Here is a 57671-nt window from a genome sequence, read left to right on the forward strand (position 1 = left end):
GTCACCTTAGCACCAGCAACAACCTGATCAGCATCTCCGGCAAACTCAGCCTGAGTAGAAATCTCCGGATTCCTATCAGACTTCTCAGGCTTCTCATCCTTCTTAGACGTTACCGTCTGATCCGCATCATCGATGTCCTTGTGCTCAGCAACCTTATTCGGCTTCTCAGCATCCGGAGTCTCCTCACCCTTGGCATCAACCTCAGTAGAAGTCAACTCCTCAAAAGCAACCGCAGCCTCAACCGGCTCCGTCACATCACTATCAACAGTGATCTCAACATCAACCTTGCCAGCCGACTCCTGCGGAGTAAAGGTCTTCTCACCCTTACCAACCACAGACTTGTCTGCCTTATTAACCAATTCCGCATTCAGGGTGTACTTCTTCCCTGGGACCAAGTCCTTGTACTCAACGGTATCGGTCACCTTAGCACCAGCAACAACCTGATCAGCATCTCCGGCAAACTCAGCCTGAGTAGAAATCTCCGGATTCCTATCCTCGCCGCCGTCGTCGTCAGGGAGTCCGGGCTGATCCGGAGGCAAAACACGCTGGCCGCCGCCCGAGGTATGCTTATAAATTCCGTTTGGCCCGACAATAGTCAGGAATGCATCAGCGGGCTGCTTATCAATTTTAACGCTTGGATCAACATCGAACTGATCGTCGAGGTTTTGAGCGGTAGTCTTTACGATACGAAGCCCCGTCAGCTCTGTAAATTCTTGCGGGCTGCCCTCAAATCCTTGGAAACGCGACACGTTGTTGGCGTCTCCATAGCCTAGGTTTCCGTTTATGAAGTTGATGGCCGCTTCACGACCCGACGGATCAGAAATAATTGCACTCAAATACACAATATATTTCTTCGCCAACTGCTTTTGACCATTTTCCTGTGCATCTCGCAACTTCAGTGCGAGTCCGATAACAGCATCTTGATACTTTGGGTCATCGAAACTTAGAGCACCTGCAGTAGACTTCTTATAGCTACCACCTTTGTGCATTGGGTCCGCCTGCGTGTAGTCAATGCACCAGCCCCACCCAACATCGTTCGCTGCATTTCCAGTGGAGTTTCCCTCAGGTGGCGTACCGGCCCACACCAACGGGCCCCAGCTATCATCCCCAGAATTACGTACACTCTCGAGCCCCATGTCATAATTCGGTTCGAAGTCCGTCGGCTCAGCAGCCTCAGCCCTTGCCCCCGTGACAGTAACCATAGCCAAAGTTACTGCAATTACAGCAAGAACTGCAGTTAAAGCCACTCTCCCCTCTCGAGGTATTCTTCTCAATTTACTCATTCTTCCCTCTTCAGGCAATCGAATTTTACGGCTGTATTCTTACGCAGTGAGCTACTTTCCTGAGTAAAATCTGAGTTTGAGGCTGGACACACCAAGGATAAACCCAGGGTACAACCCGAATCTTGATTCCTACTCGCTGCTCACCTGGGAGGATACCACGCACAAATGTAAGCCAACAACCAGCCGACTTTATATAATTACACATTGCAAAGCTTTATTAAGCAATATATCTAGAAACCTGAAGTACCCTGAGCTTTTCTTGTTTTTTACCTTGATGTCCAGGTTTATCCAATAAAAACTATTGTTTTTATAATCCTTCTTTAACATTGGCCGACATTCGATAACTCAAGCTTCGGCGGAGCCCACCCTCGTGAGCGTGTCAAGTTGTTTGTGTGCGAAGTCGGGATTATCGATACTTGTCGAAGCGGTTAAAAAGGCTATAACCATGTGGTTGACTGCTCGTTTCCAACCTGATGCTCGTACTCCTTTAACGAGCCTGCTAGCTGTAACCAAGGCCCGTTTGCCTTGTCTCGCCCGCTAGATAGCTCGTTTGCCTTCAATAGTGTAGATCACCAAACACAACTACCTACACCCCCTGCACGCAATGATTAAGAAAACCTCGAAGCGTTTCGCACATCATAGTAAAGCGTGCGTAATTCGCGGGAAATTGCACCATCCATAAAAGTCGTGCAGTAACCGGAAGGCCCACTAAAGGATGCAGGGAACCACAATTCGAGCCTACTTTTCTAAAACTCAACAGAAATTGGATAGCGCTTCAATAGTTTGCACCCCATTAAACCCCGTCCATTACCAGCGTCATGTTCTAGCGGTTTCCGGACTTCATTAAAATGTGTTGCATTACACCCAAAATTATATTGTGAGGATTATCATCCTACAATACAGGCAATGTAGGTCTGACATCTCTTATTTAACCAAAAGCATCGCCTTTCGCCAATGACTCCTAAATATATTATTAATGGGGCAGTCAACAAGATAAATTTCACATAGTCACCCACCTTCTACGGTGCTAGTATCTCTAACGGTTTCGAACACTAACCCAGAAAGGATCGGAAATGTCTATTCCTTCTTTTATTGCTAGCGCCATCGCTGCTGTATTGCCTCTAACCGGCAGCACCGGCCCAGTTGACGCCCAAGACCAGCTTGCTGAGCCAGAGGTAACCCAGACCGCTGACGCTGAGCAGTCCACCGACCAGTCCGATGAGCCCGGCGCTCACGCCGAAAAGGGCCGCATCACCGGTGACAAGGAAGATGTAATCAACGGAGACCAGGACTACTCTGCACCCATCCTGCAGAGCGGTAAGTTGGCTGTGCAGCGCGAACTCGCGCTCGCTACCGACGAGCTGGGCCACGAGTTCATGAACATCGACTTCAAGGACAGCCACAGCGCACACCTGACCTTCCCGGACACCTATAACCCGGATACTGACCAGGCAGCCGTGGACCGCGTGCTGGAAGCACTCAAGATCAACGGCTACGACAACCTGACCGCCGCTTACTAAAGCTGATCGGGCATAGCCTCGGGGAGCCCCAAGGATCCTAAAGAAGGGGCGAGGTACCTCACCAAGGTACCTCGCCCCTTCTTTTTCTTTTATGAGCTCGTAGCTAGTCCGAGCTCATCCACGCAGCTACGTCCGTTACTGGTCTTCCATGACATCGTGGCGCACGATGGTCTGGTCGCGGCCAGGGCCGACACCGATATAAGAGATGCGGCAGCCGGACAGTTCCTCCAAGCGCAACACGTAATCCTGCGCCTTCTGCGGCAGATCCTCGAAGGTGGTGCACTCGGAGATGTCTTCGTCCCACGCCGGCATGGTTTCAAAAATCGGCTCGGCGTGGTGGAACTCGGACTGGGTAACCGGCATCTCGTCGTAACGCTTGCCATCAACGTCATAAGCCACGCAGATAGGAATCTCCCCAATGCCGGTAAGCACATCGAGCTTGGTCAAGAAGTAATCCGTAAAGCCATTCACGCGCGTGGCGTAGCGAGCAATCACGGAATCGTACCAGCCACAGCGGCGCGTGCGCCCAGTGTTCACGCCAACCTCGCCACCGGTGGTCTGCAGGTACTCGCCCCACTTATCAAAGAGCTCGGTGGGGAACGGGCCGGCGCCAACGCGGGTGGTATAGGCCTTGATAATGCCCAACGAGGTCTTAATCCGCGTCGGCCCAATGCCAGAGCCAACCGATGCCCCACCCGCAGTCGGGTTCGAGGAAGTCACGAACGGGTAGGTGCCGTGGTCAACGTCCAACATGGTTGCCTGGCCGCCCTCCATGAGTACGTTCTGGCCATTAGCAAGCGCTTCGTTCAGTTCGAGCTCGGCGTCGATGACCATGGGGCGCAGGCGGTCGCGGTAGCTTAAGAAGTACTCCACAATCTGCTCGGCCTCGATGGCCTTGCGGTTGTACATCTTCACCAGCATCTGGTTCTTAATCTCCAGCGCGGACTCGACCTTCTGGCGCAGGATGGACTCGTCGAAAATATCCTGCACGCGGATGCCAATGCGCGCGACCTTATCAGCGTAGGTCGGCCCAATGCCGCGGCCGGTGGTACCAATCGCGCGCTTGCCCAGGAAGCGCTCCTGCACGCGGTCGATGGTCTGGTGATACGGCGCCACGAGGTGCGCATTCGCGGAAATCTTCAGGCGGGAGGCATTCGCCCCGCGCGCTTCCAGGCCATCAATCTCATCAAAGAGCGCCTCGAGGTTAATCACCACGCCATTGCCCAGCACAGGGGTGGCGTTTTCAGAAAGAATACCGGCGGGCAGGAGCTTCAGCTCGTATTTTTCACCGCCGACCACGACGGTGTGCCCGGCGTTATTGCCGCCGTTCGGCTTGACTACGTAGTCAACTTTCCCGCCAAGGATATCGGTAGCCTTGCCCTTGCCTTCGTCGCCCCATTGGGCGCCGACAATGACGATCGCTGCCATCTTTTAAGTCACTTCCTCATTATTGAAGCCAAAATACGCATTTACCTTACACTTTTCTGGCCGCAATAGCCCACGTAGCATGATGTGCATGCGTTTTTTGTTCCTCCGCTGCGGCGCCCCCGGCGTTGATTTGCCCGCAGAGGCCTATGACCTTTCGGCCGTTCCTTCCCGCAAGGAGCTCTCGCTTATCGATGCCGCCGCCACCAACCTCCTCCCCCACGACCCCACGCCTTCGCTTGACGAGATCGCCGCGCAGCCCGATGTCCGCCACCTCAGCGCCCCTGCCGCCGCACCGCAGGAGCCTTACCTAGAGGACCGCCTGCGCATCGTGGTTGCGGGCTCGGATTCGGCGCTGAACGCCGTCATCACCCGGCTCATGCGCGCCGATAACCTGTGGGCCGAGGTAGCGTTCATTCCCACGGGCGAGTCGGCCGCCGCCGCTAATTGGGGCCTGCCTGCCGCGCCGCAGGAGTCCCTCGAGGTCGCCCGCACCGCCCCTGTCCGCCCGGTGCCACTCATCCGCAACGATTCCGGCCAAGCCGTCGCCGGCTCTGCAACCATTTCGGATTGGTCCAATGGCCCGCTTACCGGTGAGATCATCATCGATGATGACACCCTCGCCGCCTCCGGCCGCGGCACTTTTGGCGCGCGGCTCGTCCCCATGACCGATGCCCCTGGCATCCTGGCGGCCCGCGCAACCTCTCCAGTCGAGCCCGAAGGCCGCCTGCGCTCTCTGCTGCGCAAGCCCGGCCGCCTCGACCCGGATTCCGTCCACACCGGCCGCGCGGTCCAGGCAGGCGGTCCCCAACTGCGCGTGCTTGTCGATGCCATCCCCCACAAACGCCCCCTCACCCGCGTCACCTTCTACCGCCACCTGCGCGACCTCCAAGTAGTGCGCCCCTAGTCCACCCGTCACAGCTAACGCCGGTTCAGCCAGCTCACCCCGTCTCCGCCGACTCGGCTCTCGGTTGACTCAGCTCGCACAACTCTGCAAGCGCCCCGCTCAGCGGATATGCGGGCGAGGTCCTGCTAATTCTGCCCCTTCTGCTTATCTTTGCGCTCCCACACCTCCGGCGGGAACGCCGGGTGCGTAGAGGTAGGAACCAAGTGCGCGACGGCGGACTCGCGCGAAAGCCCGCAGACCATGAGCATGTCCACGACGATGGACCTCGTCTGCGCGAGGATCGTATATGCAGAAAGCGTCGCGTCTTCTTCGATAAGATCCATGCCCGCTTGACCGCCCACGTAGCGCAGCCGCTGCACGAGTTCGGGTATCTCTATCGCCTCATCGTGGTCCCGCTTTTGCCGGCCGTAAAGCTCTCCCACCGCGAGGATAATTTCTGATAGCTCTTCTAGGAGCTCTAGCTGCTTTGCGGATACGGTATCGCCGTCTTCAGTAAGCACTAGCGCGCGGCGCGATAGCACCCGCACCCCGCGCACCGCATTATCTACCGGCAATAGGATGCGCTCTAGGGACCGAATGCTCCTGCGCGAGGTCCACAAAAGCGGCGATACTTCCGATGCCTCCCTGCCCGATTGCGCCGCGCTCAGCAGCGTATTCACGTCATTTTGCGTGCCGCGCACCGCATCGCGGGCATCGCGAATAATCTCGGGATTGGTATCGCGGATGCCATGCGTGACGTCGTTGAGAATGCTGGATGCAATCCTCAACACCTTCGACACCTCGCGCCGAGCTTCCTTCAGCGGGGAATTCGGGATAAGCGCAATCGTGATAAGCCCAATGCCGGAACCAATCATCGCGTCGATCGCCCGGTGCAGGCCACCCGGTCCCTCGGTGGGCGGAAAAATCGTGGCAATAAGGATGGAACCAAAGACAATCTGGTTGGACACCAGCGGCGATTTCGTAATAAAAGACCCCACAACCAAGCCTGCTCCCACAATGAAGAGGATCTGGAACGGCCCCTGCCCCACCACTTGGAACAGCAAATCGCCCAAGGCCACGCCGACGATGCCGCCCAGTGACATCTCCACTGCCCTTTTCATCCTGTCCCCGCCCGAAAGCCCCAGAATGATGACAGCCGAGATGGGCGCGAAGAACGGCTGCGGATGCCCAAAGAGGGAGCTAGCCACCCAATACGCCAATGCGGCACCGACGGTGGCCTGGATTATATAAACGAAGCGCGAACGGATGCGTTGCAGACGCGATAATACTGAACGGTCCACCACCCGCAGCATTTGCCTCGTTGAGACTCTTTGTTTCGCTTCCGACATGTCCTCCAGCATAGAAGACCGCTGTCTACCACCGCCCCCGAATACCCGCATCCCGGCCTGCGCCAGGTTGTGGATAACCCGCTGTATGCGTGCGACACCAACCCCCGCCGCGCGAGAATTCCACAGAATCGCCGTTTCGCCTTACCCATCCATTGCCGCGTACCCGTTCCGCTTTTACCGTCAGGAGCCGTGAACACAGAATTTTTACAACTTTGCCGTCGCGGTGTGGACCTCGTCGCCGAGTTTCAGGGATGCTCCGAACAGCAGCTCATCGAAGCCGGCGCCAGCCAGCTCCTCGCCGCGCAACTCGCCCGCCTCCAGCACACATATTTCGGCCGCACCTCCAATAGCCGCAAGCAGCGCCTCGCCTGCGAGGCCGCTCGTTCTCGCGGCCACGACCTCGCCATCCTCGAAAGCATCGAGTCTTTCGCCCACCGCGTGAAAGACACCAACCGCAGTTGGGATCTTCGCCTAGAGCTCTGCCGCGCAGAAGCCCACCTGATTCCGGCAATCGCAAAGAAGCGCCTCAAACAGCTCAATCCCGCCAAGCGTCCCTCGCACGGCGTCCGCTATACCCGACGCCCCGATGGTCCCCACACCATCTCCATCACCGCGGAGCCCACTGATATCGCGGATATCAAGGGCGTTCTCGCTTCCGTGGATAAGGAAAACCCGCTCGCAGCCGCCAAGCAGGTCATCCTCGAGGGCAATCCCGGCGCGCTGCCTGCGGTGCATACCAATGTGATCATCACCCTTGACCAGCTAGACCGCATCACTGCTGGCCAGGGCGATGACATCATGCTTCAGCTTTCCAACGGCGCGCGCATGTCCGGCGCCCAGCTCGTCGCCCGGACCCTCGCCCAACGCGGTTACGTCAGCTTGGTCCATCCTGAGCACGGCGCGGTGAACCTGTATCGCACCGAGCGCATGGCCAGCTGGAAGCAGCGCATGCTAGCCCGCGCGGAACATCCTATTTGCGCTTGGCCCGGCTGCTCCACGCCTGCCGATGACGCCCAAGTCCACCACATCACCGCCTGGGCAGCCGGCGGCCCCACAAACCAAGAAAACCTCGTAACGCTCTGCGCTCATCACAATGCGGTGAATCAAGATGATGATTCCCGCCCCACCGCACGCGGGCGCATGGTTCGCATCAAGGGCCGCATCGCCTGGATCCCGCCGTGGAGCGGCAACCCGCGGTTTATCCCCTCACCCGCCTATTCACCACGACCAACAAGGAGTTCTACCTAGCCCTCGCCTGACCCACCCAATCCGGCCGGTCTGCCTAGTCCGCCTCGTCCACTGGTCCCCGCTGTATCTGCCGTTCCCTCCTGGCCTTACCAGACTATATTTATGCCCAATCTCGCTGGCATAGCTGGTCGGGCCGGCATAGCTTGTCTGGCTGATCTGGCATACCTGCCTGCTCTGTCTCATATCCGGCAAGGCCGCGCCCCATCCTCGCGCCCCGCAGATAGGCCCAGCGTTAGGTCTAGAAATGGGACTAGAAATAAGAAAAGCCGCCTCCCGCATAGGGGGAAGCGGCTACTTCGTCGTGCCTGCGGCGCGACCGCGCCTTCGGCTTAGACTCGTCCTACTTGGCCGTGGTCTTACCCACGGAGTGGAGGTCCTGGCATGCCTCGATGACGCGCTCGGACATACCCTGCTCTGCCTTCTTCAGGTAAGAGCGTGGGTCGTAGACCTTCTTGTTGCCTACCTCGCCGTCAATCTTGAACACGCCGTCGTAGTTTTCCATCATGTGGCGAGCTACTGGGTTGGTAAACGCATACTGGGTATCGGTGTCCACGTTCATCTTGATGACGCCGTAGCGCAGCGCCTCTTCGATCTTCTCCTTCTCAGAGCCGGAACCGCCGTGGAATACGAAGTCAAAGGCGTGCTCACCCTCGCTCAGGCCGAGCTTCTTCTGCGCAACCTTCTGGCCCTCCAGCAGAACCTCGGGGCGCAGCTTCACGTTGCCCGGCTTGTAGACGCCGTGCACGTTACCGAAGGTAGCGGCCAACAGGTAGCGGCCCTTCTCGCCGGTGCCCAGTGCATCGATGGTCTTTTCAAAGTCTTCCGGGGTCGTGTACAGGTTATCGCCGGCCTTGGCTTCGACACCGTCTTCTTCACCGCCGACAACGCCAATCTCTGCCTCGAGAATGATGTGTGCCTTCTTCGCCTTTTCCAGAAGCTCCTGGGCGATGACCAAGTTTTCATCGATCGGAATAGCAGAGCCGTCCCACATGTGGGACTGGAACAGCGGGTTCTCGCCGCGGTCGACGCGCTCCTGGGAGATGGCCATCAGCGGACGAACGTAATCATCCAGAACTTCCTTCTGGCAGTGGTCGGTGTGCAGGGCGATATTGACGCCGTAGTGCTTCGCTGCCTCGTGTGCGAAGGCGGCTAGGGCCTGAGCACCTTTAACCTTGTTCTTGACCGCGAGGCCAGAGCCGAACTCTGCACCACCGGTGGAGAATTGGATGATGCCGTCAGACTCTGCCTCGGCAAAGCCCTTCAGTGCTGCGTTGATCGTTTCAGACGAGGTGCAGTTGATGGCTGGGAATGCGAAGCCGTTCTGCTTCGCGGTGTCCAGCATCTGGTTATACGCCTCGGGGGTTGCAATTGGCATGAAATTCCATCCTTAAGTGGGATTGCGGTCAAACACGTTCCAACACCCAATTATGCCCACATTTCCGGATTTCCGCCGCAAAATTTGTGTGACATTTCCTGTGTTTACTGCCCAACTCTCAAAAATGCAGCGCCCCCACACGGCAAACCCCGCGCTAGGCGTTTAACAGCACGGTTAAACGCAGCTAATCGCGACCCGATTTTTCATGCAGGTCACGAGCTACCCGGGCGCACGCCTCCAGAAGCATCCACCCAGACAGCTGCACGGATAGGTCGCGCTCATCCACGCGAATGATGCCCATCTTTTCACTGACGGTCGTGTGCCCGAAGCCGTAGTTGTGCGGTAGGCGGGCATCGGCAGTCCAATCAGAGCCAAAAATTGGCAGGCCATCGACCTCGAGCCGGTGCTCCCACACGGATTCGGCAGACGCCACCACCATGCGGGTCGCCAACTTTTTGGTGGCCCGGTTCGCGGGCGAGTCTCCGGGCAACCGCACAGCAACATCAGCAAGATAGCGCATCAGGATGCCCTTAAACAGGCCGCCATCACCATCACCGGTCTCCCAATCCACGACGCCAGACGGAGTCGCCATCCCAGAAGCAATAGCCTGCACCAGGCCACGGATCTTGATGATGTAGCTCATCATCTCGGATGCCAGTTCGGCCTCGTAAACGCTGTCGATCTGCTCCAGCTTGCCGATGCTCGACTCCTCCCGCATCGCCAACACAATCTCCAGGCATGCCCCCAACATCACGCCTTGGCAATACGGGTGGATTTGTTTGACGATCTCAGGACCATCCATGCGCATGCGCACGCCGTCCATGATGAAGCCATCTTCATTCACCAGGTTGTCGTAGACCCAGTCAACGATGCGGCGGGCTGCGGTAATGTTTCCCATTCGCGCCAGCATGATGGCTCCGGGCCCATTGGCCGGCACGTTCATGAAGTTCTCGCCATCACGCCACGGCAATATGCCCAGTGAGTCATCGAGGCCCTCGGTGATATTTCCCTGCAAAGACGATAACGCCTTGGGCGGTTTCATCTTTTTTACCTCGCCCACGCGCCCTAGGGCGAGGGCGAGCCAGGCTTTGTCGTCGAAGTACTTATTTTTGGTCAACTGCGCAAGATTCCGCACGCGGATCCCGCGCGTGGTGTCAAGGATGCGCTGGCGGCGGGCCTTAGTATTCTTCCGTTCCGCCGCATCGACAAGGCAGTCGAGGTAGTGCGCCTGCCACCAGTAGTGCCAGTGCACGAGGAGTTTTTCTTTCGTGGTGGGCGGCCAGCTGACGATGGCGAGGTTGGTTCGCGGCAGGCCCCATACGGAATGCGCATGGCGCTCATCAATGGCGGTTTCCGCGAGTTCGGCGCGGTGGGCCCACTTTTCTTCCACGATTTCTTTATCACTCCAGTAGCAAGGTTTATTACAGTTAGTGTAACGATCTCTTACCAGGAATTGTGCAGATCGGCGTGCTGCCGGATCCAGGTATGCATGGCGATGCCCGCGGCCACACCAGCGTTGATGGACCGCGTGGAGCCAAATTGCGCGATGGAGCAGGTCATGAGGGCGGCATCTTGCGCGGCGGCGCTTACTCCGGGACCTTCTTGCCCGAATAGCAGCAGGCTGCGTTCCGGCAGTTCGGCGGTTTCGAGGGGCACGCAACCGGGGGTGTTATCAATGGCCACGACCGTGAGGTTTTCCTCGGCTGCCCAGGCAATGAGCTTATCGACGCTCTCATGGTGCCGCAGATGCTGATACCTATCCGTCACCATGGCGCCGCGGCGGTTCCACCGGCGCCGCCCCACAATGTGGACGGTATCGACGGCAAAGGCATTGGCGGTGCGCACGACGGTGCCGATATTGGCGTCATTTTCAAAGTTCTCGATGGCGATATGCAGGCTGTGCCGCCGCTTATCGATGTCCCCCTTAATCGCCTCCCTCCGCCAATACCGATACGCGTCGACGACATTGCGCCGGTCGCCCTCGCGCAGGAGCTCCGGATCGTATTTTTCAGCCTCCGGCCCTTGCGGCCAGGGCCCTTCCCAAGGCCCCACGCCGTGGCGGCCCTCATTCCATTCGGTCGGCCCCTTCGCCTCCTCGGGCTGTTCTTGCTGTTCTCGCTGCTCCTGCTGCTCTGGTTGCGCAGAACTCTCGGCCTGCCCGGCGGGTGCCTCTTGGCGTGCCTGGTCCATCTCGTTACGCGAGTCCAAGATCGTCCAAGCCAAGCAGGGAACGGTATTCAAGGCCCTCGGCCGAGATAACATCCTCGGCTCCGGTGGCGCGGTCAACGACGGTAGCTACGCCAACTACTTCTGCTCCAGCTTCGCGCAATGCGGCGACTGCTGTGAGCGGCGAGTTGCCGGTCGTGGTGGTGTCCTCGACGACCAGCACCTTCTTTCCGGTCACATCCGCGCCCTCGATGCGGCGCTGCATGCCGTGCTTTTTGGCTTCTTTGCGCACGACGAAGGCGTCGATATCGCGGCCCTCGGCATGCATGATGGAGGTCGCTACCGGGTCCGCGCCAAGGGTTAAGCCTCCGACGGCAGCAAAATCCCAATCCGCGGTGAGCTCGCGAAGCAAGGACCCGATGAGGCGGGAGGCTTCGTGGTGCAAGGTCGCACGGCGCAAATCGACGTAGTAATCGGCCTCTTTGCCCGAGGACAAAGTCACCTTGCCGTGCACAACGGCAAGCTCCTTGACCAGTTCCGCGAGACGCTTCTTCTTGTCTTCTTGCAGGTGCACTTCAGTCATCGCATTGCTCCTTTTCTAGAGTTTTCTTCGGAGTGTGAGGGAAATCCCTGGCTACATGGGCCAACGCAACATTCTAGGCTACTCCCCCTGCTGCGGCTCGGAATCGTCACCGCGGTCTTTATCATCGTTCTCCCATCCAGCGGCCGAGCCACTGACGTCTTGGGAGGCAGCGTCGAGGCCGTCGCCAGAAGCATCTCCCGAAGCGTCGCCGAAGATGGAAGCCTCCCCAAATTGCTGGCGCGGCAGGCGGGCAGTGCCTGAGTCGGGCGTGGGGCGTTCATTGCCATCGGCAATGGCATCGACCTCGTCCGCCCCAATCGCCGTGTGTTCAACCGGACCGCGGGTCTCGGAGTACGTGCGCGAGGGCATATCCAACGGTTCCTCCGGCCGTTGAATGACCGGCCGGGAAAACTCCGGCTGCCCCGCCGCCGCTGTTCCACCCACCGCATCGACCACAGGTGCCGCGGGAATTTCCCTGGCTGGGTCCAAGTCCTCAAGGTGGATGGTATGCACGGAGGAGGAACGGGGTGGGAGGACGCGGGAAGCATCGGCAAGTAAAGCCAGGGGCGGGAGCATTGCCTCCCAATCCGCGGTACGCGAGTGCTTGGTGGTTTGTGCCAAAACCCACTCGGTCTCCAGCCACAGCGCCGACACCACCTCCGGCATGCGTTGCAGTGCGATGCGCACGCGTTCGTCCACCATCCGCTCCGTCACGCCGCGATCGGAGGAATATACATCGAAACCTTCGATGCTCATGGCCATTAACAGGTCCTCGGACATCTCGGCCTCCTGGCTGCCGAAACGCTGGAAATCAATGACCACATCCGATGCCGCTCCCGTCCGCATCGCCATCACATTCACGCCGTCGATATCCATCAGCAACATTTCGTGGCCATACACGTTGCCGGCAACGATGTCTTTCGGCGCGGCGCCGGAGGAGGCCACTCCCCTTGTCCATTCATCGACAAGGTACTGGTCCGACTTCATGTACTCAAAGCCCCGGGTCTCCGCCCAGTTCTTGCGCTCCCGACGAATGGTGCCAGGGATAAGCGGCCGCGGCCGCCCTACCGGCTTAGGCTTTGCGTGACCTTCCGGTTGTTCTTCAGTCCCCTCTTGGCCTGCCTCTTCGAGGGAGTCAGCCGCACCCGATTCCGTTTCTGCGCCAGCTTCCGACGTCTCTTCAGTGCTGCCTGCAGTGTTGGCACGGGCAGCACTGCCAGCACTGCCAGCACTGCCAGTATTACTGGCACTGCCGACGTTATCGGAACTGCTGGTGCTGTCGGAGCCGGTTGCATGGGCGTCATTGGGGCCGGCGGTAGAGGCGGTGGCGTTGGCGGCAGTGGCAGCAGTGGCGGCGCTGCCTTTTACAACGCCATTATCTGAAACAGCCTCGGAGTCGTTAGCGCGGGCTTCGTCGCTGGCATTGGCGTCACTGGCGCTATCTTCACTCGCCCTGTCATCACCGCTGCGGCCTGATTCGCCTGCAGCGCGATGGTGACGGCCTGAAGAGGTAGCGGAGGAAGAATCGGATTCAACATCGGGGGACGGCGAGTACTTCGCCGCGAAACCGGGGTGGTCCTCAGCACCGCCTTCGCTCTCAGAATCTGTAACGGCCTCAGAGCCTGCGGCGTCTTCCGCATCCTCTTCAGTTTCCCCCTTAGTTTCGGGGCGTGCGTGGGAAGGCGCATCCTGGTCTTCCCAGGTGTCCCAGCCTTTCCGGTCGTGCTGGGATGCAGTATCGCGCTGGGCATCGGCTACGCGCTGCGTGCGGTCGTAGTACAGCAAAAAGCCACCGGCGATGCCGAGCACGAGTGCGAAAATCAGGAGTAAAGAAGCCATCATCTCCCGATAATAATAGGTACCGGCAGCCCACGGTGCCGGTACCAGTCGGAATCGGAGCGATTAATTGGAATTAATCGTCAACCGAAGTCCTATCCCCGCGTTCCACTGGGTTGGTCGGGTCTGCAGACCACTGCGACCAGCCACCGATGTAGTGACGCAGGCCGGTAAATCCTGCGTCCTCCATCGCTGCGAGTGCCAGCGCGGAGTGGTTGCCCGAACCGGAATAGATAATTGCGTCCTTGGTGTTTTCCTGGGTCAATCCGGCAGCGGCCAGCACTTCACGGATTTCATCCGGCGACTTCAATGTGCGCACCCCATCGTTGTGGAAGAGGCGCTCGGGAACATTGACCGCACCCGGGATGTGGCCCGCCTTCAAGTCCAGGTTCTCGCGGCGGCCGGCAAAGCGGTTGCTCGAGCGCGTATCGATGAGCACGCCATCGTGCTTGCGGACGTCATCAATCGTGGCGGTAGGCAGCTGGCCGGGAGTGACCTCGAACGTCGAGCCGACCGCGATATTGCCCGGCCCCGTCAGGGTTTGGTAACCGTGCGCGAGCCAGTTTTCCAGACCGCCATCGAGGATGCGCACATCAGTCAGGCCTGCCCACCGCAGCGTCCACCACGCACGGCCAGCAAAAAGCCCGCGGCCCTCGTCATAGACCACCACGGGGCGGTCTTCCTGCAGGCCCCAAGAACGGATCCAGGACTGCAACTTATCTTCGTCCGGAAGCGGGTTGCGGCCATTGCGCGAGCCGGGAAGGCCGACGAAGGCCGCGCCGGTATCGCCAAATAGCGCGGTGGGAATGTGCTGGGAAGCAAAGTCGATGAAGCTTTGGCCCGTCTTGGGCTGCCAGTGGGTGCCGAGGAGGGTGAAACGATCGCCGTGGTAGATGGATTCTTTGAGTTCCTGCGGGGAAACTAAAATGCTCATGCCTTCCAGTCTAAAGGCATGAGCATTATTTTTCGCCCGGTAATTTAGCGAGCGGAGATATCCAGCTCCGCGCCGCCATCGGCGACGTCAACGTGGACGGTATCGCCATCGGCAATATCGCCAGCCAAAAGCTTCTTCGCTAGCTTGTCACCGATAGCCTGCTGGATGGTCCGGCGCAGCGGGCGGGCACCGTAGGCGGGGTCATAGCCGCGGTCAGCCAACCAGGACTTGGCGGAATCGGATACCTGCAGCGTCAGGCGGCGGGCCTCCAGGCGCTCGGTGAGACCGCGCAGCTGGATGTCCACGATGCCGCGCAGCAGCTCCTCCGACAACGGCTCGAACATCACCACATCATCGAGGCGGTTGATGAACTCCGGCTTGAAGGCACGCTTTACGGCCTCCATGGTTTCGTCCTTCGTACCGCCAGCGCCCAGGTTGGACGTCAAAATGATGACGGTATTGCGGAAGTCGACGGTGCGACCCTGGCCATCGGTAAGCCGCCCCTCATCCAGGACCTGGAGGAGGACGTCGAAGACGTCGGGGTGGGCCTTTTCCACTTCGTCGAAAAGCACGAGCGTATAAGGCCGACGCCGCACGGCCTCGGTGAGCTGGCCACCGGCTTCGTGGCCGACGTATCCCGGAGGGGCACCGACGAGCCGGGAGACGGAGTGCTTCTCGCCGTACTCGGACATATCGATGCGCACCATGGCAGATTCATCGTCGAAGAGGAAGTCCGCCAGCGCCTTAGCCAGCTCCGTCTTACCCACGCCGGTAGGGCCGAGGAAGAGGAAAGAGCCGGTCGGGCGGTTGGGGTCAGCCACGCCCGCACGGGAGCGACGCACGGCATCGGAAACAGCGGTCACGGCCTCGCGCTGGCCGACGACCCGCTTGCCCAACACCGCCTCCATGTTCAGCAGCTTCTCGGTCTCGCCCTGCAACATCTTGCCGGCGGGAATGCCGGTCCACGCGGAGACGACCTCCGCGATGGTATCCGGGCTGACCTCCTCATCCAGCATGGTATTGCGCTGGGCGGCGGCCTTTTCCTCGGCTGCTGCCAGGTCCTTTTCCAGCGGTGGGATCTTGCCGTAGTTGATCTCGGAGGCTAGGGCGAGGTCGCCATCGCGCTCGGCAATTTCTGCTTGGCGGCGGAGATCGTCGAGTTCTTCCTTGATATCCTGCACGTCATCGATGGCCTTCTTCTCGTTGGCCCAGCGCGCCTTGAGCTCGCCGAGCTTTTCGCGCTGGTCCGCGAGCTCGCCCTGCAGGGCGGCCAGGCGGTCCTTGGAGGCGGCGTCGGATTCCTTCTTCAGCGCGAGCTCCTCGATCTCCATGCGGCGAACGATGCGCTCAAGCTCATCGATTTCCTGCGGCGAGGAGTCGATTTCCATGCGCAGGCGGGAACCGGCTTCATCGACTAGGTCGATGGCCTTATCCGGCAGGAAGCGGTTGGTGATGTAGCGGTTCGATAGCTCCGCTGCCGAAACCAAGGCCGAGTCCATGATGCGCACGCCGTGGTGTACCTCGTAGCGCTCCTTGAGCCCGCGCAGGATACCGATGGTGTCTTCCACGGACGGCTCTGCAGCATAGACCTGCTGGAAACGCCGCTCGAGGGCGGCGTCCTTTTCGATGTACTTGCGGTACTCATCCAGCGTGGTTGCACCAACGAGGCGCAGCTCACCGCGGGCCAGCATGGGCTTGATCATGTTGCCGGCGTCCATGGAGCCTTCGCCGGTAGCGCCGGCGCCGACGATGGTGTGCAGCTCATCGATGAAGGTGATGATTTCGCCCTCAGACTGCTTAATCTCATCCAGAACCGCCTTGAGGCGCTCCTCGAACTCGCCGCGGAACTTGGCGCCGGCGACCATAGAGCCGAGATCCAGGCTGATAAGCGTCTTGCCCTTCAGGGACTCGGGGACGTCGCCAGCCACGATGCGGCGGGCCAGGCCCTCAACGATCGCAGTTTTGCCGACGCCCGGCTCACCAATCAACACCGGGTTATTCTTCGTCCTGCGCGAAAGCACCTGGACGACGCGCCGGATTTCCTGATCGCGCCCAATGACCGGGTCGATCTTGCCCTCGCGCGCCCGCGCGGTGAGGTCGGTGGCGTACTTTTCCAGGGCCTGGAATTGGTCTTCCGGGTTCTCCGAGGTCACCTTGGCGGCCCCGCGCACGGAGGGGAAGGCGCCCTTAATGGCGTCGTAGGTTGCGCCGCGGCCGGTCAGCAACTCGGCAGCGTCGGTCTTCGAACCGGCGATGGCGGCGAGGAGGACTTCGGTGGACACGAACTCATCGCCAAGCTCGCCCGCCAATTCCTGCGACTTGGTCAGTACGTTCAGGCCATCCCGGTTGAATTGCGGGTTAGACATATTGGCGCCCTCGGCGCTGGGATAAGAGTTAACCAGCTCGCGCGCTTCCTTCAACACGGTATCCGGGTCAACGCCGGTGGCCTTAAGCACCGGCTCGGCGATGCCGCCTTCCTGCCCAAGAATGGCCGCCAGCAAGTGCGCCGGGCGGATATCCGGGTTGCCATTCGCGGACGCGGTCTGCAGGGCTTCCTGCAGCGCCTCTTGTGTCTTGGTGGTGGGGTTAAAAGAACTCATGTGTACGTTTCTCCTTCTAAGATTTATTCATCCATTTTAAGGATTCACTTGGTATAACGCACATAAAGTTGAGCCTATTCCACTCAACCCGAACTTTTTGAGTCCATCCGGCTCAACTTTCCGGTTTCTGCCACAACAGCCCTACCGAAGTCCGGCCGGCCCAGTAGTGGGGGCGCACGGTGTAATCGAGGTGGGGGCTTAGGGGCCCGGCAAGCAAGCGAATTGGCTGCACGCCGAAGCCGGGCCGCCACACCAAAAATGTGGGAGCCCGGCTTGCACAGAGTGGATTTGTGAAGGCTAGGTTTCTTGTTTCTGGCCCACGTGGCCGATGCCCTCTTTGAAAATCGTGCCGCGCGGCGGAAGCAAGCCCATGAACTTGAACGTCAGGTACACGCCGATGGAAATGGCCAGCGAGACGGCACCGAACGCGCCGGTAAACCCGTACATCACGGCCATCGGCGCGATGATGGTCCACGAAATCTCGAACGGGCCGAAGCCGATGTAGGCCATGCCGTATTCGGAAAGCGTTCCGGATTTCAGCTTCGGATCGACGATCTTAAGCACGGCGATGCCGGTAGCCACGGTAGCCGTCGCCCAGCCCCAGCCGAAGATGCCGCGCTCGATCCAGCGCTCGCCAAAGAACTCGGCGGGGAACCACATCAAGAAGAACGTACAGAAGATGGTGCCCAGAATGAACAGGACCAGCAGCGCCTGCCAGTAGGAAGCGATAGCGGCAGGAACAATGGCGGCCACGCCGAAGGCGATGAGGTAATCGGTAGCGGCACCGGAGATGGAGGATACGGAATCCTTATCCAGGTAATCCTCGGCGCCGACGAAGTTCATGATGGCGCGGAAGATGAGGCCGATAACCATGGACATCGCAAAGAGCGGGATGGAAACATTTTCCCAAATGCTAGAAATGCCCTTATTGACGCCGTACGCCGTCATAACCGTGAGGATGATGAAGCCGAAGTGCAGCGCGAGCGGCTCGATGGAAGAAGGGTTGGTGGTCGCGCGGCCCAGAGAGGGGCGCTCATCCAGGTTCTTGATGTAGCCGCGGCGAATCTCTTCCGGTAGCTCCTTGGGGACGTAGGACACCTTGCCCTTGCGGATGCCCCAGTTACCAGCGATGACACCGCCGATAATCGCGGCCAGGGTGCCGACGGTCGCGGAGGTAAAGCCCAGGGACGCTGCCGCTTCGGCGCCGACGCCCTCCAGCGCGCCACCCACAGCGGCGGCCGTGCCGAAGCCACCGGTAAAGCCAACCGGCAGCATCATGCCGAACCAGTTGGGGGTATCAAAGACTGGGGCGAAGAAGAGCAAACCCAGCACGATGAACAGACCCCACTGGCCGGTAAACATCATGGTGGAATAGCCCCACATATTGCGCGCGCCCTTGCCCATGTTGCCGCCGACCTCCATGGAATACGCCATCGAGGCAAAGACCACGGCGATCAGGATTGAGGTGTAGTCGCCGAGGTTATCGGAGAAGTTGATCCACCCCAGCACGTTGGGCCCGACGAGCAGGCCGATTAGGCCGGCGGTAATGGGGGCAGGCAGCAATAAGTCCTGGAAGATAAACTTCACTTGGTGGCGCAAAATATTGCCGATGACCATGAGTAAGGAAATCCAACCCACGTCCAGCATGAGCGTATAAGCGGAAAAATCTTCCATGGGAATCCTTTCTAGCTGTGCAGTTATGGCAGGTCGCTCACGTGCAGCGAGCGCGCAGATAAAAAGTACATTACATATCATGTAGTGAGCCACAACATACGGCGGATTTTTCACCCCCGCTACAATGGCACGGTGGAGCACTACCTCAGCATTATCATCGGCGCGGGCCAGGCAGGCTTGGCGACGGCCCACCAGCTCACCTCCCGCGGCCTTATCCCCGCCCAAGACTTTTTGCTTATCGATGCCAACCCCGCCCCCGGCGGCGCCTGGCGTCACCGGTGGGATTCACTGACGCTGGGAAAGGCCCATAACATCGCGAGCCTGCCGGGCATGCCCGCCCCGCTTGCCGACGCCTCCTCCCCCGCCTCACACGTAGTCGCCGCCTACTACGGCGCCTACGAGGACAAGTTCCAACTGCGGCCCTACCGCTCGGCGCGCGTCCGCAGCGTCCGTGCCCTGCCCGTAGAACCCGGCGCGCGCGGCGCACGCAATCCCCGCGGCGCACGCGGCGCGTTTCTCGTGACGCTGGAGTCCGGCGAGCAGTTTTCCGCGGACACCATCGTCAACGCCACCGGCACGTGGGATAGGCCGTATATTCCTTATATTCCGGGCATCGGCAGTTTCGGCGGGCGCCAACTGCACACCAAGGACTATTCAGCAGCGGAGGACTTTGCAGGCCAGCACGTGTTGGTCGTCGGCGGTGGGCTATCCGCGGTGCAGTTTTTATTGGAACTTGAGGGCATCGCCCAGACCACTTGGGCCACGCGGCGGGCTCCGGATTTTACGGATACGGAGTTTGATAAGCAGTGGGGCTTGGATGTGGAAGAGAAGGTCCGCGAGCGGGTCTTTAGCGGCAATCCACCGGCCTCGGTGGTCTCGACCACCGGGATTCCGCCCTGGCAGGAATACCTGGATGCGGTAGAGCGCGGCGTTTTGGTCTCGCGCGGCATGTTCAATGCTATTGACGCGACCGGCGTGCGGTTTGGCGGGTCTGCGAACGGCGGGGCTGTGGGGGCATCGGAAAGCATGGCGGCATGGCAGCCCTACCCGGCGGGCACGCACCTGGCGGTGGACGTCATCTTTTGGAATACCGGTTTCCGCCCGGTGCTGGACCACCTGGCACCGTTGCGCTTGCGCTCGCGCAAGGGCGGGATTGTCATGCGCAACGAGGTCTCGCCTGTGGCGAACCCGCGGGTCTTCCTCGCCGGCTATGGGTCGACCGCCTCGACGGTGGGGGCGACGCGCGCGGGGCGCTTGGCGGCGCGCGAGGTTATCAAGGTGCTGGGTCTGTAGCCCCGGGGCCAAAATGCGCGCGCTAAAAGGCAGGAAAGCACACTAGGATGGGAAACCATGTGGGAATTGGGCGAGCACTTCCGGAAGTATGCAGACGACTACCGTAATGCGGTGCATGAGCAGTTTTTCCTCATGGTGCCGGAAGCGCGGCAGGTCTTTTCCCTTTCTATGCAGGACACCCACCGGTCCATGGTGCATGCATTGGCGTGGGTGATTGAACACGCAGAGCCCAGCAGCGCCGGTGCGAAGGCAGGGTCCGGGGTTGGGGCTGCGCTGCCCGAGGCCGTCCGGGAGAAGATCGCGCAGCTCGGCCGCGATCACCGCAGGCACGGCTTCCCGGCCGAGGTCTATGCGCGGTTCGAGAAGGCGCTCATCAAAGGCCTGCGGGTGTTGGCGCTGACGCGGTACCAATACGACTTCGCCTGCGCCGTCATCCACCAGGTCTGCGAGGAGATGGCCAGTGCGGCGCGCGAGGCGGACTTGGCTGGGGAGGCGCCGGCGTATTCGGGGCAGGTGGTCGCGGTGGATCGGCCGACGCGCGAAACCGCGGTCATTCGCGTCGAGGCAGGAATGCCCGCAGCCTTCGAGCCGGGGCAGTATTTCCCCGTTACCACCCAGTACCTTCCCGGCCAGTGGCGGATGCTCACCCCCGCGCAGCCAAGCGATGCCACCGGCCAGCTGGTCTTCCACGTCGCCGCGGTGGGCGCGGCCTCGCGGTCGCTTGCGCATACCAAGCCAGGCGATTGGTGGACATTGGGCCGGCCCACCGGCTCCATCTGGCAGGACCTGCGCGCGTTGCGCGGCGGCAGGTTGGTCATCCTGGCCTATGGCACGGGCTGGGCGGCGGCGCGGTGCTTGGCGCTGGCGGCCCGCCAGGCCGCGGATGCGGGCGAGGAGGGCCTCGCGAAGAACCTGTCCCTGCAGATTTTTGCCGTTGCGGATAGCCCCGGCGCGCACTATGACACGCACTTCCAGCAGAACCTTGCGGCCCTCTACCCTGATCTCAGCCTGCGCCGCATCATCCGGCAAGAAAACGACCCGTGGTTGCTGGGCGCACGGCCGCTTGCCGATGCCGCCACCCACACCCTCTCCCCCGACCCGACCGATGTAGTAGTCAACGAGGTCGAGTTATCCACAACCACGCCCACCCACTTCGCCCTCTTCGGCAGCGCCGAGGAGGTGGCGGAAGCGAGGAAGGGGTTGGAGAAAAGGGGCATCGGCAAGCAGTGGATCTTAAGCCACAGCTGGGGCCGCGACCGGGAGTGGCTGCCGGAGGATTATGCGGCGCAGTCTTAGTCGTTAAGCTCTAGCACCGGCAGGGAGCGGCGCGTCTTCGTTACTTCTTGCGGGTCGATATCGGCGTAGAGGATTTCGTCTTCGTAGCCGGCCTCGGCCACGCGCACGCCGTTGGGATCGACGATGGTGGAGTGCCCGATGCCGGTCGGGCCCGAGGGCGATCCGGCCTCAGCGTTGCCGCCTGGGCGGGATTGGCCCGCGGCGAGGATATAGCTGGTGGAATCCAGTGCCCGCGCCGCCGTGAGCAGGCGCCACTGCTCCAGCTTGCCGGGGCCATCTGCCCAGCTGGTGGGCACGACGATGAGCTGTGCGCCCTCGCGCGCAAGCTCCTTGAACTGCTCCGGGAAACGGATATCGTAGCAGACCACGACGCCGACGGTAAGGTCATCGACGTCAAAGGTCACCAGGGACTCCCCGGGCTGCACCGTATCGGATTCGCGGTAGTCAAAGGCATCGTAGGTGTGGATTTTCTCGTAGCCACCCAGCACGCCAGGGCCCGCGACGAGCGCGGTATTGGATACGCGGTTGATGGTCTTATCCTCGCGCTCGATGGTATCGGCTGGGCAGAACATGCCGACGACGACGGTGACCTCCAATTCCTCCGCCGCTTCCTGTATCGCGGTGGCGAACGGGCCTTCGAGGTTCTGCGCCTGCTCATCTAGGCGTCCCGAGCGGAAGTTCTGCGAGGTGGCCTCGGGCAGCACGATAAGGCGCGCGCCCGCCGCCGCGGCCTCGCGGATTTTATCCAGGGCGAGTTCTTGGTTTTCCTCGATGCTGCCGGTGGAGGTCAATTGCACTGCTGCTACTTTCATAAATCCCAACTTAGTGCAGCGTCACCTAGTTATCCACAGGTTGGCGGTTTTGCCCTCGCGGCTACAGCCCGCAGCGGCCACGCTTAAAGGCATGAGTTATGTAGATATTCCTGAACACCTTCCCGCACATGTACGCACCTTGAGGGCGCGGCCGGCGGCGGCGTTACCGGAGGCACACTTAAGCGTAGCCTCCCGGACGTCTGCCGCCCTCCAGCGCGCGGTGGCGCAGTAGTCCGAGACGCAGCAACTTAGCGATGCCACCGTTTCCCAGCACCTGCGCAGCCTCCACTCCTTCCTAGACCGCAGCAGCGCGCTCGATTCCTCACTGGCTGCGAACTTGGGGAGGGCGCGATGAATTTATCCACTGCCCTGCGCCACAGCGCTGCGCAGCTTACTGCGGATCGCTCTGGACTGCAGAATCACTATGTGGACTCGCACCACGATTGGCGGTCGCTATCGCTGGGTGGACCCGCGGGCGTGGCGGCGCGCTCCAGTTTGGCGGAGGCCACCGAGTGGCTGAGTAGCCCGCTTGGGGAAATGGACCGAGTCATTGAAGTACTCGACCGGCATGCGGACCTGCAGGCCTGGCGCGAGGGAGTGGAGGCGCGGATCATTTCCTTTTTGGGCAAGGTCGATGAGTTTTCTGGCCCCGCCGCACTGGCCGGTGGGGTGCTGCTGCGGGAGGTGCGCGCGCTTGGCGATGCCCTCGATTGGCTCTGTGCCCAAGAAATCGACGCCCTCTGCACGCCCGCCGGGGTGGAACCACCGCAGCGGCTCGAGGATTTTGCCGATCTCCCCCTCGATACCATCCACGAGATCAGCCTCGCCCAAGCCAGCGACCGCGTGGCGCAGCTGGCCGCGGATAACCCCGATATGCGCATCGTCGAAACCAGCCCCGGCCGGCTGGTAGCGCTGGTGGATCCGGAGGGTTTTCGCACGGAACCCGCCTCCGTCACCACATTCGTTGAAGGCGTGCATTCCTCCGACCCCACCACCTGGCAGCGCGCCGTGGACCGCGGCCACAATATTGCCACCGCAAGCGGTGGGCCGGCCGCCGTGTGGTTGGGTTACCAGGCCCCGTCGAGCTTGCCGCGCGCCGTGCACGCCGATCCCGCGCGTGCGGCGGGGCAGGAGCTGGCGCGGTTTCAGCGGGGCATCGGCAAGCGGTATCCGGGCGCAAAACGAACGGTGGTGGGCTATTCCTATGGCTCCGTCGTGACCGGATACGCGGCGCGCGAGAAGGAAATCGCCTCCGATATTGTGCTGGTGGGAAGCCCCGGCACGAGCGCCCAGCATGCCCGCGAACTGCACGGCACCGTGTGGGCGGCGACCAATGACAATGACCCCATCGCTATCGCGACGGGGCCACTGAGCGGAATCCACGGCCCGGATCCCACCGTTCAGTCCTTCGGTGCCGCTCCCCTCCCCGGCGCGGATGGCCTGCCCGGGGACCACGGGTCTTATTGGGAGGACCCGCAGTTTCTGCGCGGACTAGGCACGGTGGCTGCCGGGGAATCCAGACCGGATTAACGCGGGCTGTGGGGGCGCCGGTTGTGGGAACGCCAGTTGGGGGCTTAGAACAGGCCTGCGGGGGCGTCCGAGTACGAGACCAGCATGTTCTTGGTTTCCTGGTAGTGGCCGAGCATCATCAAGTGATTCTCGCGGCCCAAGCCGGATTCCTTGTAGCCGCCGAAGGCGCTGTGTGCCGGGTAGTCGTGGTAGTGGTTGACCCACACGCGGCCGGCCTGAATATCGCGCCCGGCGCGGTAACAGATGTTTTGCTGGCGCGACCACACGCCGGCGCCCAAGCCGAAGTTGGTGGTATTAGCGATCTCTATGGCCTCGTCGTAGTCCTTGAACGTCGCTACAGAGAGCACCGGCCCGAAGATTTCCTCCTGGAAGATGCGCATCTCGTTGCTGCCCTTAAATACCGTGGGCTCGATGTAGTAGCCGTTTTCGAGGCCCTCGACCTTGTTCACATGGCCGCCGGTAAGCGTTTCCGCGCCTTCTTCTGGGCCGATCTTGAGGTACTCGGTAATCTTGTCCATCTGCTCCTGGGAGGCCTGGGCGCCCATCATGGTTTCGGTATCCAACGGGTGGCCGATCTTGATCTTCTTGACGCGTTCGATGGCGAGCTCTAAGAACTTATCGGCAATATCCTCATGGACCAGGGCGCGCGATGGGCAGGTGCAGACCTCGCCCTGGTTGAGCGCGAACATGACGAATCCTTCGACGCACTTTTCCAGGTAGGAGTCATCTTCATCCATGATGTCCTTGAAGAAGATGGACGGCGATTTACCGCCGAGCTCCAGGGTGACCGGGATGACCTTGTCTGCGGCGGCCTTATTGATGAGCTTGCCCACTGGGGTGGAGCCGGTAAACGCAATCTTGGCGATGCGGTCCGAACCCGACAGTGCCGCACCGGCTTCCTCACCCACGCCGTTGACGATATTGAGTACGCCATCTGGGAGGAGGTCACCGATGATATCCATGAGCAACAAAATGGATGCCGGCGTTTGCTCCGCAGGCTTGAGCACGATGCAGTTACCAGCGGCTAGGGCCGGTGCGATCTTCCAGGAAGCCATGAGCAGCGGGAAGTTCCACGGGATGATTTGGCCAACCACGCCGAGCGGCTCGTGGAAGTGGTAGGCCACGGTGTCTTCGCTGATCTGAGACAGGCGGCCCTCTTGCGCGCGGATGGCGCCCGCGAAGTAGCGGAAGTGGTCAACGGCCAGTGGGATATCGGCGGCCAAGGTCTCGCGGACGGCCTTGCCGTTTTCCCAGGTTTCCGCAACGGCGATCTTTTCGAGGTTCTCTTCAATCCGGTCCGCGATGCGGTGCAACAAGAGTGCGCGCTCTGCTGGAGTTGTCTTGCCAAAGGTTGCAAACGCCTTTTCCGCGGCATCGATGGCCGCATTGATATCGGCTTCCTTGCCGCGGGCCACCTGACAAAATACTTCACCGGTCACGGGGCTGATGTTGTCCATATATTCGCCATCGACTGGCGGTACCCACTTGCCGCCGATGTAGTTGTCATAGCGGTCGCGGTAGTTGACGATGGCCCCTTCGGTTCCGGGTGCTGCGTACAAAGTCATGATGGTGGTGTCCTCTCGTGCAGAAATTTCGACTGTGGGGTTTGCCGTGTTTGGCGCGTGCCACTACAGGTGTTCTACTGTGTTGTAGCTCACCTGCTTTCCCGTCATAGTAATGCACTTTTTTGCATTTCGCACTAAATAGGGGTGGGAAATTAACATTTCTTCACAGACCAAAGTCTGGTTGTGCGGGTGCACCAGCGTCCGGGTGAGGGTGCAGCGGCCTGCGAGAGGGCGCGGGAACGGTAGGGGCCGATGGATCCCGAGAGGTCACCGCGTGTGAACCGAGAGAGCGAGGGACTCTTGGGCAGCAATAAACCCTCCATACCCGTGCGGGCGCTAGGCCGCGGCAAAGGTTTGGAGGGTTTAAATTGAGGTTTCTCGTCCGCAGGACGAATTAGGCGGTTTAGCTGGTTTAGCCGCTGCCGTTTCGGCGGTTGCGCTTGCGATCGCGCGCGGTGCGCGGGCTCCACATCACTACGGAGGTAGACCGCGGAACGTGGACGAGCTCACCGCTGCGTTGGGAACGCCCCGGGACCTGCGAGCCTTGCGGACCTTGCGCGCCGCGGGTGTACTGCCCCTGTGCTTGGGGGTGTTGTGCCCCCGAGCGCTGCCCGGCAGCAAGCTGATCGCGGAGGGCACGGACTTCATCGGCAAGCGCATCGCGCTCGGCCTCTAGCTGGTCGCGTTCTTCGGTTAGCTCGATGATGGATTTGATGCCGGCGAGATTGACTCCATCGTCTTGCGACAGCGCCTGAATCTTGCGGAGCAATTCAATATCGCGATCCGAATAACGGCGGCCCCCGCCGCGGGTGCGGGCCGGGGAGACCAAACCCATGCGGTCATAGGTGCGCAGGGTTTGGGCGTGCATCCCGGAAAGCTCGGCAGCCACGGAAATGACGTAAACGGCGGTGCCGGAGCCTTCTGCCTTTCCAGTACTCATTGTGCAATGCACCTCCTGCCTTAATTGCTCTCCGCGCCGGCCCAGCCTGCGCGGGGATTAAAGCCAGAGTCCTTTTCGGCTTGTGCATAGGTGCGCAGGGCGCTGGAGGCCGCTGCATCGAGCTTGGAAGGCACGGTGACCTGCACGCTCACCAAGAGGTCGCCAGCCTTGCCGGCGCGCTTGGCAATGCCACGCCCACGCACGCGCAAGGTGCGGCCATCCGGGGTACCTGCGGGAATCTTCACGCGGACCGGGCTGTCCAAGGTGGGAACCGTGATGGTGTCACCAAGGGCGAGCTCGGCAAACGAGACAGGGACGGTGATGTGGATATCGTCGCCGTCGCGGGTAAAGACCTTGTCAGGCTTGACGGTAACCGCAACGAAGAGGTCACCGGCCGGGGTGCCATTCGGTCCAGCCTCGCCTTGGCCAGCGATGCGGACCTTTTGGCCGTCAATGACGCCGGCGGGGATACGGACCGTGATATTCCGGGTGCGGTGCACCGTTCCGGAGCCGTTACAGTCTGGGCACGGATCTGGGATGCGGCGGCCCGTGCCATCGCAGTCCTTGCACGGGGCGGAAAAACCGAACGCACCGCGGTTTTCCGAGGTGTACCCGGAGCCATTGCAGGTACCACACGTTGAGGTCTTGCCGGAGGAAGAACCCGAGCCGTGGCACGTGGTGCACGGCGCGTTACCGCTTAAGGCCAGCGGGATGGTGGTTCCCTTGGCGGCCTCGCGGAAATCGAGGGTTATTTCCGTTTCGACGTCGGCCCCCCGCGACGGTTTAGCTGAGTGGCCAGCACTACCGCTGCGGTTGAAAACGCTACCGAAGCTATCCCCAAAACCGCCGCCTTGAGACGATCCTCCAGTGGCTCCTCCGAAGAGGTCCGAGAGGTCGAAGTCTTGCGCACCTTGTCCACCCATGTTCGTGGATCGAAACCCGCCGGGAAAGCCGGCGCCTCCGTTCCGTCCGAAGCCACCGCCGTTGCGCAGCATGGCCTTGAACTGGTCGTATTCCTTGCGTTCGGAGGCATCGGAAAGCACATCGTATGCTTCCGCAACCCGCTTGAACCGGTCCGCTGCCGCGGGGTCATCGGGGTGGGTATCGGGGTGGTTTTCGCGGGCAAGCTTGCGGTACGCGCGCTTGATCTCGCTTTGGTCTGCGGACGAGGAGACCCCCAGATCCGCATAATAATCTTTGTCTGCCCATTCGGGTTTAGCGCTCACTGGGCATCTCCTCCTTTCAAGAAGAATCGGTTGTAGTTAGTAAAAAGGGCGCCAGGGGAAGTTGAACCAGTCAGTTCCCAAGGCGCCCATTTCCCGGATTAATCGGCTTGTTCGGTGCCTTCCGAACTGCCGGAATCCTCACCGGGGTCCGCGATGATAACCAGCGCGTTGCGCACCAGCCTCTCACCTACGCGGTAGCCCTGGCGCAGCACGGTGCCAAGCACCTGCTCATCGCCGGAGGACAAATCTTGCACGGCCTCATGCATCTCTGGGTCGAAGGGTTCCCCCTCTTCACCAAAGGCGGTGAGGTTGTGCTGCTCTAGGCCCTTGCGGAGCTTATCCGCAACCGCCTTGAGCGGGCCCTCCAGGTCACCGTGCTGCTTGGCCAAATCGAGGTCATCAAGAACCGGCAGCAAATCACTAATGACCTTTGCCTTCGCGGTCTCGATAACGGATTGGCGGTCACGCTCGGTGCGGCGGCGGTAGTTGGTGTATTCCGCATTCAGACGCTGGAGGTCTTCCGTGCGTTCTGCCAACTGCGCTTCCACATCGTTGGTGGCAGCACCGGTGGAGGTGGGCTCATCGCCCTCCGCCTCGGCTTCGACCTCATCGGCGTTGACATCAGCCAGCGCGTCTTCGAGGTCAGCATCAAGGGTGGGATCCAACTTCGCTTCTTCGGAGGCATCAGCCTGCGCGTCGTTGGCAGCCTGTGCCTCCTCGGCCTTTTCGGCGGCAGCCTCAGCGCGGTCAGCCGAGGTAGCCTCCGGATCCGTGTTTTCCGGGTCGCCTGGGTTTTGCGGCATTCCGCTGTCCTGAGTCATTACTTGTCGCCATCCTTGTTGTCGTCGGAGTTCTCGTCTTCGTCCACAACTTCAGCGTCGACCACGTTTGGGTCACCCTGTGCGGCGCCAGCATCAGCAGCACCCTCAGCGCCACCCTCGGCAGCCTGTGCCTCGTAGATCTGCTTGCCCATCTCCTGGGATTCGGTGGACAGCTTCTCTACTGCGGACTTGATGGCATCGAGGTCATCGCCCTTCAGCGCCTCGTCCACGGCGTCAGCAGCCTCGGTGACCTTGGTCTTGGTGTCCTCAGAGACCTTGTCCTCGTTGTCCTCCAAGAACTTGCGGGTCTGGTAGGAGGTGGACTCTGCGTTATTGCGCAGTTCCTGCTCCTCGCGACGCTTCTTGTCTTCCTCAGCGTGCTGCTCGGCATCCTTGACCATGCGGTCGATCTCTTCCTGGGAAAGGCCAGAGCCTTCCTGGATCTTGATGGTGTTTTCCTTGCCGGTGCCCTTGTCCTTGGCGGTCACGTGGACGATGCCGTTGGCGTCGATGTCGAAGGTGACCTCAATCTGGGGCACACCGCGAGGTGCCGGTGCGATGCCGCCGAGTTCGAAGGAACCAAGCAGCTTATTGGCGGTAGCCATCTCGCGCTCACCCTGGAAGACCTGGATCTGCACGGAAGGCTGGTTGTCTTCTGCGGTGGTGAAGGTCTCGGACTTCTTGGTCGGGATGGTGGTGTTGCGCTCGATGAGCTTGGTCATCACGCCGCCCTTGGTTTCAATGCCGAGGGAGAGCGGGGTCACATCGAGAAGCAGCACGTCCTTAACCTCACCGCGCAGCACACCTGCCTGGAGGGCAGCACCCACTGCAACGACCTCGTCCGGGTTAACGCCCTTGTTCGGGTCCTTGCTGGTCAGCTCCTTGACCAGGTCAGATACGGCCGGCATACGGGTGGAACCACCGACCAGCACAACGTGGTCGATATCGCCAACGGAAAGGTCAGCATCCTTGATGACCTGGTTGAACGGAGCCTTGGTGCGGTCCAGCAGATCCTGGGTGATCTTCTGGAACTCGGTGCGGGTCAGGGTCTCGTCCAAGAACAGTGGGTTCTTGTCGGAGTCAACGGTGATGTAAGGCAGGTTGATGTTGGCCTGCTGGGAGGAGGACAGCTCAATCTTGGCCTTCTCTGCAGCCTCGCGCAGACGCTGCACGGCGCGCTTGTCCTTGGTCAGGTCAACGCCCTGGGAGCTCTTGAAGCGGTCAACCAACCAGTCAACGATGCGCTGATCCCAGTCATCGCCGCCCAAGGTGTTGTCACCTGCGGTAGCCATAACCTCAACGACGCCATCGCCGATTTCCAGCAAGGACACGTCGAAGGTGCCGCCGCCCAAGTCGAAGACCAGGATGGTCTGCTCTTGCTCGCCCTTTTCCAGGCCGTATGCAAGTGCGGCCGCGGTGGGCTCGTTGACGATGCGCAGGACGTTCAGGCCGGCAATCTGGCCAGCTTCCTTGGTGGCCTGACGCTGTGCGTCCTCGAAGTATGCAGGGACGGTAATAACGGCGTCTGTAACATCCTCGCCCAAGTAGGACTCTGCATCGCGCTTCAGCTTCATCAGCGTGCGAGCGGAAATCTCCTGGGAGGTGTAGTCCTTGTCATCAATGTTGACGGTCCAGTCAGTACCAATGTGGCGCTTGACGGAGCGGATGGTGCGGTCCACGTTGGTCACGGCCTGGTTCTTGGCGGACTGACCAACCAAGATTTCGCCGTTCTTAGCAAACGCTACAACGGAAGGCGTGGTGCGGGAGCCTTCGGAGTTAGCGATAACGGTGGACTCGCCACCTTCCAGTACGGAAACGACGGAGTTCGTCGTACCCAGGTCAATACCTACTGCGCGTCCCATGGTTCATTCTCCTTTTTATCGAGTGCAGTTAATAAAGTTGATTGTCGGTGACTCAACTTCTCGTTGCGTCCGTGCGCTACTCTAACAGAAGTTGCGAACTCGTTCATAAATTCTTGAGCCCGTGTCACTCAATCTTCATAACCTCCCACACTCAAATCTTATTCCCACCGACTCAACTCTCCTTAAAAACTATCCCCCTTTTCCCAGTTCTTAGCCTCAAACCCGTGTCCCTCTTCTACATCAAGCTGGAGCGACCCACCTTTTGAAAAACAAACTCTGCCACACCCAAAAGCTACCCAAAGGGTCGTAAAAAGGTGGCCGAAAGTTACCTCACAAAGGATCCAAAAGAGGCTTGGCAGGCGTATTTAACTCGCACATACTGGAAACCACAGCAGTCACTGATGTGGTTGCTACCCAGAGAGAGATTGATTTGTAGTTTCACTCCGCCAACTCGAAAGGAAACACCGATGCTCGGTACCCTCGTAAACCTCAGCTCCGCCCTCGACTTCGAGGCAATCTTCAAGGCCATCAAGGGCATTGCTGAACTGTCCTCCGAGTCCAACTCCGACTCCGCAGGCCTGTCCTCCGTATTCGAGGGCCTGTCCTCCAAGGACAACGCTGACGCTGCTACCGAAGCCGCAGCTAACGCTTAAGTAAACCTTCGCGTTTACACTCCTTCATGAAGACCGACTAAACCCCGCACTTTTCCATGCAGGTTTTAAACCTCGCACCGGAAGGTGCGGGGTTTAGTTGTTTTCATTTGCTGGTTTCACGCTTCCAGGCCTTAAGCTAGGTGCGAGACGCCACAAGCCCTTTCATAACTATTCAGTCTGAGCACCAAAGAAGCGCATTCCACCGTGACTTTCACCCCACCACCTCCATTTCGCCACCGCCTTCGCGCGGCGATGACCCTACAGCGCACCGCAGCGCTGATCGCCATCATTTGCTTGGCCCTTACCCTTTTCGCCGCATTCCTCACCCCAACTAAACACCAACTTTCAGCGGCAATTGTCGGGTTAATTTTGACGGCCATCACTACATCTGCCTATCGGTACCCGAAGACAATGGCAGTGGGTTTTCTGGCAATTTGGATTATTGCCATCCTTACCGTGGGAATCCCCTACGCCAGTTCCGTTTTCTTAGCCCCAGTATTCCTTGCCGTATTCGCTTTCCACAGCACCAAATGGCAGTCGATTCTTCTTTGCGTAGTGTTTTGGCTGGTAGGGCTGGTAGATCCTAGTACGTTGCGGCTAGTCCTCAATCCAACACCGGCACTGGTCTGGGGAATTTTCTTGGTCATTAGCACCTTCATCGGCAGCTCACTTGCCCATTCCGCACGGCGCTATAAAACCGCCATGGTGGAGTGGAATAACGATGTCAAGCGCCGACAGTCCGACCTAGCTGAAACCCTGCATAACTCGGTAATTTCCAGCCTTACCGTCAATACCATGCAGCTAGAAGCGCTCAGCTTGGAATACGCCAGCACACCGGAGCTCAGCCGCCGCCTCGATGAATTAAGCGATGCAATGCGCTCGTCGATGTCTGAAATACGAGCTTTAACTAAAGTCTTGCGTTCCAATATTGACGGCATCAACGACGAATTCAGTTTTAAACAAGCCGCACGCCCTACAAGCCTTGCACAGGTACTGGCCTGGGAAGAAGGACAGCTATCAAAGCTCAACCGCACTCCAATTATCAACGTAAGCGGAGAAGATTTTTGCCCCCAGTTTTCCCCCTCTGTTCTTGACTCGGTCGTAGCCATCACCAGGGAGGCTTGCCTCAACGCCGTCAAGTACTCGCCGCCTGGGGCGGAAATTACCGTATCGGCGCAACCGCATTTGGGATGGACGATCCTTACTATCTGCAACCCTATTGCCAAGCCAACGAGCACCACACCGGAGACCTCCTCCGGCATAGGCATTAATTCGATGACGCGCCTCGCAGCAACTATCGATGCCCGGTTTGAAGCAGGTCAGGTCGACGATCACTGGGAGCTCACGCTGGCACTGCCCCCGTCTGCGCATGAACAACGTTAGTTTGTTCACCTTCGCTGGCAGCGCCACCATCCCTTTACTACACTTACGTATGTTTCTTATAAATCCGGTTTTTATATAAAAGGAGTCGTGCCATGCAGGCTGCTCTCGCTAGCTTTCTCACGCCTCTCATGCTGTCCGCCTCTCTCTTCGGCGCAGACCTCACCCCAGGCGATCTCCCACAAAATAACAAGTACGAGTCTTCGGCAGAGCTCGTCTTTGGCTGCCCAGCCCCATGGTGCTTCAAGTAAAGACTTCGCTGCTCTTAGTCGATGATGATCCACTGGTCATCGAGGCACTCGGCCACTATTTCGCTGCGACCGAAGATATGGAAATCATCGCTGTCGCAGAAAATGGGAAAGCCGCATTACAGCAGCTAGAACAGCACGATGTCGATGCCGTCATCGCGGATATTCATATGCCGGAGATGGACGGCACAGCGCTGCTGCGCGAGCTAAATGAGCTGCCTAATCCGCCGGTATTCATTGCTATGACCGCAATGGATAATGACGACACCCTAAGGGAAGTCCTATCCAATAAGGCGGCAGCCTATATCCTCAAAAGCTCGAAGCCAGCCTACATCTTGGACACGGTACGCGAGGCCGTCCGCGGTGGCACGGTCGTAGCTCCCCAACCATTAACGCGCTTATTCCAACAAATGCCCGAGTGGAGCGAAAACGATGCTCAATCCCCGTCTGCGGTTTCCACCCCTGAGCACCATATTTCGCCTGCTCAAGCGCAGATTCTCGATTTAGTGTGCGAGGGAAAATCCAACGAAGAGATCGCAAAAAGCACGCACTATGCCCCGGGAACGGTAAAGAAATACGTTTCTAGCCTGTTAACGGAATTTCACGCCAAGTCTCGTCTTGAACTAGCGGTCAAAGCACTAAAAGCGGGGTACGGCAAATAGCTACATAGGCGCGAATGGCGCCTGCCCCCAATCGTGGCCCCACCCCCTCAAAACCCCACATGCTGGGGTTTTATTTTTTACCTTTTTACCCCCACGGACGATTTCCCTAACGAGACTAGCATCACTATATCGACAACCCTATAATTGACTTCACAGACAACTACATAGCATTTCCCGCGCATCAATCGGCCGCATTCGGCCGGTGATGCCCATGCTAGGACCGGAATAGGAAACCACTACTGGGCTTTCTTTCCTGCCCCTAGCTCCACATCGCCACAGTGTAGAAAGCAGGTGAGTGTTGAACACCAACTTGGCACGCGTCCGCCGCCATAGCGACAGGCCCCCGGTCCCCACTACCGGTAGCACTATGGCTTGTTGATTCGCTTGGCTTGAACCACCGAGCAGCGGCGCGCGCATCCCGCGTGTTCCACTCATTGCCAAGTATGCGGAGTCCTAATCGCTCGCATGCTTTCCAATTTCCATAGACTTACCAGCCACTTTCTGCCCCCGGCGCTAAGAGTCACAGAACAAAGGCCACACCGCGGTGTGGGTTGGCCACCAACCTGGAAGTACACGTTTCGAAAAAGAGGTTGAATTTCACATGACTTCTCCCGCATACACCCGCACGCCACTATCTGATGATGTTGAGGCCGTACTGCCCGCCGCCATTAAGCGGGCGCAAGGCTGGCTCGATTCCACCGCAGATGAAAAGGACAAGGCCACCGAGCAGCTCGCGGAGCTGTTGCGCGATGACAATGGCGTGAAGTTCACCATGGACTTCGTTGACCGCGTCATGCGCCCAGAGGATAACAAGGTCGCGGCCAAGGCACTGAAGGATATTTCTTCCCAGTACGATCCTTCCTTCTTGGGCAGCATCAATGGCGCGCTCGTCGGTGCCGGCGGTTTCTTCGGCCCGATCCTGCCTAACCTAGTCATGCCGGTAGCGCGCCTGTACATGCGCAAGATGGTTGGCCACCTGGTGCTGGACGCGGAATCGGATGCGCTCAATGACACCCTGGAAAAGGCCGCTGCTTCCGGCGAGCAGTTAAATCTCAACCTTTTGGGTGAGGCCGTGCTCGGTGAAGAGGAAGCAAAGTCCCGCGCGCGCCGCACGCTGGATCTCATCAAGAACCCGCGCGTGACCTACGTATCCGTCAAGGCGTCCTCGATGGTGGCGCAGCTGAATAACTGGGACATCGGCAGTTCCGTGGAGCGCCTGAAGGACCGCCTGCGCCCGCTCTACCAGGAAGCCGCACGCCGCAACCCACAGGTCTTTATCAACATGGACATGGAGGAATACCACGACCTCCACCTGACGCTGCGCCTGTTCAAGAGCCTGATGAGCGAGCCGGAGTTCAAGAATCTGGAATCCGGAATCGTGTTGCAGGCTTACCTGCCCGATACCTTCGATGCCCTCCAGGACATCGCGGAATTTGCCAAGCAGCGCGTGGCAGAGGGCGGCGCCAAGGTCAAGGTGCGCATTGTAAAGGGTGCCAACCTGTCCATGGAAACCGCTGAAAGCGAAGTCCACGACTGGCCGCTGGCTACCTACACCAATAAGCTAGACGTAGACGCTAACTACTACCGTCTGCTGGATTACATCCTGCAGGAGGAATTCGCAGACTGCATCCGCATCGGTGTGGCCAGCCACAACCTGTACACCATCGCCATGGCCTACGAGCTGGGTGTAAAGCGTGGCGTGCTGCACATGCTGGATTCTGAGATGCTGCAGGGCATGTCCCCGGCGCAGCAGGCAGCGGTGCGCAAGGTTTACGAAGGCCGCCAGATTCTCTACACCCCGGTGGTGCACGCGGATGACTTTGACGTCGCCGTGTCCTACCTGGTGCGCCGCCTGGAGGAGAACTCCGCGCCGCAGAACTTCCTCTACGCCCTCTTCGCCCCGGGTGAGGAGCCGCTGGCAAGCCAGGAAGAGACGTTCCGCAAAGCCGTTGCCAAGCGCTGGGATACCTTCGCTGGATCGCGCCGCACCCAGAACCGCCTCGAGGATTCCGGGCGCCAGGCACCGGATTCCGGTCGCTTCAGGAACGAGCCCGATACGGACCCGGCAATTACCCCGAACCGCACTTGGGCCAAGCGTGCGCTTGCAAATGACCCCGGTGAGCACGGCGTCCAAGAGGTCACCGACCCGTCTGCTGTTGAAAGCTACGTCGCCCGCGCCAAGGAGCTGGGCACCGAATGGGGCAAGCGCCCCGCCGCAGAACGCGCCGCAGCCCTGGACGCCGTCGCGGACCAGCTGGCCGCCAAGCGCGGAGACTTCATCTCCGTAGCCGCTTATGAGGCAAATAAGACGGTCACCCAGACTGACCCTGAGATCTCGGAAGCCATTGACTTCTGCACCTACTACGGCCAGTCTGCTCGCTTCTTGGAAGAGGCACACTCCGAGTTCCACCCGCACACCGTCACCGTGGTGACCCCGCCGTGGAACTTCCCCATCGCCATTCCTACCGGCGGCATTGCAGCTTCCTTGGCGGCGGGCTCGGCGGTCATCGTCAAGCCTGCTCCCCAGGTGGTCCACTGCGGCAAGATGGTGGTTGAGGCCTTCCGCACCGCTTTGGAGGCAGAAGGCCTGGACCCGGATCTGGTGCAGCTGGTGCTTACTGATGAAGGCGATGCCGGCAAGGCCCTGCTTTCCCACGATGACGTGGACAACATCATCTTGACCGGTGCATCCGATACCGGTGCGCTCTTCCGCTCCTGGAAGCCCAAGATGAACCTGATGGCAGAGACCTCCGGTAAGAACGCGCTGGTCATCACCCCGGCCGCCGACCCGGACCTAGCCATCCAGGACCTGTACAACTCCGCCTTCGGCCACTCCGGCCAGAAGTGTTCGGCCGCTTCGCTGGTGATTTTCGTCGGCGCTGCGGGCAAGTCCAAGCGCCTGCGCGAGCAGCTGCTGGATTCCGTCAAGACCCTGAAGCCTGGCCCGGGCTATGACATCACCACCACGATGAACGGCCTGGCTGAAAAGCCGAGCGAGAAGCTGCTGCGCGGCCTGACCCAGCTGGAGCCGGGCGAGAAGTGGCTGCTGAAGCCGGAGAAGCTCAACGAAGAGGGCACCCTGTGGTCCCCGGGTATTCGCGATAATGTCCAGCCGGGTTCTTGGTACCACAAGAATGAGTGCTTCGGCCCCATCCTCGGCATCATGTACGCCGATACCTTGGAAGAGGCCATCGCTTGGCAAAACAGCACCGGCTATGGCCTGACCGGCGGCATCCACTCTCTGGATGACAAGGAAATCGAGTACTGGATCGACAACGTTGAGGTGGGCAACGCCTACGTCAACCGCGGCATTACCGGCGCGATTGTCCAGCGCCAGTCCTTCGGTGGCTGGAAGAAGTCCGTCATGGGACCGGGTGCGAAGGCCGGCGGCCCTAACTACGTAGCCCAGATGGGCACCTGGACCGATGGCGAACTCAAGCCGCGCGACGTGGATATCGCCCCAGCCAGCGTGAAGATTCTGCAGCGCCTGCGCGATGAGCTTTCTGATGAGCTCAGCCAGGACGATCTGGAATGGCTCTGGCGCGCCGCCGAGCTGGACCGGATTGCGTGGCTCGAAGAATTCGGCCGCACCCACGACCGCACCGCGCTGGTTTCTGAGGCCAACCGCTTCCGCTACCGCCCGCTGCTAACCAAGCTGCGCATCCGCGTGGGCGAGGACTACAAGCTGCGCGATGTCGCCCGCCAGGTACTGGCTTCCGGGATTACCGGCGCCGAGACGGAAATCTCCGCCGCCCCAGAGGTTGCCGCCCAGCTGCAGGAGCTCGGCTTCGACGTGAAGTCCATTTCTGATGGTTCCTTCGCCGCCGCCGTGGCCAATGACGAGTCCTCCCGCGTGCGTGCCCTGGGCACCGTACCGGATTCCGTCTACGAGGCAGCGGTGCGCTCCAACTCCGTGGTGCTGGACCAGCCCGTGCTTGCCGATGGCCGCCGTGAGCTCATGCCTTACCTTCTCGAGCAGGCAGTCTCCGTGACCATGCACCGCTTCGGCATCATCCGCAACGTGGGCAACCTGCGCGACTAATACGCCGATTGCTGCCCGTCGCGGCAGATTGAGTAAGCGCCCCACCTTCTCCCGCTTTCTTGCTGGGAGTTGGGTGGGGCGCTATCTTTTTCTCTGCTTTTCCTGCGCTATCCCTAGGTGGTTTCCTGTGGCATAGTAGATGAATGACTACGCCAGATAACCACTCCCCTAACGGCACCGAGCAACACTCGGGCCAGAACTCGGCGCAGCGCCCACAGTACCCGTCGGCGCTCGAGCAAAACTCCGTCAACCGCAAGGCTAACGCGAAGAACCCCTATGCCGCACCGCTAGTTTCCCCCGATGATTCCCAGTTGGGCGCGGAGGTAGCCACCGCCGATCCCGCCGATCGCGATAATAAGTCCGCCGTGCTGGCCAAGGACTTCCGCAGCATGGCCAAGATTTCGGTGTGCTTCATCCTCATCGCGGCAGGATTGGGCTTGGCGGGGTTCCTGCTGCGCTTTATTTGGGTGGGCCTGCTGCCGGTTATCCTCGCCATCTTGGTCTCGACAGTGCTTTATCCAGTTAGCGCTTGGCTGCGCTCTAAGGGCTTTCCCCGCACACTGGCAGCGGTCACGACGCTTTTAGGCTTGGTGGTTATTTTCGGCGGCATCTTTGCCGCCATGGCGCCCATGGTCACCGCACAGTCCAAGGTGCTTATTAATGAGGCCGAAGCCGGCATTATGCAGCTAACCAAGATGGTCAATGAGTCCCCACTGGATATTCAGGTGGACCAACTGCAATCGGTCTTTCAAGACATCGTGAGCTTTGCCAAGGGCCAGGCCTCCACCATCGCCACCGGCGTGCTTTCCGGTTTCTCCATGGCCAGCTCCATTGCGGTAGCCACCGTCATCATGCTCTTTATCACCTTCTTCATCATTAAAGACGGCGATAGGTTCCTGCCCTGGCTGCGCAAATACACCGGTAATTCCGCTGCCTGGCACATCACGGAACTTACCTCTCGCGTCTGGAAGACGCTGTCTGGCTTCATTCAGGCCCAAGCCCTAGTCGCGCTTGTCGATGCCGTCTTCATCGGCCTCGGCCTCTGGGTCCTCCAAGTCCCACTGGCACTGGTCATCGCCGTCATCACTTTCTTCGCCGGCTTTATCCCCATCATCGGTGCAGTCACCGCCGGCGCCTTGGCTGTCATCATCGCCTTGGTATCCAACGGCCTGACCAATGCGCTGCTCGCGCTGGCGCTAATCATCATTGTCCAGCAGGTAGAAAGCAACGTCCTCCAGCCCATCCTGCAGTCCAAGGCCATGGGCCTGCACGCGGCCATCGTCTTGCTCTCCATCACCGTGGGCTCCACCCTGGCCGGCATCGTTGGCGCTTTCCTCGCCGTGCCAGTCGCCGCGACCATCGCCGTTGTCCTGCGCTACCATGCAGAAATGGCCGCCCTGCGCGCCGGCGAGGTTTCCCCCGATGACATCGAAATCGTCACCGGATCCAAGTCAGTATCCGAAGACGACGAAGCTGAGGATGCGGACAATACAGACCCCGAGGCCGAGCGCACCGGCGAAGAAGGCGACGGCGAGATCCCCCTCGAAGAGTCTCCTCGCAAAAAGGTAAAGCAGCTTTTCGCGGCCATGAGCCCGCTAACTTAAAACCGCCCTTCCTCCGCCGTGCGAGACGGCGAGGAAGGCAATGGAGACATCGGCTAGCGCAAGAAGCCTAAATCGGCCGCGGCAGCGGCCAACTGGCGGGCGCTGCGGTCCAAGACGCCAGCCCAGGTGCCCATCGATTCCTCATTAGCGGAATCGGAGACCTGCTTCAGTAGCGTGCAGGGCACACCAAAGCGCTGGCAGGTAGCCGCAATAGAATAGCCCTCCATATCGCATAGCTGGGATTTTTTCACCAGCTCATTGCGCAATGCGGTAGTAGAGACAAACATGTCACCGGTGGCCAACCCGCGTGCCGGAAGCTCGCCGGAGGTCTCCAGCTCGATGAATTCTGGCAGGAGGTAACGGCTGATATCGGTCAGCACTTCTAGCTTGAAATCGTGCTTGGTTGCTTTATTGATCTCGAAGACGCCATCCATGCCATCGACAAGCGCGCCCGCCGTTCCGATATTGACCACGCGCTCAGGCAAAGCATCGTTTGCGCGAGCCTCTGCCAATACTTCGGTCAGGCAAATCGCGGCTGGAACCGTGCCGATACCGGTAATGAGCAGCGCTTCACCGTCTGGAATGTGCGCAGCTTCGGCGTCCACGGCCGCCACGAATAATGTTCGTCCAGATAAATTTTCCATGCCTGCGACAATACCTGCACCCCACGTGGTCGCTGGACTCGCCGGCACAGATGCTTGTCCTTCTGCACCGCTGGCATCACTGTTTTCGGCGGCACCCGAGTTACAGAATTCCAGCGACAAGCCCCAATGTCCCAGCTATGGTCTAAGGACAGCCCTTTCCCATATCCCCACTATTTTCTGCTGCGCTTTAGTCTAAGGAATCTCTCGTGAGTAAGTACAACCCTTCGCAGGAACCAGAATCATCCCCCGCCGCACAAGCAAGCTCGTCGCCGGACGCTGGGCCGCGCGCAGAGGCCCAGGAAGGCACCGAAGAAAGTAAAGGCAAGCGGGTCGCGATGATCACCATCGCCATCATCGCTGTTATTGCCTTGGTGGCGGGAGTGACCTTTTCCTTTAATAGACCGGCAAGCTCTAGCGATGAGGCCGCGGAGCCCGCATTTTCTGATTTACAACAATATTCCGCTAAGAATGCACCCGGTTCAGAGGAAACTGAATCCACCGCCACCGCGGACGGACCTACGCCTCAAAAGCAGGAAGAGCCTGCTTCTACGGAAGAAAAATGCGGCACTTACTACGGGGAAGCGATTAGCCAGCTCCATCGGCCCATCCAATTATATTGCGATGACAGCTGGCTTTATGTGGCCGAATCTGGCACCTCGCATTTCTCGCTCTTCCAGTGGAGCGGCAACGGCTAGGATGGGCTACGCCCGGATGGCGTTATCCATCCAGCGGAAATTTCCTGCTATACCCGCGGCAACTTGGAGAAAGAAAATGTGCCAGAAGATCTAATTGAGGAAATTGAGCCATGCTAGTAACAATCCGCCTAGTTACTAGGAGACACCCACCGTGACGAAACCCAACTTTTTAATTGGCCATAAAGCAATGAAAGTCGCGCTACAAATTCGACCAAGATGAACTCATGCAAAGGAGCTCCCTCGTTGACTAATAATAATTCTTTGGGTCAGCCGGATCCCTCTCAGCACCAGTCATGGAATTCCTCTTCCCCTACCGGAGATTCCACAGGTAATACTGGGAAAAGTGGCAAGGCCACACGCTTGGCGATGATCGTCCTAGCAATCATTGCCATCATCGCAATCACCGCCGGAGTCACGTGGGCGCTCACGAATAGCAGCGATTCTGCTGATTCCACTGACGCCGATGCCTTTGTCCCCGTCACCTCGTCTCAAGAGGAAAACAAGGATGAGGGCACAGCCGCAGAGAAACCTGAACCTGCGACGAAGACGACAACGGAGACCCAGATCCGCTCCGATCAATCCACTGGGAATGATCAATGCGATGGCCGCTACATCATGATCGTCGAGTCTGCCATCATTCCGGTGGGCGAAGATCCGTCAGCAGAGACGCAACGCGTGCAAAACAAATACCCGGGTTCCAAGATTCTTTCCGGCAATGCCTGTAGTTCTCTCCGCGGCCAAGTCGACGGAGGCACAGCATATGCGATCTACTTCGACGCCGGCCGCAGCGTGGACAAAGTCTGCGAACTCAAGGCTGCGTACGGCGGCAACGCCCGATCCCTAAATAACAACGCAGACTTCAGCGATCCCTGTTAAGAGGGGGCTTCTGCCTTTCAGCGCTGGCTCTCATGAAGTGCGCACCACAAATGTCTACAGCTACCGCGTGCTTCTCGGTTGCTGTAGACGTTTGTGCGCTTGGTGCACGAGCCTTAGCGCAAGCGGTGGCCTACGAAGCCGGCGGCCAGGGTATTGCCGGAGGATTGATCAATGAGCAGGAAATTTCCCACGGCGCCGCGGGCGGCGTAATCCTCCACAGGCAGTTCGGCCTGGGTCTGGATGGTGATATGGGCGATATCGTTCATAACAACGGCCTCAGGATCATCAACGTCAGATACGCCATCGAGATCCAAGGTGCGGGAAAGAGCAGCGATGCGGGCCTTGACCAGGGAGGAACCATAGCGCAGCTTGAGCATCTGACCAGGTTTTAGGTCTTTTTCGGTAAGGCCTACCACCGTGGCAGCGAATTCCCGGGTGGCCGGGGGACGTTGGGCGCCGGCGAGGAGATCGCCGCGGGTGAGATCGACGTCATCGGCAAGCAGTAGCGTCACCGAATCACCGGCAGCGGCCGAGGAAGCTGGACCGTCGGCGGTATCGATCTGGGTGACGGTGCTGGTGCGGCCTTCGGGCAGGTGCACCGTATCGCCCACGGAGATGGACCCGGCCTTCACGCGGCCGGCGTAGCCACGGTAATCGGTGGCGTGCTCGCGGATTACGTACTGGATGGGAAAGCGAAAGTCCAGCTCATCGGCGCGTCCGGTGGCGACGGGGATGGTCTCGAGCACCTCAAGGACGGTGGGGCCGGTGTACCACTCCATGGTTGTAGAGCGCTCGACCACGTTATCGCCCTTGAGCGCGGAAATGGGCACGACGGTGGTATCGGTAATGTCTAGGCGCTGGGCAATCTTATGGAATTCGGCCTCGATATCGCGGAAGACCTGCTCGTCATAGTCCACGAGGTCGATCTTATTGACGGCTAGGACGACGTGGCGCACGCCCAGGAGCGCGGCCACGTTGAGGTGGCGGCGGGTTTGTTCGACGACGCCGTGGCGGGCATCGATAAGCAGCACCACCACCTGCGAGGTGGACATGCCGGTGACCGTATTGCGGGTATACTGCACGTGGCCTGGGGTATCGGCGAGGATGAAGGTGCGCTTATCGGTGGCAAAGTAGCGGTAGGCCACGTCGATGGTAATACCTTGCTCGCGCTCGGCGCGCAGGCCATCAACAAGCAGGGAAAGATCCATGCCATCGAAACCGCGATCGGAGGAGGAACGCTCCATGGACTCGACCTGATCCGCGAGCACGGACTTGGTGTCATAGAGCAGCCGGCCGACGAAGGTGGATTTGCCGTCATCAACGGAGCCGGCGGTGCATAAGCGCAGGGTATCGCGCTGTTTGAGGGCGCCGACATTGGGCGCGAGGGTAGTCGTCATCAGAAGTAGCCTTCCTTCTTGCGGTCTTCCATGACGGATTCAGAAAGTTTGTCATCGGCGCGGGTGGCACCGCGCTCAGACAGGGTGGAAATGGAGATTTCCGCGAGCACCTCATCGGGGCTGGAGGCGGTGGATTCGACGGCGCCGGTGCAGGACATATCGCCGACGGTGCGGTAGCGCACGGTGCGGGTCTCTAGCTGCTCATCGTCTTTCGGCCCACCCCATTCACCTGGCGAAAGCCACATGCCGCCGCGGTTGAAGACCTCGCGCTGGTGCGAATAATAAATGGGCGGCAACTCGAGCCCGCGCGCGCCGATGTATTCCCAAATATCGGATTCGGTCCAGTTGGAGATGGGAAAGACGCGCACGTTTTCGCCGGCCATCTTGCCGCCGTTGTACAGATCCCACAGCTCGGGACGCTGGCGGCGAGGGTCCCACCCGCCGAAGGAATCGCGGATGGAAAAGATGCGTTCCTTGGCGCGGGCGCGCTCCTCATCGCGGCGGGCCCCGCCCAGCACGGCGTCGTACTCGCGCTTGGCGATGGTCTCTACCAGCGGCACCGACTGCAGCGGGTTGCGCGTGCCATCGGGCCGTTCCTGCAGCTCGCCGCTATCGATCCAGTCTTGAACGTGGGCGACGTGGAGGCGGGCGCCGGATTCCGCAACCAGGTCATCGCGGAATTTGATCACCTCGGGGAAGTTATGACCGGTATCCACGTGGAGCAATTCAAAAGGCACCGTGGCCGGGGCGAAGGCGCGACGGGCCAGCTCGAAGACGACAACGGAGTCCTTGCCGCCGGAAAAGAGGAGGCCTACCTTATCGAATTGCCCGGCCACCTCGCGCAGGATGTGGATGGATTCATTTTCTAGGTCTTGTAGGTGTGGGGAAAGTATGCTCATTATTCGTGTAACCCGCATTCTGTCTTGCCATCTCCAAATACTCGCCCGGAGCGGGCGTCCTCACCGTCGCCGACCGGGAAGGTCAACGGCGCATCGCCGATGGACCGGTATCCCTGCAGGGTCAGCGGGTGGATGATGAGGTCATTATCTGCGATGTACTGATCGGTATCGTCCAAGTTCCAAGTGATAATCGGCGAAATCTTTAACCGCCCAGTGCGGTCCAGGCTGAGCGCCGGGGCGTGAGCGCGGTGCTCGGAATCGGCCCGGCGCAGGCCCGTGACCCATCCGGCATAAGGGTCCATGGCCATATTCAGTGGCTCCACCTTGCGCATGCGGTTATAGGCGGCAGTATCGCGCGCGTACAGGCGCGGGCCGTACACCTCATCTTGCTCTTCGGGGCTCAGCAGCGGCAGTACGCGAACAAGGGGGAGATCCGGGTAGCGCTTATCCACCTCTTCGGCCACTTGGAGGGTTTCTGGAAAGTGCCAGCCGGTATCGATGAAGAGGAGATCCGCTGCGAGCCCGGCGCGGTGGGAGAGCTCTGCCAGCACGGTATTTTCCATGGACATGGTGACCGCAAGCCGGCCAGGGGCGTGCTCGGCGGCCCACTCGGTGATGTTTTCTGCGGATTCGTAGGCGAGCTTATCCGCCCATTTGTCCACTAGCTGTTCATTGCGCGCGGCCACCTCGGTGGAAAGCGGCGCGGTATCGCGCGTGCCTTCGGGCGAGATGTGGGGATCGCGGAAGGGCTTTCCGCCATCCAGCAGGTTCGTCGTTGGGTTCATGAGCTCACACACTAGGCAACCGCGGTAGCTCACGCAGCACGTTTTTCTGGAAATGGCGCTGAGCTTGGCCAAAGGGAAGAATAAAATGTTTTATTTCTGAACCAAGCTGACTAGATTTATAGACCATGTAGTCTATAGCGGGCCTACCGGATTTGCCCGAGGAGGAACTTTTATGCAGCGTGTTGCCATCATTGGAGAAGGCCCTGCCGCCTTATCCACCGCGGAAAGACTTCTGAGCGCCGGTATGTGCGTAGACCTCATCTCAGAAAAAACTGCACCGTTCGGTCTACTTCGCCGGTTCGCGGGGCTTGCTGGGGTGCTGGAGGAGGCCGTGCCACACGAGTGCGCACCGGGGACTACTCCGCGGCTTCGACTACTGGGAAACGTGCGCGTGGGAGTAGACGGCGATATCACCCATAACGAGGTCCACCAGTTGGCCGCCCACGGTGACCGTGAGCTCATCATCATGGAATTAAAAGCCCGTGGCATTCCCGTCACCACGTGGGAGGGGCTGTGCACGCCAATCACGGATTTTGAGGACTGGACCAGCGTCATCGCTCAGGCACAGCTGGCACACGTCCTAGTCTAGATTCGGCCTTGCGGGCAGGTACCGAACGGGCAGGTACCAAAAATAAATATCGTTCGCCCCGCGTGCGCTATCCAGATATACTTGCGCGGCTAACCCCTATCAACCCCGAAAGAAGCGCAGGTTTATGGATCTAGTCCGAATCCTCTTCACCCGCTCGGAGCCTTATACGCTCTACGTCATAGCGGTACTTATCCTGCAAGCGCTGTCCACCGCAGCGACCCTGTATCTGCCCTCCTTGAACGCCAAGATCATTGATGAAGGCGTGTCCAAGGGCGATATCGACTATATCTGGCGCACCGGCGGAATCATGCTCATCGTAGCCTTTGTCCAGGTCATTACCGCCATCGGCGCGGTGTGGTTCGGCAGCCGCACCGCCATGGGCGTGGGGCGGGATTTGCGCAGCGAGGTCTTCCGCAAGGTCACCAGCTTCTCCGCAGAAGATATGAGCAAGTTCGGCACGCCCACGCTTATTACCCGCGGCACCAATGACGTGCAGCAGGTGCAGATGGTCTACATGATGATGCTGAACTTCATGGTCACAGCACCCATTATGTCCATAGGCGGCATCATCATGGCCATCCGCGAGGACGCCGGGCTGTCCTGGTTGGTCTGGGTTTCTGTCGCGGTGTTGCTCGGCACCATCTCCGTCCTCATCGCGCGGCTTATGCCGCTTTTTCGTTCTATGCAGGACAAATTGGACACCATCAACGGCACCTTGCGCGAGCAAATCACCGGCATCCGCGTCGTGCGCGCCTTTGTGCGCGAGGCTTATGAAACTGAGCGTTTTACCAAGGCCAATAAGGACATTACCCAGCTTTCGCTGAAAATCGGCCAGCTTTTTGTCCTCATGTTCCCGATTATCACCGTCATTTTGAACGTGGCCACGGGCGCAGTGCTGTGGTTTGGCGGCCAGCGCGTGGATGCCGGGCTTGTCGATGTCGGCGGGCTCACCGCTTTCCTGCAGTACCTGCTGCAAATCCTCGCCGCGGTCATGATGGGCACGTTTATGGCGATGATGCTTCCGCGCGCCCTCGTGTGTGCCCGCCGCATCACCGGCGTCTTAAGCCACAAGCCTTCCATTACCCCGCCGAAAGATACCGTCACCCCGGCGACCAATTCCGGCACGGTGGAATTTCGCAATGTCAGTTTCTCCTATGCCGGGGCGGATGCCCCAGTCCTAGAGGATATTTCCTTTACCGCCACTCCCGGCACCACCACCGCGATCATCGGTTCTACCGGCGCGGGCAAGACCACGCTGCTTTCCCTCATCCCGCGCCTGTACGTCCCGAGCGCGGGCGAGGTGCTTATCGATGCCACTCCCACAACCTCCCTCTCCCGCCCGGACATCGTCAGCCGCGTTTCGCTCGTGCCGCAAAAGGCCTACCTCTTTAGTGGCACGGTGGCCTCCAATCTGCGGTTGGGCCGCCCCGAGGCCACCGATGATGAATTATGGGAGGCGCTGCGCGTGGCGCAGGCGGACTTCGTCGATGAATTAGACATGCCCATCGCACAGGGCGGCACCAATGTATCGGGCGGGCAGCGCCAGCGCCTCTCCATTGCCCGCATGCTCGTGGCTAAGCCGCGCATTTATCTCTTCGATGATTCCTTCTCCGCGCTGGATGTGGTTACGGATGCCAACGTGCGCGCCGCCATGCACAAGTCTTTTGCCGAGCGCGGCGAGGACGTCACCACCATCATAGTCGCCCAGCGCGTGGCCTCCATCCAGGATGCCGATCAGATTTTGGTCATCGATAAAGGACGGATTGTCGCCCGCGGTACCCACACTGAGTTGCTGAAATCCTCGGGCGTGTACCAGGAAATCGTTGAATCCCAAGAAACCGCCGGAGTAGCTGGAGGAGAGCACTAATGGCCAAGGACACCACACACAACTCCTCCGCTGAGGACGCCGAGCTCCAGGAGCTTGAGGCTAAGGTCGCCGCCGATGAATGGTCCGGTTCCGCGCCCCGCCAGGCCAAGAATTTCTGGCCCTCTGCTAAACGCTTGCTACTACTTCTCATGCCCTATAAGCGGCTGCTAGCGGTAGTGGCGGCGATGAACATAGTCTGCGTCTTCCTCGCGGTCTTCGCACCCAAGGTCTTGGGCGATGCCATGGACGTCATCTTCTCCGGCGTTATCTCCCGCGAGCTGCCATCTGGTATCTCGGCGCAGCAAGCCATCGACGGCATGCGCGCCCAGGGCCAGGATCAGGTGGCCGATATGGCCTCCGGCATGGACTTCACTCCCGGCGAGGGCATCGACTTTACCCGCTTGGGCACGCTTATCATCGCGGTGATCGCGATGTACATCGTCTCTGCCGCCTTCGAGCTCTGGCAAGGGCTCATCTTAAACCGCCTGACCGTCGACACGGTCTACGAGCTGCGCCAGCGCGTAGAGGCCAAGGTGCATGCGCTGCCGTTGAATTACTTCGATTCCCACCAGCGCGGCGATATCCTCTCGCGCACCACCAATGACATCGACAATGTGCAACAGGCCCTCCAACAGGCACTCTCCCAGCTGTTTTATAATATCCTGATGATCCTGGGCATCACCGTGATGATGTTTAGCATCTCTTGGCAGCTTGCCCTGGTGGCACTCTTGGCGCTGCCGCTGACCGCGCTGATCATCGGGGTCATTGGCGGACGCTCGCAACGCCAATTCAAAACCCAGTGGCGCGCTACCGGCCAGCTCAATGGGCAGGTGGAGGAGTCCTTCTCCGGCCGTGATCTGGGCGTCGTCTTTGGCCGCACTGAGGATATGACGCGCCAATTTGATGAGCGCAATGACGAACTCTTCCGCTCCTCCGCGCTGGCGCAATTCCTCTCCGGCATCATGATGCCCATCATGCAATTCGTGTCCTACTTGTCTTATGTGGCCATCGCCGTCCTCGGCGGCCTGCGCGTGGCCAACGGGCAGATGACCCTGGGCCAGGTCACCGCCTTTATCCAGTACTCCCGCGAATTTAACCAGCCGTTGGGCCAATTGGGCGGCATGATGCAACAGGTGCAATCCGGCGTGGCCTCTGCCGAGCGCGTCTTCGAGTTCCTCGACGCCGAAGAGCAAACGTTGGAGAACACCAGCGATGAGCTAGCCGGCCGAGCCCGCGGCCGCGTGGAGTTTCAGGACGTTGACTTTTCCTATTCGCCGGAGAAGGAACTTATTACCGGGCTCAACCTGCGCGTGGAGCCGGGGCAAACCGCGGCGATCGTGGGCCCTACCGGCGCGGGCAAGACCACCATGGTCAACCTGCTCATGCGCTTTTATGACATCGATTCTGGGCGCATTCTTATCGATGGCCACGATACCGCCCACATGCCCCGCACCGCCCTGCGCTCCCAGGTGGGCATGGTGCTACAAGATGCCGTCCTCTTTGAGGGCACCATCATGGACAATATCCGCTACGGCCGGCTTGATGCCACGGACGATGAGGTCATCGCCGCGGCCAAAGCCACCTACGTGGATCGCTTCGTGCACTCCCTGCCGGAGGGGTATGACACCATCATCGACCAAGATGGCGGCGCCATCTCCGCCGGTGAGCGCCAGCTGATTACCATCGCTCGCGCCTTTTTGGCCCAGCCCGCATTGCTCATCTTGGATGAGGCGACCTCGTCCGTGGATACCCGCACCGAGGTACTCGTCCAAGACGCCATGAATGCCCTGCGCGCTGAGCGCACCTCCTTCGTCATTGCCCACCGCTTGTCCACCATCCGGGATGCTGATCTGATCTTGGTGATGGAAAACGGGGGCATCGTCGAGCAAGGCTCGCACGAAGAACTACTGCGCGCCCAAGGCTCTTATTGGCGCCTGCACCAATCGCAGTTCAACAAGGCTTAAAGGGAAGCTGCAGCGTGGTTACTTCACGTTGAGCTGGACTTGCGGGGCGTGCAAATTAGCGCCCTGCAGGTTGACCAGCTCCATGGTGACATCTTGCAGCGAAATGTGCTCCATCAGAACGTTCGGGATAGGAGCATCGGGCACCACGTGCGGGTCAGGAACGCCCAATTGATCAAGCACCGCGTTGAGATCGCCGTTGGATAAATCGACGTTTACCGGGATGGTGGGGTGATCCACCACCGCGGGTGTTGTCTGCAGTCCAGTGGTCAGGACGGTGACCGGCCCGTCCGTGACGGTGGTTTCCACGTCACCAGTGGTTAGCTTGCCTTGTCCCATAGCTGCGGGCAGGGTCAACGCCAGGTTTCGCGCGGCCAACTTGTCACCTACGAGTTTCAGCGCTCGTTGCTCACCCTGTGCGGTAGGCACAGTGATAAGCGAGGCGCTTACGTTCCCAGTCAGGGTGACATTATCAGCAGTCACCGTGCTGAGTTCAGATTGCGCTAAGGCCAAGCCTTCCTGCGCACGGGTTTCCTCAGGTTGGTTCACCGCACACACCGCTGTAAAAGCGCAGAGCACTGCGAGCGCACTACCTTTTACCACACGAGCAGAGCGACGACGCGGTAGTGAGCTCAGCCTGAATAGCTTCATGCTGAAACCGCCAGTTCTTTGGCCTGGGACTTTTTCTTCTTCTTGTGCTTCTTAGGAGACTTCTGGCGCTCCTGTGGCTGCCAGGCAAATGCGAGCGCACCACCGATAATGCCCAAAAGGCTACCAATCACGAAGCCGCCCAGGTTTGTGGTGGGAAGCGCGATGATTGCTACCAAGATGGCTAAAACACCCAGGTAAGACGATGTCTCCTGCCTAAACCAAGATCCAAAGCCGAACATGATTAGTGCCGCACCAATAAGAAGCGTCGAAACGCCAGACACCGTGGAAATCATGACCAGCAGATCAGAAATGCGCACAGTAATATAAGCCGGCGCTGCGATGGCGATGCCGGACAAGATAAGCAACAAGCCACCCGCGAACGGACGACGCTTGCGCCAGTGTTTAAACCGCTGCCACCAGCTTTCTTTAGGGGCCACTCGGGTGACGGCTTTGTCATTTTTGTTATTCGCTGCGGAATCCTGCGGTTCATTAGCACTTTTTACCGCATCCGCTACCGACTGCGATGAGTTCTCTCCATCGCTTTCCGCCGCAGCCGTTGCTTCAGCACCAGCATCAGCGGTGCCGTCGGCCTTCGTCTCCGCAGCACTAGTGTGATCGGTGCCAGCGGCGGCCTCGCCAGCGGCATGTCCGGCCGGCTCTTGGGAAGAATCTTGGGCGCTGCGTGCAGCTTCGCCGTTATCGGTACCGGTCTCGTTCACCGCAGGCATGCGCAAAGTCTCATCATCAGAAGACTTAGCAGCCATTGTTGTTGCTTCCCCTCTTCACCGTCACATTCACACCAGAGGCAGCGAGCCTTTCTGCTCCCACCGAGGTCGTGCGAATATCATCCGCGCTCAGGGTCACCTTCTGCGCGTACAATCCCCACGAACCTGGATCTGCCCTGTCATTGACCTGGCTAGCATCAATACCCACGTTGGCGTTCGTCAGATCCAGCTGACCCTTAATGTCGGTAGCACCAACCAAAAGGTTCTCTACCTCCACACTGTCATCACCATTCGCACGGAGGGCGAAGGTGGTCTCGCCAATCCCTGGGACATCAGGAAGGTTGGCGGACAGGCACAAGTTGGAGGCCACGGCGTGCTCAAACTTCAAACGCGCGGCGGGGATGGTTTCTTCTCCCATCTTGTCCCTATCAACAAAGATCGACAATCCTTCGCCCTCCAGGTGGCTCATGTTCACCTTAAAGAAGGTTCCTGAAAGTGCGATATTGGCGGTCAAGCCGCCTTGGGCTACCGCAAAACCTGTTACACCAAAAGCTGCAAGCCCGGCAGTCAGTGCGGTTGCAAACTTTGGAATACTAATCCTGCCCATGAAGGAACCTTTCTGTGGAATTGAAAAGGCGGGGTCCCTGCCTGTTTTAGCGGCATCCCCCGTCTACGGTGAATTTTCAGCCCACTCTTTACCGCGGCCAGAGATTTAAAGGCCGAGGATGAGTAATAGACCTACGCAATCCACTGATTAAATGAGCTTGAACACACGTTAACACTACCTGAGACACATCACACAAAAAGGGGTGCAATTAAATGCGCCCGCAACGGTGTAGTCCAGATCATATGTTTAATGAAGACTATCGCACCCCCTGCCATTGTCAACTTCCGATCCCCCGCTAAACCTGCAGCGCACAAAGTTACACCCCCAAATTTGTGCGCCATGTAATAGGTGTGCACCGGTGTGTGTTACGCTACACAACCAACAGATTTTATCGACTAAGGAGGGTCGAATTGTCCAACTCACTGAAACCCGAAAATACACAGGCAAACGAAGAAAATACCCACATTGATTCCCCTCAGTCCGGTGCAGAAGAAGTAAACGCTCAGGACAAGAAGGAAGAAAAGCGCGAACTGCGCCGCGCTCCTTTGGGACCGGATTCCCTGTTGTGGAAGTGGGGCTCGGATAACCGCCTGCAGCTGCTGCGTGGCTACACCGGCATTTTGCAGAATATGCACCCCGCGATTGGTCAGTCCCTTTTGGACCACTCGAAGTTCTTCGACGAACCTTTCGCCCGCCTGCAGCGCTCTACGCCGCAGATTATTGAGTCCATCTACGATGATGGGGACATCGGTGAGCGCATTCGCGACTACCACGTCACTATTAAGGGCACGCTGCAAAATGGCGAGCGTTACCACTCCTTGAACCCAGAGACTTACTACTGGGCACACGCTACCTTCGTCTACCGCGTTATCTACGCCCAAGAGCTCTTCGGTACCCCGTTCACCAAGGAAGAGCGCGACCAAATCGTTCGCGAGGGCGTGACTTGGTGGGATAAGTACGGCATGTCTGAGCGCCCGGTCATTGATAACTACGATGACTTGATCAAGTACATGGATGAGATGGCAGACACCGTGCTTGAGCGCAACGAGACCGTTGACTTCGCACTGCGCACCGCACGCGTAGAGCCGGTCAAGGCTCCGGAAGGCGTTCCAGAGGCCGTATGGAAGGTTATCTGGAAGCCCATTATGCGCAGCGCCATCTGGTTGACTGTGGCTACCCTGCCGCAGAAGTACCGCGACATCTTGGAGCTGAAGTGGACCAAGCGCGACCAGAAGCGCTTCGACCGCATCGCTAAGTCCGTTCGCTTCATCATGGACCACCTCCCAGAGGATAAGCGCTACATGGAGCCGGGTCGTTCCTTGATGATCAAGAACGGGATGATCGAGGGCAAGTACAAGGAGCCGAAGAAGATCCAAGGCTACAACGCCACCCAGGCTAAGGACTCTGCTGCCACCGCGGAATCTACCGACAAACCGGATTCCGATGATGCAGTAGCCGCACGCCGTGCAGCCGGCTGCCCGTTCTAAAACATACCGGCTTCCTTATTGTTCGTGAGCTTTTTAGCTCACGAACCTTTTCATTGATCTTTCTGGAGCGTGCATTACATGTCTTTACCACGCCGTCTACAAGAACGGCCCTTGCCACAGCAATTACTAACTGAGCTACAACATCTCACCACTAACTACTCCACCGGTTCGCTGGATAAAGGCGAACGCAAAGCGGTCCACTCCCCCTTATTTGAAGAAGAATTAGGCTGGGTTGGAGTAGGTTCCGAAGAAGACGTAGATGAAGCTTTCCGCCGTTCGCGTCAGGCCCAAAAGGCCTGGGCCGATACCGACGTTAAACAGCGCGTAAAGGTAATGAAGCGCTTCCACCACCTCGTGGCTAAACACCGCGAGCTGCTTGCGGATTTCATCCAATTGGAAACCGGCAAGGACCGCACGGCCGCCTTTGATGAGGTACTCGACGTACTAAATAACGCGCGTTATTACTCAAATAATGCGCCAAAGCTATTGGCCACCCAGAAGCAGCCGGGCGCATTTCCGCTCATCACCAAAACGCACTTGCAGCGAGTTCCTAAGGGCGTTGTGGGGCAAATCAGCCCGTGGAACTATCCATTAGCATTGGGCATTTCCGATGCCGTTGCGGCACTGCTTGCCGGCAATGGCGTTGTGGCCAAGCCCGATGGATCCACCCCGTTTTCTAACCTGATTTCCCTCTACCTCTTGAAGGAAGCAGGACTGCCGAAGGATTTGCTGCAGATCGTTACCGGCTCCGGTCGAGTCGTTGGCTCAGCCATCTCCGAACACTGCGATTACCTGATGTTTACCGGTTCCACCAAGACCGGCAAGATTTTGGGCGCCACCGTAGGCGAGCGCCTCGTCGGATACTCCGCAGAACTGGGTGGTAAGAACCCGATGATCATCGCGCCGGATGCGGACATCGACAAGCATATTGACACCATCGCTACCGCTTGCTTTTCCAATTCGGGCCAGCTGTGCGTGTCGATTGAACGCATCTACGTCCCCGATGCCATCTTCGATCAATTCATTACCGCATTCCGCCGGGCAACCGAATCCATCAAACTTGGTTCCGGTTTGAACTGGGACTACACGATGGGTTCACTCATCGGCCAAAACCAACTAGATGTGGTGCAGCACTTTGTCGACGATGCCGTAGATAAGGGTGCCACCGTTATTACCGGCGGCAAGCCCCGCCCGGATATTGGCCCCTACCACTTTGAGCCCACGGTTCTCACTGATTTGGCAGAAGGCACCGAGCTTGCAGAGCAAGAGGTCTTTGGCCCCGTGGTGTACGTGCAACGCGTGCGCGATGTCGAAGAGGCCATCGAGCAGGCGAATAAATTGCCCTACGGTCTGAACTCCTCTGTATTCGGCCAGCCCGAAACCGCGCAAGGCATCGCTGAGAAAATCGATGCAGGCAGCGTGACCATCAATGACGGCTACGCCTCCACGTGGGCCTCAATTTCCACCCCGTTGGGTGGCGTCAAGGAGTCTGGCGTTGGCCGCCGCCATGGCCACGAGGGGCTGACCAAATATACGGAAGCGAAGAATATCTCCTCGCAAAGGATCATGCCGATGCGCGGACCAAGTTGGCTTCCCAATAAGTACTACGGCACCCTGCTGAGCTCCGCGTTGCGCTTAGGAAAAACCTTGCGCTTCCTCCCCTAGGCACTGCGCAGCATAACCAGCCACCTTTTAAATTCAGTAACTCACTTCACATTCAATGGGTATCTGTGTACTATCACAACATATTCACGAATTGTGTCCTCTGGGAATATAAATTGCACAACACACAGCGGCCAGTAAGCGCCCTGTGAAACTCGAAAGGAACAGTATGTTCAAGCCATACCGCCGACCGACTGTCGCAGTGGTTGGTGCCGGAGTAGCCGGATGCGCCGCGGCTTCTGAATGCGCATTCTCTGGATTCGACACCGTTCTTTTTGAACAAGAACCATACATCGGCGGCCACTTCAATTCCGCTGAAGCCACCGAGGTTTCCCGGAAGTACCACTTCCGTACCCCGTACCTCCGCCTCACCAAAACTGATGGCTCGCCAGCTTCTGTAGTACGCCACCTTGAGGAGGCTGTTGCTGCCAGTGGCGCCGAGTTCCGCGGTTCCACAGCCGTTACGGGTGCCGAATTCGACCGTGCAGAAGGCAAATGGGAAATCTCCTACCTCGGTGATTCTGGTCAGGAAACCCAAGCTTTCGATGTGTTGATTCGCGCCACCGGTGAGGAATCCCCGTGGATTTCCGTTCCGGGACGGTCAAAGGCCAGCGTCGATGACATGTACCTCCACCACGGTGTAGAGGTATTTGGGCTGCCTAATGCCCTCTTCGTTGACGGCCCCACCCCGCGCGACTCTTACCTCAAACGTCGCCCACTGGCTGTCATCGAAGCCCGCGCCGATCACTGCCGTCGTTACGTCCGCCAGCTCGAGATTCGTGGACCAGGAGAACTAACCGTCAAGCACGATAAGTGGTTGGTTCAGCCCGGTACCGTACGCGGAATCCGCGAAGTGCTCGCAGGGTTCGATGCACCGGCCCATGATTTCAAGCGAGCATCCAACTATGCCCCTGAGTCCTCCTCGTCTGAACGCCAGAATCAACAAAAGTCCGCTACTGCCCTTAAGGAGGCATAATGACTACTCTGAGCAATCCTGAAAGCACTGTAAACGACAAGCACACCCAGACCGCAGATAACAATACCGATAACCTGCCTGAGCTGGGCCCAGATTCCATCCTGTGGCAGCGCTTTGGTGACTGGCGCTCCGCATTCGTCGCACTGTCTGCTGGTCTTTTGCAGATTGCCCAGCGTGACGTCAGCCGGTCCCTGGTGCAGCACTCCAACGTTTTTGATAACGAGGTTGCACGCTTGGTTCGCTCCGCCTTCCCGATCATCCGCACGATCTATGAAGGCCCAGAAGTTGGCGTCATGATTCGTGACTTCCACAAGGACATCAAGGGCACCCACCCAGATGGAAGCCGCTACCACCCGCTGAACCCGGATGTTTACTACTGGGCACACGCCACCTTCGCTGCAATGCCGTACCAGTTGGCCGGCAACTTCATGGATCCTTTGACCCCAGAGGAGCGCGAGCAGCTCTTCCAGGAGACCCGTACCTGGTACACCTTCTACGAGGTTGCAGAGCCCGACGATGCGCCAAAGACGTACGCTGAGTTTGAAGAGTACGTGGACAACATGATCGATACCCTCGATATCAGCGAAACCATCGAGCGCTCCCGCATCATCAACGGCCTCACCCTCGACACCCCAGATCCCAAGGTGCCCAACTGGCTGTGGAAGCCCATTGCACCTTACGCATCCCGCCTGCTGTTGTGGGTTGCTATCGGCATGATTCCGGACAAGCTGCGCAACAAGCTTGGCTGGGAGTGGACCAAGAAGGATGAGCGCAAGCTCAAGATCTTCTCCCGCGCCGTCCGTGGCGTCTTCTCCGTCCTTCCGCGTAAAGCACGCATGGTTCCTATTGCTACCCGCGCCTTTGAGAAGGCGGAAGCTGAAGGCGGCTTCCACTACTAAGGCCTTTACCCCTTCACTCATAGTTACTGAATACTGACTCCCACGATTTCACCTTGAGGCTTTAAGGTAGATAACAACGTGGAGCATCAGTAGTGAAGGAGCACGAATGACAACCGTGTCCGGTTGGATTGCTATAGCCACATCGATTCCGGTGTGGCTATACTTTTTCGCCCGCATAGGCGCGCTCATTAAGTTCATCCGCTCGGGCGGGCCAACCCAACTAGAGCGCACCAATAGCCCTGTAAAACGCCTCGGGCGCGTGCTGGCAGAGGTCTTCGGCCACACCCACTTCAAGGGAAAACCATTGGTCAATGCCGCCCACTGGGCGGTCATGGTGGGCTTCTTATTCGGCATCCTGGTGTGGTTTGAGGCCTATATTCAAACCTTCGCCCCGGATAAAGGGTGGCCCGGCTTAAGCACCTGGCCGGTGTATCACTTTGTGGAAGAAGTACTTGGCATCGGCACGGTGCTGGGCATCTGCTTCCTCATCGGCGTGCGCCTGAAACTAGGCGATACCGAGCGCGGCAGCCGCTTTTTCAACTCCCAAACGGCAGCGGCCCGCTGGGTGGAGGCCATCGTTTTCATCGAGGGCCTCAGCATGCTCTTGGTCAAAGCCTCCAAAATCGCAGCTTTTGGTGGCGGTTCCGCAGTCGCGGATTTCTTGACTATTCACTTAGCTAAGGCACTGCCCGAATCCCCGGCACTGGTCAGCTTCTTCGCCTTGGTCAAGCTGCTATCCGGGCTCCTTTTCATCTTCTTTATTTCCCGCAAATTCCAGTGGGGTGTCATGTGGCACCGCTTCATGGCGTTTTTCAATATCTTTTTCCAGCGCAATACCTCTGGGGAAAAGGCGCTCAAATCCCTGCCCACCCCGGACTTGGAAGAAGACATCACCCCTGGCAGCTGGAAGATGCTGCTGGATTCAACCGCGTGCACCGAGTGCGGCCGCTGCCAAGAGCTGTGCCCGGCCTGGAATACCGATAAGCCGCTCAGCCCCAAAAAGGTCATGATGGACTTGCGCCAAGGCGCGCTAGATAATTACAACCCGCACGAGGGCCTCGATGTGCTCTCGATGGCTGGCGTCATCGACGATGATGTCCTGTGGTCCTGCACCAACTGCGGTGCCTGCGTGGATCAGTGCCCCACCGATATCGAGCACATTGACCATATTGCAGACCTGCGCCGCTTCAAGGTTTTGGCAGAATCCGATTTCCCATCGGAGCTTACCGGCCTATTTAAGAACATGGAGACCAAGGGCAACCCCTGGGGCCGCAATAATTCCGAGCGCCGCGCCTGGATTGATGAGGCGCGTGCTGATGGCATCGAGGTCCCCATCATTGGCGAGGATGCCGCGGACTTCTCCGATATGGAATACCTTCTCTGGGTAGGCTGCGCCGGCGCTTATGATGACAATGGCCGCCGCACCACCCGCGCCGTCGTGGATCTTCTCCACACCGCCGGCGTGAAATTCGGTGTGCTTTCTACTGGTGAGACCTGCACCGGCGATCCCGCCCGCCGCGCCGGCAACGAGTTTTTGTTCCAGATGATGGCGCAACAAAACGTTGAAACACTCAACAACGCTTTCGAGGGCGTGCCGGAAGGCCAGCGGAAAATCATCACGACGTGCCCACACTGCTTTAATACCATCCGCAATGAGTACCCGGACTTCGACGGGCATTTCGATGTCTTCCACCACACGCAGCTACTCAACCGTCTGGTGCGCGAGAAGCTGCTGCAGCCGGTTCCGCGCACCCCAGAAAACCGCAAGCCCATCACTTATCACGACCCGTGCTTCTTAGGCCGGCACAATAAGGTCTTCGATCCACCACGCGAGCTTCTCGAGGCCACGGGCGTCGAGCTGCGCGAGATGGACAAGTCCCGCGATGAAGCCTTCTGCTGTGGCGCCGGCGGCGCGCGCATGTTCATGGAAGAAAAGTTGGGTTCTCGCATCAATGAGTTCCGCACGGAGCAGGCACTGGAGACCGGCGCCGAGGAAATCGCCACTGGCTGCCCGTTCTGCAATGTCATGATGACCGGCGGCGTGAAGTCTCTGGCCGCCGAGTCCACCCCCACCACACAGGTCAACGACGTGGCCACCATGCTGCGCAACTCCATTTCCCTGGATGACAAGGGCACCC

Annotated in this window: 47 protein-coding genes (1 of these 47 cut by a window edge); 23 read left to right on the forward strand and 24 right to left on the reverse strand. The window is 59.3% G+C overall.

What is annotated here, in order from left to right; translation table 11 throughout:
• The coding region (locus QP891_RS07325; protein WP_284783074.1) for a VaFE repeat-containing surface-anchored protein at positions 1-1247 on the reverse strand (1247 nt) is incomplete at its 3' end.
• Between the two features lie 1109 nt (positions 1248-2356).
• Here QP891_RS07325 and QP891_RS07330 point away from each other — a divergent pair.
• Positions 2357-2803 (forward strand): hypothetical protein, encoded by a 447-nt coding sequence (locus QP891_RS07330; RefSeq protein ID WP_284770440.1) that lies wholly within the window; start codon positions 2357-2359, stop codon positions 2801-2803.
• 135 nt (positions 2804-2938) lie between these two features.
• Here QP891_RS07330 and QP891_RS07335 read toward each other — a convergent pair whose 3' ends face one another.
• On the reverse strand, positions 2939-4231 hold the full coding sequence (locus QP891_RS07335) for an adenylosuccinate synthase (RefSeq protein WP_284770439.1): 1293 nt from the start codon (positions 4229-4231) through the stop codon (positions 2939-2941).
• An 88-nt stretch (positions 4232-4319) separates the two neighbouring features.
• Between QP891_RS07335 and QP891_RS07340 the strand changes: the two genes are divergently transcribed.
• Positions 4320-5135, forward strand: a complete 816-nt coding sequence (locus QP891_RS07340; protein ID WP_284770438.1) for a hypothetical protein — start codon at positions 4320-4322, stop codon at positions 5133-5135.
• A 125-nt stretch (positions 5136-5260) separates the two neighbouring features.
• Here the strand turns inward: QP891_RS07340 and QP891_RS07345 are convergent, their stop codons facing one another.
• Entirely contained in the window at positions 5261-6475 is a 1215-nt protein-coding gene (locus QP891_RS07345; RefSeq protein WP_284770437.1) for an FUSC family protein, read from the reverse strand.
• Between the two features lie 177 nt (positions 6476-6652).
• Here QP891_RS07345 and QP891_RS07350 point away from each other — a divergent pair, with 177 nt between their 5' ends.
• Positions 6653-7711, forward strand: a complete 1059-nt coding sequence (locus tag QP891_RS07350) for an HNH endonuclease signature motif containing protein (RefSeq protein WP_284770436.1) — start codon at positions 6653-6655, stop codon at positions 7709-7711.
• A 340-nt stretch (positions 7712-8051) separates the two neighbouring features.
• Here QP891_RS07350 and fbaA read toward each other — a convergent pair whose 3' ends face one another.
• The 8 genes from fbaA to QP891_RS07390 form a co-directional block, all read right to left on the reverse strand.
• The gene (gene fbaA / locus QP891_RS07355; RefSeq protein WP_023024081.1) at positions 8052-9086 is read right to left on the reverse strand and encodes a class II fructose-bisphosphate aldolase; all 1035 of its coding nucleotides are present in this window, start codon (positions 9084-9086) and stop codon (positions 8052-8054) included.
• A gap of 184 nt (positions 9087-9270) precedes the next feature.
• On the reverse strand, positions 9271-10476 hold the full coding sequence (locus tag QP891_RS07360; RefSeq protein ID WP_284770434.1) for a glycoside hydrolase family 76 protein: 1206 nt from the start codon (positions 10474-10476) through the stop codon (positions 9271-9273).
• 53 nt (positions 10477-10529) lie between these two features.
• The gene (locus tag QP891_RS07365; RefSeq protein ID WP_284770474.1) at positions 10530-11276 is read right to left on the reverse strand and encodes a TrmH family RNA methyltransferase; all 747 of its coding nucleotides are present in this window, start codon (positions 11274-11276) and stop codon (positions 10530-10532) included.
• 4 nt (positions 11277-11280) lie between these two features.
• Entirely contained in the window at positions 11281-11835 is a 555-nt protein-coding gene (gene pyrE, locus QP891_RS07370) for an orotate phosphoribosyltransferase (protein ID WP_284770433.1), read from the reverse strand.
• Between the two features lie 78 nt (positions 11836-11913).
• Positions 11914-13677, reverse strand: coding sequence for a TtfA family protein (locus QP891_RS07375; protein WP_284770432.1), 1764 nt, complete (start codon positions 13675-13677; stop codon positions 11914-11916).
• 70 nt (positions 13678-13747) lie between these two features.
• A complete protein-coding gene (locus tag QP891_RS07380; protein ID WP_284770431.1) occupies positions 13748-14605 on the reverse strand; it encodes a sulfurtransferase in 858 nt (285 codons plus the stop codon).
• A 44-nt stretch (positions 14606-14649) separates the two neighbouring features.
• Positions 14650-17205 (reverse strand): ATP-dependent chaperone ClpB, encoded by a 2556-nt coding sequence (clpB, locus tag QP891_RS07385; RefSeq protein WP_284770430.1) that lies wholly within the window; start codon positions 17203-17205, stop codon positions 14650-14652.
• 297 nt (positions 17206-17502) lie between these two features.
• Positions 17503-18879 (reverse strand): sodium/glutamate symporter, encoded by a 1377-nt coding sequence (locus QP891_RS07390; RefSeq protein ID WP_284770429.1) that lies wholly within the window; start codon positions 18877-18879, stop codon positions 17503-17505.
• An 84-nt stretch (positions 18880-18963) separates the two neighbouring features.
• On the opposite strand from QP891_RS07390, the gene QP891_RS07395 reads away from it, so the two are divergent.
• Entirely contained in the window at positions 18964-20172 is a 1209-nt protein-coding gene (locus QP891_RS07395) for an NAD(P)-binding domain-containing protein (RefSeq protein WP_410762428.1), read from the forward strand.
• A gap of 57 nt (positions 20173-20229) precedes the next feature.
• Positions 20230-21468, forward strand: a complete 1239-nt coding sequence (locus QP891_RS07400; protein ID WP_284770428.1) for an FAD-binding oxidoreductase — start codon at positions 20230-20232, stop codon at positions 21466-21468.
• On the opposite strand, the gene QP891_RS07405 is transcribed toward QP891_RS07400, so the two are convergent.
• Positions 21465-22280 carry a carbon-nitrogen hydrolase family protein gene (locus QP891_RS07405; protein ID WP_284770427.1) on the reverse strand — a complete coding sequence of 272 codons (816 nt, stop codon included), beginning with the start codon at positions 22278-22280 and terminating at the stop codon, positions 21465-21467. The genes QP891_RS07400 and QP891_RS07405 overlap by 4 nt on opposite strands.
• Positions 22281-22371: 91 nt before the next feature.
• Between QP891_RS07405 and QP891_RS07410 the strand changes: the two genes are divergently transcribed.
• The gene (locus QP891_RS07410; protein ID WP_284770426.1) at positions 22372-22512 is read left to right on the forward strand and encodes a hypothetical protein; all 141 of its coding nucleotides are present in this window, start codon (positions 22372-22374) and stop codon (positions 22510-22512) included.
• 119 nt (positions 22513-22631) lie between these two features.
• The gene (locus QP891_RS07415) at positions 22632-23810 is read left to right on the forward strand and encodes an alpha/beta hydrolase (protein WP_284817020.1); all 1179 of its coding nucleotides are present in this window, start codon (positions 22632-22634) and stop codon (positions 23808-23810) included.
• 44 nt (positions 23811-23854) lie between these two features.
• Here QP891_RS07415 and exaC read toward each other — a convergent pair whose 3' ends face one another.
• From exaC to dnaK, 5 genes are all read right to left on the reverse strand, one after another.
• Positions 23855-25375, reverse strand: a complete 1521-nt coding sequence (gene exaC / locus QP891_RS07420) for an acetaldehyde dehydrogenase ExaC (protein ID WP_284770424.1) — start codon at positions 25373-25375, stop codon at positions 23855-23857.
• 412 nt (positions 25376-25787) lie between these two features.
• Complete coding sequence (locus tag QP891_RS07425) at positions 25788-26315, reverse strand: heat shock protein transcriptional repressor HspR (protein ID WP_284770423.1); 528 nt, start codon at positions 26313-26315, stop codon at positions 25788-25790.
• 20 nt (positions 26316-26335) lie between these two features.
• Positions 26336-27541: a molecular chaperone DnaJ gene (gene dnaJ, locus QP891_RS07430; protein ID WP_284770422.1), complete on the reverse strand. Its 1206-nt coding sequence runs from the start codon at positions 27539-27541 to the stop codon at positions 26336-26338.
• Positions 27542-27639: 98 nt separating this feature from the next.
• Positions 27640-28362 carry a nucleotide exchange factor GrpE gene (gene grpE / locus QP891_RS07435; protein ID WP_005279390.1) on the reverse strand — a complete coding sequence of 241 codons (723 nt, stop codon included), beginning with the start codon at positions 28360-28362 and terminating at the stop codon, positions 27640-27642.
• The gene (dnaK, locus tag QP891_RS07440; protein ID WP_126319898.1) at positions 28362-30224 is read right to left on the reverse strand and encodes a molecular chaperone DnaK; all 1863 of its coding nucleotides are present in this window, start codon (positions 30222-30224) and stop codon (positions 28362-28364) included. Before dnaK ends, grpE begins: the two co-directional genes overlap by 1 nt.
• A 467-nt stretch (positions 30225-30691) precedes the next feature.
• Here dnaK and QP891_RS07445 point away from each other — a divergent pair, with 467 nt between their 5' ends.
• The 6 genes from QP891_RS07445 to QP891_RS07470 all read left to right on the forward strand — a co-directional run bounded on the left by QP891_RS07445 (position 30692) and on the right by QP891_RS07470 (position 38813).
• Positions 30692-30877: a hypothetical protein gene (locus tag QP891_RS07445; protein WP_284770421.1), complete on the forward strand. Its 186-nt coding sequence runs from the start codon at positions 30692-30694 to the stop codon at positions 30875-30877.
• 204 nt (positions 30878-31081) lie between these two features.
• A complete protein-coding gene (locus tag QP891_RS07450; RefSeq protein WP_284770420.1) occupies positions 31082-32260 on the forward strand; it encodes a sensor histidine kinase in 1179 nt (392 codons plus the stop codon).
• Between the two features lie 92 nt (positions 32261-32352).
• The gene (locus QP891_RS07455; RefSeq protein WP_023024136.1) at positions 32353-32508 is read left to right on the forward strand and encodes a hypothetical protein; all 156 of its coding nucleotides are present in this window, start codon (positions 32353-32355) and stop codon (positions 32506-32508) included.
• Positions 32493-33167 carry a response regulator transcription factor gene (locus QP891_RS07460; RefSeq protein WP_284770419.1) on the forward strand — a complete coding sequence of 225 codons (675 nt, stop codon included), beginning with the start codon at positions 32493-32495 and terminating at the stop codon, positions 33165-33167. The genes QP891_RS07455 and QP891_RS07460 overlap by 16 nt, the downstream gene beginning before the upstream one ends.
• Positions 33168-33768: 601 nt before the next feature.
• The gene (locus QP891_RS07465) at positions 33769-37209 is read left to right on the forward strand and encodes a bifunctional proline dehydrogenase/L-glutamate gamma-semialdehyde dehydrogenase (protein WP_284770418.1); all 3441 of its coding nucleotides are present in this window, start codon (positions 33769-33771) and stop codon (positions 37207-37209) included.
• 143 nt (positions 37210-37352) lie between these two features.
• A complete protein-coding gene (locus tag QP891_RS07470) occupies positions 37353-38813 on the forward strand; it encodes an AI-2E family transporter (protein ID WP_284770417.1) in 1461 nt (486 codons plus the stop codon).
• A 53-nt stretch (positions 38814-38866) separates the two neighbouring features.
• Here the strand turns inward: QP891_RS07470 and QP891_RS07475 are convergent, their stop codons facing one another.
• Positions 38867-39457: a nucleosidase gene (locus tag QP891_RS07475; RefSeq protein ID WP_284770416.1), complete on the reverse strand. Its 591-nt coding sequence runs from the start codon at positions 39455-39457 to the stop codon at positions 38867-38869.
• A gap of 206 nt (positions 39458-39663) precedes the next feature.
• Between QP891_RS07475 and QP891_RS07480 the strand changes: the two genes are divergently transcribed.
• Both QP891_RS07480 and QP891_RS07485 read left to right on the forward strand, forming a co-directional pair.
• Positions 39664-40152: a hypothetical protein gene (locus QP891_RS07480; protein WP_284770415.1), complete on the forward strand. Its 489-nt coding sequence runs from the start codon at positions 39664-39666 to the stop codon at positions 40150-40152.
• A 243-nt stretch (positions 40153-40395) separates the two neighbouring features.
• Positions 40396-41028, forward strand: a complete 633-nt coding sequence (locus QP891_RS07485; protein ID WP_284770414.1) for a hypothetical protein — start codon at positions 40396-40398, stop codon at positions 41026-41028.
• Between the two features lie 113 nt (positions 41029-41141).
• Here the strand turns inward: QP891_RS07485 and QP891_RS07490 are convergent, their stop codons facing one another.
• The 3 genes from QP891_RS07490 to QP891_RS07500 are packed head-to-tail and all read right to left on the reverse strand — an operon-like array spanning position 41142 to position 44109.
• Positions 41142-42425: a sulfate adenylyltransferase subunit 1 gene (locus QP891_RS07490; protein WP_284770413.1), complete on the reverse strand. Its 1284-nt coding sequence runs from the start codon at positions 42423-42425 to the stop codon at positions 41142-41144.
• Positions 42425-43324 (reverse strand): sulfate adenylyltransferase subunit CysD, encoded by a 900-nt coding sequence (gene cysD / locus QP891_RS07495; protein ID WP_284770412.1) that lies wholly within the window; start codon positions 43322-43324, stop codon positions 42425-42427. Before cysD ends, QP891_RS07490 begins: the two co-directional genes overlap by 1 nt.
• Positions 43324-44109, reverse strand: a complete 786-nt coding sequence (locus QP891_RS07500) for a phosphoadenylyl-sulfate reductase (protein ID WP_284770411.1) — start codon at positions 44107-44109, stop codon at positions 43324-43326. The genes cysD and QP891_RS07500 overlap by 1 nt, the downstream gene beginning before the upstream one ends.
• A gap of 172 nt (positions 44110-44281) precedes the next feature.
• Here QP891_RS07500 and QP891_RS07505 point away from each other — a divergent pair, with 172 nt between their 5' ends.
• From QP891_RS07505 to QP891_RS07515, 3 genes are all read left to right on the forward strand, one after another.
• Positions 44282-44698 (forward strand): methylenetetrahydrofolate--tRNA-(uracil-5-)-methyltransferase, encoded by a 417-nt coding sequence (locus tag QP891_RS07505; RefSeq protein ID WP_284770410.1) that lies wholly within the window; start codon positions 44282-44284, stop codon positions 44696-44698.
• Positions 44699-44822: 124 nt separating this feature from the next.
• Positions 44823-46565 (forward strand): ABC transporter ATP-binding protein, encoded by a 1743-nt coding sequence (locus tag QP891_RS07510; protein WP_284770409.1) that lies wholly within the window; start codon positions 44823-44825, stop codon positions 46563-46565.
• Positions 46565-48529: an ABC transporter ATP-binding protein gene (locus QP891_RS07515; RefSeq protein ID WP_284770408.1), complete on the forward strand. Its 1965-nt coding sequence runs from the start codon at positions 46565-46567 to the stop codon at positions 48527-48529. Before QP891_RS07510 ends, QP891_RS07515 begins: the two co-directional genes overlap by 1 nt.
• Before the next feature lie 18 nt (positions 48530-48547).
• Here the strand turns inward: QP891_RS07515 and QP891_RS07520 are convergent, their stop codons facing one another.
• The 3 genes from QP891_RS07520 to QP891_RS07530 form a co-directional block, all read right to left on the reverse strand.
• Positions 48548-49075: a hypothetical protein gene (locus QP891_RS07520; RefSeq protein ID WP_284770407.1), complete on the reverse strand. Its 528-nt coding sequence runs from the start codon at positions 49073-49075 to the stop codon at positions 48548-48550.
• A gap of 98 nt (positions 49076-49173) precedes the next feature.
• Complete coding sequence (locus QP891_RS07525; RefSeq protein WP_284770406.1) at positions 49174-49941, reverse strand: DUF6114 domain-containing protein; 768 nt, start codon at positions 49939-49941, stop codon at positions 49174-49176.
• A complete protein-coding gene (locus tag QP891_RS07530) occupies positions 49931-50509 on the reverse strand; it encodes a DUF6230 family protein (protein ID WP_284770405.1) in 579 nt (192 codons plus the stop codon). The genes QP891_RS07525 and QP891_RS07530 overlap by 11 nt, the downstream gene beginning before the upstream one ends.
• A gap of 410 nt (positions 50510-50919) precedes the next feature.
• Here QP891_RS07530 and QP891_RS07535 point away from each other — a divergent pair, with 410 nt between their 5' ends.
• The 5 genes from QP891_RS07535 to QP891_RS07555 all read left to right on the forward strand — a co-directional run.
• A complete protein-coding gene (locus tag QP891_RS07535; RefSeq protein ID WP_284770404.1) occupies positions 50920-51996 on the forward strand; it encodes an oxygenase MpaB family protein in 1077 nt (358 codons plus the stop codon).
• Between the two features lie 78 nt (positions 51997-52074).
• Entirely contained in the window at positions 52075-53661 is a 1587-nt protein-coding gene (locus tag QP891_RS07540; RefSeq protein WP_284770403.1) for a succinic semialdehyde dehydrogenase, read from the forward strand.
• Between the two features lie 166 nt (positions 53662-53827).
• Positions 53828-54634 carry an NAD(P)-binding protein gene (locus QP891_RS07545; protein WP_284770402.1) on the forward strand — a complete coding sequence of 269 codons (807 nt, stop codon included), beginning with the start codon at positions 53828-53830 and terminating at the stop codon, positions 54632-54634.
• Positions 54634-55533 (forward strand): oxygenase MpaB family protein, encoded by a 900-nt coding sequence (locus QP891_RS07550; protein ID WP_284770401.1) that lies wholly within the window; start codon positions 54634-54636, stop codon positions 55531-55533. The genes QP891_RS07545 and QP891_RS07550 overlap by 1 nt, the downstream gene beginning before the upstream one ends.
• Positions 55534-55639: 106 nt before the next feature.
• On the forward strand, positions 55640-57671 hold the 5' portion of the coding sequence (locus tag QP891_RS07555; protein ID WP_284770400.1) for a (Fe-S)-binding protein. It continues 827 nt past the right edge of the window; only the first 2032 of its 2859 coding nucleotides appear in the window; the start codon lies at positions 55640-55642; its stop codon lies beyond the right edge, outside the window.

The sequence above is a fragment of the Corynebacterium sp. MSK310 genome, from assembly GCF_030227355.1.
GTDB classification, from domain to species: domain Bacteria; phylum Actinomycetota; class Actinomycetes; order Mycobacteriales; family Mycobacteriaceae; genus Corynebacterium; species Corynebacterium rhinophilum.

What these genes read in the sequence shown, in the direction of transcription:
- QP891_RS07330 (WP_284770440.1), top strand. Translation starts at nt 2,357, where the DNA reads ATGTCTATTCCTTCTTTTATTGCTAGCGCCATCGCTGCTGTATTGCCT.
- QP891_RS07335 (WP_284770439.1), bottom strand. Translation starts at nt 4,231, where the DNA reads ATGGCAGCGATCGTCATTGTCGGCGCCCAATGGGGCGACGAAGGCAAG.
- QP891_RS07340 (WP_284770438.1), top strand. Translation starts at nt 4,320, where the DNA reads ATGCGTTTTTTGTTCCTCCGCTGCGGCGCCCCCGGCGTTGATTTGCCC.
- QP891_RS07345 (WP_284770437.1), bottom strand. Translation starts at nt 6,475, where the DNA reads ATGCTGGAGGACATGTCGGAAGCGAAACAAAGAGTCTCAACGAGGCAA.
- fbaA (WP_023024081.1), bottom strand. Translation starts at nt 9,086, where the DNA reads ATGCCAATTGCAACCCCCGAGGCGTATAACCAGATGCTGGACACCGCG.
- QP891_RS07365 (WP_284770474.1), bottom strand. Translation starts at nt 11,276, where the DNA reads ATGGACCAGGCACGCCAAGAGGCACCCGCCGGGCAGGCCGAGAGTTCT.
- pyrE (WP_284770433.1), bottom strand. Translation starts at nt 11,835, where the DNA reads ATGACTGAAGTGCACCTGCAAGAAGACAAGAAGAAGCGTCTCGCGGAA.
- QP891_RS07375 (WP_284770432.1), bottom strand. Translation starts at nt 13,677, where the DNA reads ATGATGGCTTCTTTACTCCTGATTTTCGCACTCGTGCTCGGCATCGCC.
- QP891_RS07380 (WP_284770431.1), bottom strand. Translation starts at nt 14,605, where the DNA reads ATGAGCATTTTAGTTTCCCCGCAGGAACTCAAAGAATCCATCTACCAC.
- clpB (WP_284770430.1), bottom strand. Translation starts at nt 17,205, where the DNA reads ATGAGTTCTTTTAACCCCACCACCAAGACACAAGAGGCGCTGCAGGAA.
- QP891_RS07390 (WP_284770429.1), bottom strand. Translation starts at nt 18,879, where the DNA reads ATGGAAGATTTTTCCGCTTATACGCTCATGCTGGACGTGGGTTGGATT.
- QP891_RS07400 (WP_284770428.1), top strand. Translation starts at nt 20,230, where the DNA reads ATGTGGGAATTGGGCGAGCACTTCCGGAAGTATGCAGACGACTACCGT.
- QP891_RS07405 (WP_284770427.1), bottom strand. Translation starts at nt 22,280, where the DNA reads ATGAAAGTAGCAGCAGTGCAATTGACCTCCACCGGCAGCATCGAGGAA.
- QP891_RS07410 (WP_284770426.1), top strand. Translation starts at nt 22,372, where the DNA reads ATGAGTTATGTAGATATTCCTGAACACCTTCCCGCACATGTACGCACC.
- QP891_RS07415 (WP_284817020.1), top strand. Translation starts at nt 22,632, where the DNA reads ATGAATTTATCCACTGCCCTGCGCCACAGCGCTGCGCAGCTTACTGCG.
- exaC (WP_284770424.1), bottom strand. Translation starts at nt 25,375, where the DNA reads ATGACTTTGTACGCAGCACCCGGAACCGAAGGGGCCATCGTCAACTAC.
- QP891_RS07425 (WP_284770423.1), bottom strand. Translation starts at nt 26,315, where the DNA reads ATGAGTACTGGAAAGGCAGAAGGCTCCGGCACCGCCGTTTACGTCATT.
- grpE (WP_005279390.1), bottom strand. Translation starts at nt 28,362, where the DNA reads ATGACTCAGGACAGCGGAATGCCGCAAAACCCAGGCGACCCGGAAAAC.
- dnaK (WP_126319898.1), bottom strand. Translation starts at nt 30,224, where the DNA reads ATGGGACGCGCAGTAGGTATTGACCTGGGTACGACGAACTCCGTCGTT.
- QP891_RS07445 (WP_284770421.1), top strand. Translation starts at nt 30,692, where the DNA reads ATGCTCGGTACCCTCGTAAACCTCAGCTCCGCCCTCGACTTCGAGGCA.
- QP891_RS07455 (WP_023024136.1), top strand. Translation starts at nt 32,353, where the DNA reads ATGCAGGCTGCTCTCGCTAGCTTTCTCACGCCTCTCATGCTGTCCGCC.
- QP891_RS07460 (WP_284770419.1), top strand. Translation starts at nt 32,493, where the DNA reads ATGGTGCTTCAAGTAAAGACTTCGCTGCTCTTAGTCGATGATGATCCA.
- QP891_RS07465 (WP_284770418.1), top strand. Translation starts at nt 33,769, where the DNA reads ATGACTTCTCCCGCATACACCCGCACGCCACTATCTGATGATGTTGAG.
- QP891_RS07470 (WP_284770417.1), top strand. Translation starts at nt 37,353, where the DNA reads ATGACTACGCCAGATAACCACTCCCCTAACGGCACCGAGCAACACTCG.
- QP891_RS07475 (WP_284770416.1), bottom strand. Translation starts at nt 39,457, where the DNA reads ATGGAAAATTTATCTGGACGAACATTATTCGTGGCGGCCGTGGACGCC.
- QP891_RS07490 (WP_284770413.1), bottom strand. Translation starts at nt 42,425, where the DNA reads ATGACGACTACCCTCGCGCCCAATGTCGGCGCCCTCAAACAGCGCGAT.
- cysD (WP_284770412.1), bottom strand. Translation starts at nt 43,324, where the DNA reads ATGAGCATACTTTCCCCACACCTACAAGACCTAGAAAATGAATCCATC.
- QP891_RS07500 (WP_284770411.1), bottom strand. Translation starts at nt 44,109, where the DNA reads ATGAACCCAACGACGAACCTGCTGGATGGCGGAAAGCCCTTCCGCGAT.
- QP891_RS07505 (WP_284770410.1), top strand. Translation starts at nt 44,282, where the DNA reads ATGCAGCGTGTTGCCATCATTGGAGAAGGCCCTGCCGCCTTATCCACC.
- QP891_RS07510 (WP_284770409.1), top strand. Translation starts at nt 44,823, where the DNA reads ATGGATCTAGTCCGAATCCTCTTCACCCGCTCGGAGCCTTATACGCTC.
- QP891_RS07515 (WP_284770408.1), top strand. Translation starts at nt 46,565, where the DNA reads ATGGCCAAGGACACCACACACAACTCCTCCGCTGAGGACGCCGAGCTC.
- QP891_RS07525 (WP_284770406.1), bottom strand. Translation starts at nt 49,941, where the DNA reads ATGGCTGCTAAGTCTTCTGATGATGAGACTTTGCGCATGCCTGCGGTG.
- QP891_RS07530 (WP_284770405.1), bottom strand. Translation starts at nt 50,509, where the DNA reads ATGGGCAGGATTAGTATTCCAAAGTTTGCAACCGCACTGACTGCCGGG.
- QP891_RS07540 (WP_284770403.1), top strand. Translation starts at nt 52,075, where the DNA reads ATGTCTTTACCACGCCGTCTACAAGAACGGCCCTTGCCACAGCAATTA.
- QP891_RS07545 (WP_284770402.1), top strand. Translation starts at nt 53,828, where the DNA reads ATGTTCAAGCCATACCGCCGACCGACTGTCGCAGTGGTTGGTGCCGGA.
- QP891_RS07550 (WP_284770401.1), top strand. Translation starts at nt 54,634, where the DNA reads ATGACTACTCTGAGCAATCCTGAAAGCACTGTAAACGACAAGCACACC.